This is a genomic window from Corynebacterium intestinale (assembly GCF_023574125.1).
In the GTDB taxonomy this organism is placed as follows: Bacteria; Actinomycetota; Actinomycetes; order Mycobacteriales; family Mycobacteriaceae; genus Corynebacterium; species Corynebacterium hesseae.
The window spans coordinates 116,770-167,363 of the sequence record NZ_JAMKFF010000006.1 but is presented as its reverse complement, the minus strand read 5'-3'; the positions used below and the strand labels follow the sequence as shown (position 1 = coordinate 167,363).

Here is a 50,594-nt window from a genome sequence, read left to right as displayed (position 1 = left end):
AAACATGCGCCTCACCACCAACACATAACCACCAACAACGCCTGAGTAAGACACCGCTACCGGATACTCACTCAGGCGCTACCAGATACTCACCACACCGCTACCATTTCAGTCTTCTGAACACATTCGCGAGGCCTAAGGAAAACGCTAACGTGGCTTTCCACGGGACGTCGCCAAGCACGGCGCCGTGGAAAGCCCTCCGAATAAAAGCGCCCTCTGTGCTAGGGGGCGCTTTTTCTTTCTAGATAGGATGGTTCGCATGCACATCTTGAAGATGATTCGTGAAGACCTCGCCAACGCGCGCGAGCATGATCCGGCCGCGCGCGGCGACGTCGAAAATGCCGTGGTCTACTCCGGCCTTCACGCCATTTGGGCGCACCGAATCGCCCACCGCATGTGGAAACGTGGATGGCGTGGGCCAGCCCGTATTTTGGCGCAGCTTAACCGCTTCTTCACCGGAATCGAGATTCACCCCGGCGCTACCATTGGCCGGCGCTTCTTCATTGACCACGGCATGGGGATCGTCATCGGTGAAACCGCCGAAATTGGCGATGGCGTCATGCTTTACCACGGCGTCACGCTCGGTGGTCAGGTGCTGACACAGACAAAGCGCCACCCAACAATTGAGGACAACGTCACCATTGGCGCGGGCGCCAAAGTGCTCGGCCCGATTACCATCGGCCACGGCTCCGCTGTGGGTGCCAACGCCGTGGTGACGAAGGACGTGCCACCGGAGCACATTGCCATCGGTATCCCGGCCACCAACCGCCCGCGCAAGAAGGATGAGCGCATCAAGCTGGTGGACCCGGACTACTACATCTAATAGACCGTGCCCTTAAAGGCTGCCTTCACGGGCAGTCAGCCGCTGGTAATCGGGATTCTTCTCAATGAAGCGCGCCACGGCGCTGCACGTTGGAATGACTTGGCGGCCGGCCGTTGAGTCATCATCCAGTGCCGCTTTAATTAGCGGCTTGGACAGTCCTTGGCCCTGAAATGACTCGAAGATTTCCGTGTGCGTGAATTCGCGTGTGGTAGCGGAATCACTGTATTCGGCGAAGCCTGCTTCTTCCCCATCAACGGTGATGACGAAACGGGATTGATCGGTTTGGTGCGCAACTGAAGTAGTCATGCCGCCCATTAAACCAAAAAGAGCAACAAAAAAGCCCCTTCCAATGGAAGGGGCTGTCTTGTGGCCAGAGCCAGGATCGAACTGGCGACCCCACACTTTTCAGGCGTGTGCTCTACCGACTGAGCTATCTGGCCAGAAGCCACAAGGACTTCGGCGACCCTGACGGGACTTGAACCCGCGACCTCCGCCGTGACAGGGCGGCGCGCTAACCAACTGCGCCACAGGGCCATTTTCAATTATCTGTTGTGCGCTGGGCACGAATAAGTACTCTACACAAAGCTAGATAAGCACACCAAATCAGCATGTCATTCACCGTTTTCACGGTGATGCAGCCCCTCAATACACACTGTCACCACAGCGCCTAGACCTATACAGATCTATGCGCCATTTGCGACGTTGCAGGAGCCTCCACACACCACCATAAAACGACACAAGCCCCGAGGCATATGTTCTATAAACAATGCTCCGAGGCTGAAATATGGCGACCCTGACGGGACTTGAACCCGCGACCTCCGCCGTGACAGGGCGGCGCGCTAACCAACTGCGCCACAGGGCCATAAGTATTTTCTTGTGCACCAACACAAAAGTGTTGGTACCCCCAACGGGATTCGAACCCGTGCCGCCGCCGTGAAAGGGCGGTGTCCTAGGCCGCTAGACGATGGGGGCCCGTTGCCTTGAGGCAACTTTGTAAAAATATACTGGAGACATCCTCACTTAACCAAATCGTCCTGGCAGAAAGGCAGAAAACCATGGCTGACCAGCGGGATACCTGTTCCTGTCACGAGCCGGGTGTGCACGGCTACAACTCCGATGATGAGCAGAAAGCAAAGTACTTGGCTCGCCTCAAGCGCATCGAAGGCCAAACCCGAGGCATCCACCGCATGATCGCGGAGGACCAATATTGCATCGACATCATCACGCAGATCTCAGCGGTTACTTCAGCGCTCGAGAACGTTTCCCTAGCGCTCTTGGAGGACCACATAGAACACTGTGTGGCGGGAGCAGCCGCCGAAGACGGGCAAGTAGCCACAGAGAAGCTCGAGGAGGCCATGCGGGCCATCAGGAAGCTCGTTAAGAGCTAGCCCTGAACCCAGCCCTGCGCTTGGGCCCCAAAATAAAAAAGAGCCGCCCGAAGGCGGCTCTTTTTGTGGGCCCTGTGGGGATCGAACCCACGACCTGCGGATTAAAAGTCCGTAGCTCTACCAACTGAGCTAAAGGCCCAACGCTCACCTATCCTAGCCGGTGGCACCAAAGAAAAGGAAATGGCCCTCACCTTCAGCGGTAAGGGCCACGGCCTTGCGGGTCTAAGAATTAGCCGCGCATGTCACCCTTCTCCATGAAGTTCACCTGGAAGTCGAAGGCCGTCTTCAGGTCGTGCGGGGTGTGCTGGAACTTGTTAGCCTTGGCGCGCTCGAAGTACTCCTCCAACATCGGGCGGTAATCCGGGTGAGCCACGGCGATAACCTTCTCCACGCGCTCCTTCGGGGCCAAACCGCGCAGGTCCGCAACGCCATACTCGGTGATGATGACCATGGTGTCGTGCTCGGTGTGGTCGGTGTGAGAAACGAAAGGCACGATGGCGGAGATAGCGCCGCCCTTGGCCACCGACGGGGAGACGAAGGTGGAGATATAGGCGTTACGGGTAAAGTCACCCGAGCCGCCGGTACCGTTCATGATGCGGGAGCCGGAGACGTTGGTGGAGTTGATGTTGCCGTAGATATCGCCCTCAATCATGCCGTTGGAAGAAATCAGGCCCACGCGGCGAATAACCTCCGGGTGGTTGGATACCTGCTGCGGGCGCAGGATGATGTGCTTGGCGTAGCGATCAGCCTCAGCGTTCATCTTGTCCGCGTACTCCGGGGACAGGGCGAAGGAGGTTGCGGAGGCGACGGTCATCTTGCCGGCGTCGATAAGATCCAACATGCCGTCCTGGATAACCTCGGTATAGGCCTGAATGTTTTCGAACTTGGAGTCCAACAGACCTGCCATCACGGCGTTCGGGACGTTGCCCACACCGGACTGCATGATGAACTTGTCATACTCTAGGCGGCCGGCAGCAACCTCGCCCTCGAGGAACTCGATGAAGTTCGCAGCAATCTTCTCAGAAACCTCATCCGGGGCCTTGAACGGAGCGTTGCGGTCCGGGGCATTGGTCTTGACCACAGCCACGACCTTCTCCTCCGGAATCTCGATGTAGGTGGTACCGACGCGGTCAGCCGGCTTAGTAATCGGGATTGGCTGGCGGTTCGGCAGCTTCTCGATCTTGTAGATATCGTGCATGCCCTCGAGGTTGAGGGACTGCCACTCGTTGATCTCAATGATGATCTTGTCGGCGGCATCGATGTATTCGAGGTTGTTGCCCACGGCGGAGGACGGAACGATATTTCCGTTCTCATCAATACGAACGGCCTCAATAATGGCTACCTGGAAGTCACCGTAGAAGCCCTCTTCCACCTGCTGGCCAGAGTGCGAGAGGTGGATGTCCTGGTACAGGGCGGAGCCGTCGTTGAAGCGGCCGCGCAAAACCGGATCAGAGTTATACGGAGAGCGGAAGCGGATGGCGTCTGCCTCAGCCAACACACCATCACAGTCCGGAGCGGTAGAGGCACCGGAGAAAACATCGATCTTGAACTCCTCGCCCGCCTCATGAGCTGCCTTCGCCTTCTCCGCGATGGCGGTCGGCAGCGCCTTAGGGTAGCCAGCGCCGGTAAAGCCGGAGATTCCCACACGGTCACCGTGGTTGACGAACTTTGCGGCCTCGTCAGCGCTCATCACGAGCTTCTCAAACGGTGCGTATGCAATTCTCTCAGACATTAGTCCTCCTTTTATGTGCAGAAACGACCTACGTTACGGTCCTTTCCTGTTAGTTACATGCACCACACTAGCGAATCGGGGGAGGATTTACCGCACTCTGCCCCAAACTGTGTGCACCCCTCACTTTCCTCGTGAGAATTTGCCACCCCAGGCTCTTTCCGCGCACAATTGGCGGCGTGACTCTTGCTATCGGAAAAATCCAGCTCAACTCCCCCGTTGTCCTCGCCCCCATGGCGGGCGTGACCAACGTGGCCTTTCGCGTGCTGTGTCGCGAGCAAGAGATAGCGAAGACCGGCACCGTCTCCGGCCTTTATGTCTGCGAAATGGTTACCGCCCGCGCCTTGGTAGAGCGAAATCCCAAGACGCTGCACATGACCACTTTCGATCCACAGGAGAATCCGCGCTCGTTGCAGCTGTACACCGTCGATCCGGAGTACACCTACAAGGCGGCGAAGATGATCGTGGATGAGAATCTGGCTGACCACATCGATATGAACTTTGGCTGCCCGGTTCCCAAGGTCACGCGCCGCGGCGGAGGCTCCGCACTCCCCTATAAGCGCCGCCTCTTTGGCAACATCGTCGCCGCAGCGGTCAAGGCCACGGAGGGCACCGATATTCCGGTCACCGTGAAAATGCGCGTGGGCATCGACGAGGAGCACCACACGCACCTCGACGCCGGCCGCATTGCGGTGGAAGAAGGGGCGTCGGCAGTCGCGCTCCACGGACGTACCGCCGCGCAACGCTACTCGGGCCATGCGGACTGGAATGAAATTGCGCGCCTTAAGGAGCACTTGGCCCATACCGGTGTTCCTGTCTTGGGAAACGGCGATATTTTCAAGGCCACGGATGCCCACGCCATGATGGAACAAACGGGCTGCGACGGCGTCGTCGTGGGACGAGGTTGTCTGGGCCGTCCTTGGCTCTTCGCAGAGCTCTCCGCGCACCTTCGTGGCGAGCCGGTGCCGGCCGAGCCCACGTTGGGAGAGGTCACGCAGATCATGATTCGCCACGCAGAACTGCTGGCGCAGCACGAGGGCGAGGACCAGGCCAGCCGCGATATCCGCAAGCACATCGGCTGGTACCTACGCGGTTTTCCCGTGGGAGGTCAGGTCCGTGCTGGCCTGTCCCGCGTGAACTCCCTCGACGCTCTCCGGGAGCTGCTCGAGCCGTGGGCGGATTCGTCTGCGCTTGCCGACGATGCCGATGGCGCCCGCGGCCGCCAGGGTTCGCCCGCCAAGGTAGTCCTTCCCGAGGGGTGGCTCGACGATCCGGAGGACGCAACCGTTCCGGAAGGCGCGGAGATTATGCATTCCGGCGGCTAGCCACGAAAACCCCTTTTGTGTCGCTCGACAGGCACTAGACCAATTGTTCAGCTAAAGTACGTGACATGCGCGCTGCCTACCGTGAACAGTTGGACAACTTTGCCCATGACCTCATCATCATGAGCACTGCGGTTCATAAGCTGATGACTCTTGCCTCTCAGGCATTAATCGAATCCTCCCTGCAACCAGCCGAAGAGGCCTTGTCGTTGCGCGATGAGTTGGATGAAGTCCGCTCGCGCTGCGAAGACCGTGCAGTGTCCCTTCTGGCCTTGGAGAACCCGATGGCCAAGGATCTGCGCCAGGTCATCGCTTCCATCTATATTGTGGAAGATTTTTACCGCATGGGCCGCTTGTCTCAGCACATTGCCACCAGCGCCCGCCGCCGCCACCCTGAATCAGTTGTTCCGTCAGACATTATGGGCTATTTCGAGGAATACGCCCGCCTCGTTCTCGACATGTCCTCAGGCCTCAAAGACATCCTTATCACCCGCGATCCGGAGCTGGCGCTCCGTTTGACCGAGGACGACGACGCCGTCGATGACATCAACCAACACCTGCTTCGTATGTTGACGCAGCGCGAGTGGAAAGGAACGGTGCGCCAGGCCGTGGAAACCTCGCAGCTTTCGCGCTACTACGAGCGTTTCGCCGATCATTGCGCAGCAGCTGCCGGCCGCATCATTTACCTGGCAACGGGCTTGGACCCCGACCGCTACATGCGCAAGCGTGATCAGGAGCAACGAGAGGCAGAGCTGGAGGCCCGCATGGCGGAGCTGGAGCGCCAGTTTCACCGCTAGCCCCTACCGCTCGCCACACCTAGCGCACAGTGCATGCACAAAGCCGGCACCTCTTCTAGACCTTTAGAAGAGGTGCCGGCTTTCGGCGCTGTCAGTGTTTAGCCGAAGCGGCCAGAGATGTAATCCTCGGTATCCTTCTTTGCGGGGTTTTCGAAGATCTTCGTGGTGTCATCGAACTCCACCAGGTGGCCAGGACGGCCGGTGGCTTCCAGGGAGAAGAAGCCGGTCTTGTCCGACACGCGGGCTGCCTGCTGCATGTTGTGGGTAACGATAACGATGGTGAAGTTTTCCTTCAGCTCATGGATCAGGTCCTCCACGGCCAAGGTGGAAATCGGGTCGAGCGCCGAGCAGGGCTCGTCCATCAGCAGGACTTCCGGCTCCACGGCAATCGCGCGAGCAATGCACAGACGCTGCTGCTGTCCGCCGGACAGGCCGCCGCCCGGCTTGTCCAGGCGGTCCTTAACCTCATCCCAAAGGTTGGCGCCGCGCAGGGACTTTTCGGCGACTTCCTTCAGCTTCTTCTTGTTCTTTTCGCCGGACAGCTTCAGGCCGGCAACAACGTTATCCTCGATGGACATCGTCGGGAACGGGTTGGCCTTCTGGAAGACCATGCCGATGGTATTGCGAACGGACACCGGATCGACCTTCGGCCCGTAGATGTTCTGGCCGTCCAGGAGAATCTCACCCTTGACATAAGCACCAGGGATGACCTCGTGCATGCGGTTCAGGGTGCGCAGGACTGTGGACTTACCACAGCCGGAAGGGCCGATGAAGGCAGTCACGGCCTTCGCCGGGATCTGCATGTTGACGTTCTGTACGGCGTGGAAGTCACCGTAGTAGATGTTCACGTCGTTGAGCTCAAGCTTGGACATGAGTAGTGCTCCTATGGGGTAGGTAGAAAGTGAATACGGTTACTTCTTGACGGAGAACTTCGCCGAAACGATGCGCGCGCCAATGTTGAGAATCGCGATGAGGAGAACCAACGTAAGGGCGGCACCCCACAGCTTGTCCAGGACGGCCGGATCAGCGCCGGACTTGTACATATCCAGCATCATCAACGGCAACGAGGACTGCGCACCCTTGAGTGCGTCCCAGTTGATGGAGGAGGTGGAGCCCACCAACACCAGCACCGGCGCGGACTCACCCATGATGCGGGCCACGGCCAGCATGATGCCGGTGACGATGCCGGACAGTGCAGTCGGCAGAACGATGCGCGCGATGGTCTTCCACTTCGGCACACCGAGAGCATAGGAAGCCTCACGCAGATCCATCGGGACCACGCGGAGCATCTCCTCGGTATTGCGGACCACAATCGGAATCATCAGGAGCACAAGCGATAGCGCCACCGCCATACCGGAACGCTTGAAGCCGAACAGAGTAATCCACATGGCGAAGATGAACAGGGCCGCAACAATGGAAGGCACACCGGAGAGGATGTCCACCATGAAAGTAGTAAGACGGCTCAGCGTTCCACCGCGGGAGTACTCCACCAGGTAAATCGCGGTGAAAATGCCGATCGGAACGGAAATGACGGTCGCGATGACGGTCTGCACAAAGGTACCGATAATAGCGTGGAGCGCACCGCCGCCGGCCTCGGTATCAAGGATTCCGCGTTGGGAGTGGGTCCACCATTCGGGGCTCAGGATAGCGCCCGAACCGCGAGAAATGAGCTCGAAGAGAACCCACAGCAGCGGAATCATGGCGATGATCATCGTTGCCCACACGAGAACGGTGGCAACAGTATTGGTGGTCTTTCGGCTCGAGGAGATATCCAGGAAGGTCGGGCCGGAAGATGCCGGGACAGAGTTGGAAGTTGTAGTCGTAGTCATCTCTGAGCCCTCCTTACTTGCTCTTCACGATGGAACGGGCAATAGCGTTGACCAAGAAGGTCAGAAGGAACAGCATGAGGCCAGCGGCGATATACGCACCGGCACGCATCTCATTACCGAACTCAGCAGCCGCCAGGGCAATGGCCGTTGCGAAGGTGGTACCGCCGTCGAACAGCGAGAAGCGGAAGTCCACCAGCGGGGAGACAACCATGTAGAGAGCCATGGTCTCACCCAGCGCGCGGCCCAGACCCAGCATGGAGCCGGCTATGTAGCCGGACATGCCGAAGGGGAGAACCGTCATGCGGATGACTTCCCACCGGGTGGCGCCGAGGGCCAAGGCGGACTCGATTTGACCGGGAGGGGTCTGCACAAAGACTTCGCGGGCGGTGGCAGCGATGATCGGCAGGATCATCACCGCCAGAACAATGCCACCGGTGAGGACGTTGCGGCCCGTCGCAAAGTTCGGGGAGTTGTCGTAGACCTTGAAGAGGAAGAAGCCACCAGCCCAGGAGTGCAGCCAGGTGTAGAAGCCGGACAGCGCAGGGCCGAGCACCTGCCAGCCCCACAGGCCGTACACGATGGATGGCACGGCGGCGAGCATGTCTACCAAGAATCCCAACGGCTTGACCAGCTTGGCCGGCGCGTAGTTGGACAGGAAGATGGCAATACCGAGCGCGACCGGCATCGCAATGATGAGAGCCACGATGGAAATCAAGACGGTGTGGCCGAACATGGTCGGGATACCGAACTTCATAGCATCGGTGTCGTTGGTCTCCCAACGGTCACCGTAGGTGAAGAAGCCCAGAATGCCACCCTCATTGACGGACAGAGAAGGAACCGCACGCCAGATCAGGAAGGCCGCGATGGCAGCGATCATCACCGTGATCAGCGTTGCGGACGCAGTGGACAAGAATTCAAAAATGCGATCACCAGGGCGCTTCACACCGGACTTGACGGCGGGCGTAGAGGTGGCGTCCGCCTCGGACGCATGCGCGCTAGGGCGGGTCGCTGAAACGGCATCCTCCTTCACGGACGACGCTGTGGTGAGATTGTTGTCTGCCATGAGACTAGGGAATCCTTTTCAACGGAAACAATGAAAATACGGGACATGCTGCCGCCCCCAAAGCGCTCGTGAAGGGCGGGTTGGGGGCGGAAGTGTGTGTTCAAACGGACGCTACGGGGGTTCAAAGAAACCCGCGTAGTAACGCGCTCTTACTGGATAGCCTCGACGGCTGCCTTCAGGCGCTCCAGGTGGTCACCGGAAACCGGGATGAAGCCTGCCTTCTCCAGCTCCTCGGACTGATTGTCCAGGACGGTGTTAAAGAAGGCCTTCACCAGAGCGGAGGTCTCCTCGTCGTAGCCAGCGGAGCAGACGATGTTGTAGGTGGTCAGGATGAGCGGGTAAGCGCCCTCATCCTTGGAAGCAAAGAGCTTGTCGGAGTCAACGACCATGTCGTGCTCGGAGTTGGTCTCCTTGAAAGCGAGGTGGTCGAGAGCGACACCGACGGACTCAGAGCTGAGCTCAACCGGGCCGTTGCCGAAGTCAATCTTGGCAATCTTGACGCCATCGGCTTCCTTCTGGTGAGCGTAGCCAGCCTCAACGTAGGTGATAGCACCCTCGATGGAGGCAACCTGGTCAGCCACACCGGAGGAACCGTTAGCACCCTCACCAACAGAATCCGGGAACTGCTTGCCTTCGCTGTCCCAGTTGCCGGTAGCGGACTTCAGGAACTTCTGGAAGTTATCGGAGGTACCGGACTCGTCAGAGCGGAAGATGACGGTGATGTTCTTGTCCGGAAGGTCGGTGCCCTCGTTCTCAGCCTTGATGGCGTCATCGTTCCACTTGGTGATCTCGCCCTTGAAGATCTTGGCGAGGGTTTCGGTGGAGAGGTTGACCTCGGTGTCACCCAGGTTGTAGGCGATGGCGACGGGGCCAATGGTCGTCGGCAGGTGCCATGCGTCGTTGCCACCGCAACGCTCCTTGGCGGCCTCAACCTCGCCCTTATCTTCCTTCAGAGCGGAGTCAGAACCGGCGAAGTCAACGGTGCCGCCGTTGAAAGCCTTCACACCAGCGCCGGAGCCGGAAGAAGTGTAGGAGAAGTTAGCATCCGGGTATGCCTCCAGGAATGCCTTCTCAAAGACGGACATAGCGGACTTTTGGGAGGATGCGCCCTCACCAGAGAGGTCGCCGGAAACCTCTGCCCCATCGGAACCGCCTTCAGCGGAGCCAGATTCGTTGGACTCAGAGCAGGCAACGAGAGCAGTGGAGGTGGCGGCGACGATGCCGAAGATAGCGGCGGTGCGCTTGAAGTTGCGGATCACGGGAAACCTTTCCGGTGCGGATACAAGAGAATGATTGTCCGAGCAAATCGCCCTCTACTCTTCTTTGAGCGATCTTCTTGAGACGAGCGCGATTAACTCACGTGTTGTAAAGCTATACAGGGCGGGTTAACCCCACAGGGATCAAGAGATGAACAATCGGTGAACTTGTACCAAAAGCCGGTGAGGCTAGTCACTTTTCGCCCAGACGCAGTGTTCCTCAGCGATGCCAAAGCCCAAACGCTCGTAGGCCTTTACCGCCGGAGCATTATCAGCCTCGACATACAAAATGACCTTGTCCGCACCTTTAGCCGTCATGCGCTGCAGCCCAGCACTCAGCAGCGGTCCACCGAGCCCGCGCCCGCGATAGCCCTCACCCAATCCCACAACATAGACCTCACCGAAGGCTGGGGTAGTCTCGTCGTGCCACTTCAGCCAGTGGAAGCCGGCCATTACCGGGTGGCTGTGGGAGTCATTCGGAGAATCCCACAGGAAAAGCACGTCGGCAGGATCGAACCACTCCGCCTCCATCCCGCGGTGCAGGCGCTCCAGATCCCAGCCTCCTTGCTCCGGATGCCACGCGAAGGCTTCATTGTTCGTGCGTACCCATTCCGCCTCGACGTGCTCGCGCCCGAAGCGCTCCACTGACTCGGTGTAGGTCTGAATCTCTAGGCCATCAACCGTTGCCGGCGCTTCCTCGGCCGCGCGCAAGTCCTGCCCCTCAATCGCCATGACAAGCAGGCGCCTGACGACGTCCATCTCGTTGCGCTTCGCCAGCGCTTGCGCAGCGAGAAGATTGCCATGGGCCCAGATTTGGGGGGAGGTTGGGAGGGCGTCGACAAGCGCCTGCCCTACCCCTCGCCCTCGGTGTTCCACGTCAACAAAGAGCTCTACAGTCTGCCCATCGAGGGCAGCCACGCCAGCTACCGCACCATCTTCAATTGCGAGAAGATGATGGTGCCCAAGGCGTTCATCCCTGAGCCCTAAAAGAAACTGCTCGGAGAGGGGCGCAACGCCGTCGTGAGCTTCAGCAGCAGTGGCCAGCTCCTCCACGCGCTGGGCCACATCTGGGTTCTGTGGCAGAGTCTTGGTCTCAATATTCATGTTTCCCACCCTACGTGCGGTAGTAATAGAGGGGTGACTGTCATCTACCTCAACCGCACTGCCGTACGCCTTGCCGCCGTTGCGGGTGTGGCCCTGACAGCATGGCTGGCGGATTCAGCGGTGGCGATGCACGCAGAACATACCGTGGCCCAGAAAGCGAAAGCCAGCTCCCAGTTGGAAAACACCCCGAATGTCTACATCGGCGGCGTCCCCTTCTCCCTTGCCGCGCTAACCAAAGAGATTCCATACCTGGAGGTCAACTCCTCCGACGTGGAAGTTCCGAAACTCGGCATGGTCAATGCCTCCACAACACTGCGCGACATCACAATTAGCCCCGAGCAACTCTTCAGCGGCGAACTGGAAGGCTCACCGGTATCCACCTATACGCGCAGCATCAGCCTCGACGGAGTGGCCTTGGGCCGCATGCTGGGTATTACTGACCTCTCCATTGCCAACCCCGATAATATGTCCCCCACCGGCGGGCCCTCCGCCGAAGCTGAGCTCACCGGCACGCTGCCGGGGGATACCACCAAGTCCACCGCGACGGTGACGCTGCGCCTCGTCGGCCCAGAGTTTCGCATGAGTGTCTACGGGACGGATGACGAACGCTTGAAAAAGGCCTTCGGCCTGGTCTTGGACACGCGCCAACTCCCGTTGCCTTCTCAAGCCACCTCCGTGAAACTACACGGCGGCTCCATCACCTTCGAGGTACAGCGACGCAATATCACGCTGAAAACGGCACAGCTCTCCCCGCTGGAGATCGATGGTTCGGAGGAAAAGGCCGTCGAGGATGCCGCGCAAAAAGCGCAAGACACCGCCAACGAAGTAGGTAGCGCGCCGACGACGCCGCCGAGCTGGCGCCAAAACAGGCAGAACTAAGCCGACGGTGCGCCAGCGGTACCCGCACCGTAGGCTTTTTACTACCGCCGGCTACTTAATACGGATGAGATCTCGCAGGACTCGGCGGAAGCTGCGGTGAATAGGCGGTGCCGGGTCGATGGGAGCAAAGACTTCCAGCGCGTCTGCTTCCGACTCCAAGTGCACCTCCGTAAAGGTGCCTTCCGACTCCCCGTCCGCTTGGAAGCGGTGCGGCTTAGGGCAGACCAAGTCCACCTCAACGGCATCCTCAAAATGCAGCGTGCGGGCATCCGTGACCTTATTCAACCAGTGACGGTGATCCACGCCGAACAGGTGGAGAACGCCCACGAGACCATCAATCCCGCCGAGGTCCGACACACCAAAAAGGCCAAGCCCCTGATCGAAGGAATTGCGCGGATTGGTCACCACCGGCAGCGGCCCCAGGAAGGTCCACGGGTTGGTGTTGGAGGTGAACATGACGGGAACGTCATCGGCCGCGAAGGTTTCGCCCGAGCTCGAGCGCGCACGCACATTAATGCGCGGTGGGCGGATGCGGGCGCGCTGATAGGCCTGAAAGGCCACCGCCAGGTAGCGCAGCGGGGTGGCTGAAAAGCCCATCTCCCGTGCACGGTCCACGCGAGCCAGCACGTCTGCATCCAGCCCGAAACCAGCATTGACCGCAAACCACCGGTCATTCCACATACCCAACGACACGGTGCGGCGGGTATTTCGCTCCAGCATCCGGGCCAGCACGTGCGCCGCCTCGACAGGGGTATTGGGGAAACCAAGGGCGCGGACGAAGACGTTTGCTGAACCAGTAGGGATCACCGCTAACGCCGGGATCTCCTGGGGGCTAGGGCGCTGTGCGGAATTCGCCGGGCCGAGCAACCCATTGACGATCTCATTGACCGTGCCATCGCCGCCGAAGACCAGGATGACGTCAAAGTCCTCCCGGGTCATACCTCGCACCATGTCTTCCGCGTGGCCCGGGTAGTGCGTGAAGCGAGCGAGCAGCTGCAACCCATCCACCTCCCGAATGACGGGCAAAACCTCTCGGAAGAGAGCCGCATTCTGGCTCGTAGAATTAGGGTTTGAAATCAGCAAAGCGCGCATGGCTCCCTAGACTACTGGAGCCTAGTGGTTTCCGCGGCGCTGCCACGACTACGCTGGGGCAGCATGAGCGAACAGACAAATAGCGAGAAAAACACGGAAAACACCCACCCGGAGAACACCAAGGTAGACGGCAACGCGGCCGTCAACCAGGCAGCGGAGGCATGGAAGGATGCAGCCTCCCGCAACATTCCCACCGTTGATGTAGCAGATAATCCCCTGCCGGATGAGACGGCGAACTTGCGTCAGGGCCCGTCGCTGCACGATGGTCTGCTCGGGCTTCTCCCCCTCGTCGGTGTATGGCAAGGGGAAGGCCAAGCCCACAGCACCGACGGTGAACAGTACGCCTTTGGCCAGCAGCTCATCATCGCCCACGACGGTGAGAATTACCTGACCTATACGTCCCGCACCTGGAAGATTGATTCCGAGGGCAACCCGGTTGGCCCCGATGTCCGCGAGTCTGGGTTCTGGCGCATCTCACTCAAGGACGAGATTGAGATGACCTATACCTCGTCCAACGGCATCAACGAGATCTTCTATGGTTCACTGTTTAACGAGCGCGCCTGGCAGCTCGAGTCTGCGTCCACGATGGTCACCGAAACCGGCCCCGCCAACCTCGGCCCCGGCAAGCGCATGTATGGCCTCATGCCGAACAACAACCTCGGCTGGGTGGATGAGCGGCTTGTCGACGGCGAAATGCGCCCTTACATGTCCGCCGAGCTCACCCGTGTGGCTGGCTAACTAGCAGTGCGGCGAAGTTAGCGTGCCAGGGCGGCGTCGATCAGCGCGCGTATCTTCTCCGCGTTCGCCGGCGCCTTGAGCTTCTTTTCATTCAGGCGCGTCACACGCACCGCAGTGCGCACCGAGGAGACGAGCCACACTGAGTCAGCCTCCTCGAGGTAGCGCAGATTCAGCTCCTTCGCCTTGCAGCGATATCCCTGTTCAGAGGCATACTCAAAGAGCGCAGCTTGCGTGGTGCCAGGCAGTATTCCCTTGCCCGCCGGGGTGCGCAGCTTTGTACCCTTGACCGCCACCACGGTGGAGGTGGCCCCTTCCAAGACCAGCCCCGTATCGGGATCGGTAAAGATCACATCATCAAATCCACGCTCGCGGGCCAGGCGCAGCGTGGCCATCGTGGCCGCATAATTCAGCGTCTTCGCCGGCAGCTCTTCCGCCACCTGCCACAGACGCGGCGTGCTCATCACCTTGACGCCGGTATCACGCTGCGCCACAACGTCATCCGGAATCTCCTGAACCACCACCCATGCCGTGGGCACCCCAGTCGAGGCCCGCCCGCGGGTATAGGTCCACGTGCACTTGGCCTCTCGCGCTAAACCGTCCTCGCCTTCCCCGGCGGTGGGACCACAATAGTCCGCGATGGCCAGCTCGGTGGCTTCTTTCCACTTGTGGATGGGTGGCTCCGGAAGATCGAGAGCACTCGCGGAATGCCGGAAGCGCTCCGCGTGGCGATGAAAATTGGCCGCCTTGCCGTCACGCACGAGGAGGGACTCGAAGATACCGTCACCGCGTGTGACCGCAGCATCGTCCCAATAGACCAACGGTAGGTTCGGCATATGACGCCGCACCGACCCTCCAAACGGTTCCACGACGTAGATGACCGGCTCTTTCCTACGCTGAAGGCTCATAGACCCGATTATGCCCTACCATCGGAGGGCGTGAGTTATACTTCGCCACTTCTTTCCCGGCCCGGGGCCGCTGAGTTCCAGGGCACCTCGCTTGTCGACGTCTCCGGTATCCCCTGGCACTACGGCAACCCCCTCGTGGAGCAGCGCGCGGTGGAGACAGGTTCCGCCATCATCGACCGTTCCCAACGCCGGGTCATTGCCGTTTCCGGGCCCGATGCCCGGGCTTTCCTGCACAACCTCCTGAGCCAGAAGCTCGATGACGTGGACGCCGGATTCTCTGCCGGCGCCCTTGATCTGGACATGCAGGGCCACGTCCTACACCACATCGACCTGTCCTTCGACGGGGAAGCCTTTTACCTCGATGTGCCACCGGCCCAGTTCGAATCTTTGCGGGACTTCCTCACCGCCATGATTTTCTGGTCCCAGGTCACCGTGGAGGAAGCGGACGCGGCGATCATCACCGTGCTGGGTAAGCCGCTACAGAAGCCTTCCAGCGCCGTGATGGAGCGCTGCGTGCACTGGCCGGGCTGCCCGCGCCAGGATTTCCTTGTGCCACGGGGTGAGCTGGAGACAGCAGTCGCAGAGTTGGAAAAGCAAGGCGGAAGTTTAGCGGGGCTCATGGCCTATACCGCCGAACGAGTGCGCGCACGCGAACCAGAATTGGCCGCTGACCTCGATGCGAAAACCATCGCCCACGAGGTTCCCCAGTGGATCCGACGCAGCGATGATAACCCCGCGTTCGTCCACTTGGAGAAGGGCTGCTACCGCGGGCAGGAGACGGTCGCGCGCGTAGAGAACCTCGGGCGCTCTCCGCGCCTGTTGGTCATGCTGTACCTCGACGGCTCCGCTCCGGAGCTCCCCGTAAGCGGGGCGGATATTTCGCTGGGGGGACGGCGCGTCGGCAAGCTCGGCACCGTGGTAGAGGATTGCGATTATGGCCCCATCGCGCTTGGTCTAGTGAAACGCAGCGCCCTCAACCACGGGGATCTGAGCATTGGTCCAGTGGCGGCATCGGTCGAGCCGGACTCCATTCCCGCCGACGAGGGCCCCAAGGCCGGGCGCGCCGCTGTGGACCGGCTGCGCGGAAAATAGTGGCGAAATGCACACTGCCCGTTGGCCGCGGGCTAGCGCACTTTTCCACGCACCACTGGGGGGTAGTTCGGAATTTTTTCTTCACACAGGCTATGGTGTCTTACAGGAACATACACATATCTGACTAAGACGATGGGGCGGCCAAGAATCCCTGGACCGCCCTACACACCTCAAGGGGGTCATGCACATGGGACGCGGACGCGCAAAGGCAAAGCAGACCAAAGTTGCACGCCAGCTGAAGTACAATTCGCCCGAGATGGATCTGGATTCGCTCCAGCGTGAGCTCGCCTCACAGAACTCCAAGCGTTCCCACAACGAGGACGAAGACCCATACTCGGAGTACGCGGATTACGAGGACTACGCAGATCGCTGGGACTCGGATGAGTGGGATGAGGATGATTCCGACGCGCGCTAGGCGCGCGAGTCACTGTCCCACCCTGTACATCACCTAAGCGAAAGGCCGGAGCCGTCTCCCCTCTACTTAAGGGGAAGCGCCTCCGGCCTTGTTCCTTTTCTCAGGACTTAGAACCCTGGGTGCTCGCCGGTCATGACAACGCGCGGCTCGCCCTCTTCGGCAGCACGAACGGTGCCCAGTTCCCACGCCTCCACGTGGCGGGCGGTCATCATAGCCAATGCTCGCTCGCGATCCTCCGGCGCAACGACGGCGATCATGCCAACGCCCATGTTGAAGGTCTTCTCCATCTCCTCGAGGGCAACCTTGCCCACCGAAGAAATGGTCTTGAAGATCTGGCCCGGAGTCCACGTCGAGCGGCTCACCTCAGCGCTCAGGCCCTCCGGGATGACGCGCTCCAGGTTGCCGGCAAGGCCGCCTCCAGTGACGTGGCAGAAGGTAGACACCGCGCACTCCGATGTCAGCGCCAGGCAGTCCTTGGCGTAGATGCGGGTAGGCTCCAGAAGTTCCTCGCCGAGGGTGCGGCCTAGGTCTTCCATGTAGCCGTCGAGCGGCAGACCCGCCTGCTCCAGGAGCACGTAGCGCGCCAAGGAGTATCCGTTGGAGTGCAGGCCGGAGGACTTCATGGCGATGAGAACGTCGCCTTCGCGCACTTTGTCCGGGCCGAGCAGCTCATCAGCCTCTACAACGCCAACCGCAGTAGCGGAGACATCATATTCATCCTTACCCATCACCCCTGGGTGCTCGGCGGTCTCGCCGCCGAGGAGCGCTGCACCAGCCTGGACGCAGCCCTCAGCAATGCCCTTGACAATCTCTGCTACCTTTTCCGGCACTACCTCGCCCACGGCGATGTAGTCCTGCAGGAAGAGCGGCTCAGCGCCGCACACGACAAGATCGTCCACGCACATGGCGACGAGGTCGATGCCGATGGTGTCGTGCTTGTCCATGGCCTGGGCCACAGCCAGCTTGGTGCCTACGCCATCAGAGCCAGCCGCAAGGACCGGTTCTTTGTACTCCCCCAACTTGAATAGGCCGGCGAATCCGCCGAGCCCGCCCATAACCTCGGGGCGGGTGGCGCGCTTGGCGTGGGGGGTGATTAGCTCTACTGCGCGGTCGCCTTCCTCAATGTTGACGCCGGCGGCAGCATACGTGTTCTCGCTCATGAGTGACTTAGTCCTTATTCGTTAGTTGTCGTCGAGCCCTGCAGGGTGCGCACGGCCTCAGCATTGGGGTTTCCGGCAGGCAGTCCGAGTGGGTACTTACCGTCGAAACATGCGCAGCACAGTTCGTTGCGCGGCTGTTGAGTAGCCGCCACCATCTCATCGGTGGAGACAAATCCCAGCGAATCCGCGCCAATCGCGGTGCAGATGGTCTGTGCTACCTCTTCCGGATCATCGGAAGGGTTGGCGTTGGCAATGAGCTCGCCTGGGGAGGCGAAGTCGATGCCGTAGAAGCACGGCCACTTCACCGGCGGGGAGGCGATGCGCACGTGGACTTCGGCAGCACCGGCTTCCCGCAACATCCGGATCAGCGCGCGCTGCGTGTTACCACGCACGATTGAATCATCCACCACGACGATGGACTTGCCTTCAATGACCTCCCGTAGCGGGTTGAGCTTGAGGCGAATGCCCATCTGGCGCTGGGACTGCGTGGGCTGGATGAAGGTGCGGCCCACATAAGAGTTCTTCACCAAGCCGTGCGCGAAGGTCAACCCGGATTCGCGGGCATAACCGACGGCAGCCGGGTTGCCGGACTCCGGAACGGGGATCACCATGTCCGCATCGGGTGCCGGGTACTGGCGCGCTAGACGACGCCCAATTTCCACGCGCGTGGCGTTGACAGAACGGCCCTTGATATTCGTATCCGGCCGCGCTAGGTAGACGTATTCGAAGACGCAACCATGGCGCTTGGTCTCGGCGAAGCGCTCGGAGCGGATTCCGGTCTCATCGATGGCAACGAGCTCGCCCGGTTCGATCTCCCGGATAAACTGCGCGCCGACGATGTCGAGCGCACAGGTCTCACTGGCTACCACCCAGCCGGTAGTGAGGCGGCCGAGGGCAAGCGGGCGCACGCCATGCGGATCGCGTGCGGCATAGAGAGTGTGCCCGTCCGTAAAGGTGAGGCAGTATGCACCCTTCACCGTGGGCAACAATTGCAGGGCCGAATCAAAGACGGTGTTGTCCTCGTTGACGCCGTCCGCCAACAAGATGGACAAGCACATGGAATCCGAGACGGACTCTTCCTGGGGCTTGATGAGCCCGCGTTCCACGGCCTCTGCGCGCAGCTCCTGGTAGTTCACCAGGTTGCCGTTGTGGCCGAGCGCGATGTCAACGCCGCTGGGCGACGTCCCGAACATCGGCTGCACATTCGACCATTCCTTGCCGCCTGCAGTGGAATAACGCGTGTGGCCGACGGCCACGTTTCCATGCAGCGAGCTCAGGATGGATTCATCGAAGACATTGGAGACAAGGCCCATATCCTTAAAGACGACGATGCGATCATCATCGCCCACCGCGATACCGGCGGCCTCCTGCCCGCGGTGTTGGAGGGCGAAAAGCCCGAAGTAGGTTAGCTTTGAAACCTCTTCTCCTGGTGCCCAAACACCGAAAACTCCGCATTCTTCGCGGGGTTCCGGATCCAGGCTGGGATCCGTCGACAAGGGCTTAGTCATGCTCTGGACGTGTTCAGCTACCACGGCGCCAATCCTAGCTGTTTGGGCCTGTGAAAACTAACGGAATCACGGGCAAACAGGCTGCAATGTCGTGGGAGCGGGATCCGGAGGCGTCTACGCGGCCGGCGTTAAGCGCCTGCTCCCAGCCAATGACTCCCGTGGCCAGCTGCAACCATGTCAGGGGATCCATCTCCACCACATTCGGAGGGGTACCCCGGGTATGCCGGGGACCGGCGATGCACTGGACTGCCACGAATGGGGGGACCCGCAACTCCACGGAATGTCCCGGCGCGTCCGCCTCCACCAGGCGGGCTGTTGTGCGGGTGGCCTTTGCCAGAGCAGAGCGACCTGGTTTTTCGGTCCTCTCAGGGTCACGGATCCACTCCGCCACCGCTTCGACGGCAGCACGGGTGGTGGCGGCATCAACGGCCTTTTTCATACGCTATGCACACTCCCTGATACTTTGTTATCCATGTCACCAACCATGCCACCAAGCTCCTCGGAAGAAAAGAATCCTGTCCCAACCGGGAAATCCCCCTCCATCACGCTGCGGTTTATGGCCGCCCCGACAGATCTCACCATCGCCGGCGCCCAAGGCATTGGCGGCGGGCGTGTTTTGGAATGGATCGATAAGGCCGCCTATGCGTGCGCGGTTCAATGGTCCGGCACCTACTGCGTGACGGCCTACGTGGGCCACATCCACTTCACGCGCCCGATCCCTTCGGGCCACTTGGTGGAGGTACGCTCGCGCATCGCGATGACGGGGCGGTCCTCCATGCACATCGTCAACGAGGTGCTCTCCGCCGATCCGCGCGATGGCATCTTCACGCGTGCCTGCGACTGCCTCGTCATCTTCGTGGCCAAGGACACCGAGACCGGAAAGTCGATGGCCGTGCCGCCGCTCATTCCGGATTCCACTGAGCACCAGCGTGTATGGGAGGCCGCGGAGTCCCGCATCGAGCTGCGCAAAGCCATCGAAGCGGAGATGGAAAAGCAAACTTATGATGGCCCGTCCGATGCTCCCCGCATGGTCAACCGCTTCTTGGCCAAGCCCACCGACGTCAACTGGGGCGGCAACGTCCACGGTGGTACCGCCATGGAATGGATTGATGAGGCAGGTGCTGCCTGCACCATGGAATGGTCGGGTGAGCACACCGTCGCGGTCTATGCCGGCGGCATCCGCTTCTACCGGCCAATTCATATTGGTGATCTCATCGAGGTTGATGCCCGCATGATGCGCACAGATACGCGCTCAATGCAGATGTCCGTCCACGTGCGCTCGGGCAACCCGCGCGGCGGCCGCGAAAAACTGGAGACCGCCATCCACGCCACAGTCTCCTATATGGCGATGGACGCTGACTGGCAGCCGCTGGCTGCCCGCCAATTCACTCCCCGCACCGAGGAAGACAAGCGCCTCTGGGAGCACGCCGGCATCCTCCGCGGCCTACGCGGCAAGTACTCCCCGAAGCCACTGGTGGTGGCACCAAAGCACCAACACGTGGATTAGCCGGTGGATGAGCCAGAGGCTCATCCACCGGGCCGCGCCTACTCTAGAGGCTCAACCCGGCACGCCACGTGGAGGGAGCTTGGGTCCTTGGCCTTGCGCAAGGTGACGGTCCGGGCTTCACTACCGCTGTCCGTGGTACCGCCGGGCGCTACGTAAACCCCCGTGGTCGCCGGAAGGATGACGGGCTTGTAAAAGTCCGCGCTGATGCGCACAGCACCGGGGAGGGTGCCATCGAGCACCGACAGCATGCGAGCGTGCGTGTACATGCCGTGCGCGATGGGCGCGGGGAACCCGAAGAGCTTGGCACCCACCGTGGACACGTGGATGGGGTTCTTATCCCCCGATGCGGCGGCATAGACGCGGGTGCTTTCGGGGCTAAAGCGCAGCGTTGCCGTAGGCGTTCCCGCCTCATCGCCGGGGAAGTCGAGGAAGCGCTCGGCCTCCGGACGTGTTCTCACTTGGCGCGGGGTTTCCTTCGTAAACTTCGCCCCCTGGCCGAGGAAGGCTGATGTCTGGCGCCAGATCTCCTCGCCGCCAACGCTGTAAGTGGTCACCATATCGATGACCAACCCTTTGCGGTGCGGGCGCAGGTTTTCCGCATGCACCGCGATGTCACAGCGCTCGTCAACGCGCAGCGGGCGTTTCTGCTCGATGCGGTTGGACAGATGCACCACGCCCACGGCTGGGAACGGAAAGTCCGGTGTTGCCATGACCTTGATGGCGAGCGGGAAGGCCAGCGCGTAGAGATAGGTAGCAGGCAGCTCGTTGCTCAGCCGCAGGCCCGTGGCCTGGCAGTAGCGAGCCAGGTGCTCGGTGTCGACGCCCACGCTGTCGACGCGGTACGCGGTCTGCGGGTCCTCAACCTTGCGCTTGCCCGCCCCCAGCCCGGGGATGGGGACCGCACCCAGCATGAGGCTGCGGTACAGAGCAGGAAGGTCCGGAATCTCGTTGAGTGTGGTGACGTTCATTTAGGCTCCCATGAGGTTCTGACCGCAGACGCGGACGGTGTTGCCGCTCACCGCCGCGGAGGCCGGCGAGGCGAAAAAGGCGACGGTCTCCGCGACGTCGACAGGCAAACCGCCCTGTTGCAGTGAGTTCAGGCGGCGGCCGATCTCGCGCGGGCCGGTCGGCATCGCCGCGGTCATTGCGGTTTCAATAAAGCCCGGCGCCACGGCGTTGATGGTGGAGCCGTTCTCCGCCAACACTGAGCGCAAGGAATCAACGAGGCCAATGATGCCGGCCTTGGTCGTGGCGTAGTTGGTCTGACCGCGGTTGCCGGAAATGCCAGCCATGGAGGACACGCCAATCACTGCGGCACCCGGCGCGAGGGAACCGGATTCCAAGAGGCTTTCGGTAATGCGAACCGGCGCCAAGAGGTTAACGGCAAGAACAGAGTCCCACTGGCCTTCATTCATGTTGGCCAGCAGCTTGTCACGGGTAATTCCGGCGTTGTGGACGATGACGTCAATGGCTCGGCCGTGGCGCTCCTGCGCGTGCTGGGCAATCTTGTCTGCGGCTTGGGGGTCGGTGACGTCGAGGGGCAGCGCGGTGCCCTTGACCTTGTTCGCGGTCTTGGCCAAATGCTCGCTGGCCTGCGGAACGTCGATGCAGATGACGCTCGCACCATCGCGCGCCAGCACCTCAGCAATGGTGGCGCCGATGCCGCGGGCAGCACCGGTCACCACCGCCAGCCGCCCGTCGAGCGGCTGCTTCCAGTTCTGCGCTTCGCCATTGGTTGCCGGAGAATCGTGCCCCTGGGCACTGACGCGCACAACCTGCCCGTCCACGAAGGCCGACTTCCCAGACAGGAAGAAGCGGAGCGTGGACTCCACCTCTGCGGTGGCAGCAGGGTCTGCCCAGACCAGGTTCACGGTGCCGCCCTTGCGCATTTCCTTGGCCAGGGAACGGGTGAACCCTTCGAGTGCGCGGGCGGCAATGCGGGCGTCGATAGTGTCCGCAGCTTCCGGGGTGGTGCCGATGACCACCAAGCGCGCGCACGGCAGAAGGTTGCGCATCTGTGCGTTGAAGAAGTCATAGAGCTCACGCAGCTGCTCTGGGGTCTCCAGGCCGGTGGCGTCGAAGACGAGGGCGGCGCGCTTCGCCTCCGAGGAAGCATTGATGAGCTGGTAGTCCACGGCTAGCTGGGAACTCAGAAACTCAGCGATGCGCCCCTTGCCGCCAATGACGATGGGGCCATCGAGCGCTGGTTCCCCAGCCTTGTGGCGGCGCAGGGGGTGGCCTTGGGGTACTCCTGCTTTGGCGGCGAGCGGTGAGTTGATGAGCTTCTCAGCAATTGTGACGTTCGGCATAGGCTGGCATGTTCCTTTCTCGATTCTTCACAACCTTGCGAGCTTTGTTGAGCTGGTTGCAAGGTTAGTTAATTGAGTGATAGAACTAACAATATCACTTTAGTTGTGACGCGAAACGAACAGCCGGGTTGCTACCCCCTCCCGCTGGGATGATTCGCACGAGACCACTCGCGAAGGAGCTTTTAATGACCAACCCCCCGCACCGCGTAGCCATCCTGGGTGGCAACCGAATCCCATTTGCTCGTTCCAATAAGCAGTACGCCCACGCGTCCAACCAAGACATGCTCACCAGTGCGCTGGATGGACTCGTCGCACGTTACGGGCTTCACGACGAACGCCTCGGCCTCGTCGCCGCCGGCGCTGTACTCAAGCACTCCCGCGATTTCAACCTCACCCGCGAGGTAGTTCTAGGCTCCGCCCTCGACTCCACAACCCCCGCCATCGATGTACAACAGGCCTGCTGCACTTCTCTTGCGGCAGCTATCCACGTCGGCGATGCCATCGCCCAAGGGCGCATCTCCGCCGGCATCGCGGGCGGAACGGACACCACCTCGGATGCCCCGCTGGCCGTTAATGACACGCTGCGCCGCACGCTGCTCAACCTCACCCGCGCCAAGACGGCCGCTCAGCGCGCCCAGCTCATAGGCTCTATCCGCCCCTCGCAGCTGGCCCCGGAACAGCCACAGAACGGTGAGCCGCGCACCGGACTCTCCATGGGTGAGCACGCCGCCATCACCGCCCGCGAACTGAGCATCGGCCGCGAGACCCAGGATGAGTTGGCACTCGCCTCCCACCAGAACCTCCACAAGGCTTGGGAGGAGGGCTTCTTTGAAGACCTCACCACGGGCTTCCTCGGCGTCAACCGCGATACCAACCTGCGCCCGGATTCCTCCTTGGAGTCCTTGGCCAAGCTCAAGCCGGTCTTTGGCAAGCGCGATGCCGAGCAACACGGCACGCAGGCCACGATGACCGCAGGCAATTCCACGCCGCTGACCGACGGCGCCTCCGTCGCCCTCCTCAGCTCCGAGGAATGGGCGGCCGAGCACAACATCGAGCCCCGTGCCTTCCTCGTGGACTCAGAGACCGCGGCCGTCGACTTTGTCCACGGTCCCGACGGCCTGCTCATGGCCCCCACCTACGCGGTCCCGCGCCTGCTCGAGCGCAACAACCTAAGCCTGCAAGATTTCGATTTCTACGAGATCCACGAGGCCTTCGCCTCCCAGGTCTTGGCCACCCTGTCCGCATGGGAGGACGAGACCTACTGCCGCGAGCGCCTCGGTTTGCAGTCCGCGCTAGGCCCCATTGACCGCGCCAAGCTCAACGTCAAGGGCTCCTCCCTGGCCGCCGGCCACCCCTTCGCCGCCACCGGCACCCGAATCCTCGCCACCACCGCCAAGATTCTCGAAGAAAACGGCGGCGGACGGGCCCTCATTTCCATCTGCGCCGCCGGCGGCCAAGGCGTCGCAGCCATCGTCGAACGTTAAGAAAAGCCTCCCAGAAAGGACCACTCATGCCACTGACCAAGTCTTCCGCTGACAAAAAGTCCATCTCCCCGGAGCTCAACAACCAGGCCACCACCGACGCTCCCAAGGCCGAGGCCCGCAGCCCACACCGCCTGCCCACCACCCCGAAGCCTGCTGTTGCCACCGAACTTGCCGCGCTTCTCGACGGCCCACACGCCGCCTTCCGCCAGGAGCTGCGCACCTTCCTCAACGATCCTTCGCTCTTCCCGAACCCGGATCTGCCCATGGCGGAGCAGCGCCAACACACCTTTGAGAACCTCTCCAAGGTTCGTGACTTCGGCGGATTCAACCACGGCCTGCGCCGCGCGCACGGCGGTGCCGGCAAGCCAAATCTCTCCACCTTCACCCTCGAAGGCTTGGCATGGGTCGACGGTTCGCTAGCGATTAAGTCCGGTGTGCAGTGGGGCCTGTGGGGCGGTGCGCTGGATCAGCTAGGCACCGAGCGCCACCTCGAGTGGGTTAAGAAGGCCGCCAGCCTGGAGTTACCGGGCTGCTTCGCCATGACTGAGCGCGGACACGGCTCCGATGTGCAATCTCTCGAGACCACCGCCACCTTCGACCCGGAAACCGATGAGTTCATCATCAACACCCCTTCCGATTCCGCGGTGAAGAACTACATCGGTAACGCCGCCAAGGATGGCCGCGCCGCAGTCGTCTTCACCCAGCTCATCACCCCGGATAGCGACGGCCGCTCCCACGGCGTCCACGCCATCATCGTCCCTATCCGCGACGAAGAAGGCAACGAATTGCCGGGCGTGACCTTGGGCGATCATGGCCACAAGGGTGGTTTGGTAGGCGTCGATAATGGCACCCTGCGCTTCGACAACGTCCGCGTGCCGCGCGAAAACCTGCTCAACCGCTTCGCCGATGTGGACGAGAAGGGCAAGTACTCCTCCCCCATCGAGTCCAAGAATGCTCGCTTCTTCACCATGCTGGGCACTCTCATCCGCGGCCGCATCGGCGTATCCGGCGCAGCGGGTGCCGCCACCGAGGCATCCCTGGACATCGCGATTCGCTACGCCAACCGCCGCCGCCAGTTCGAAGGCGCGACCGGCGCCGAAAAGCGCCTCATTGAGCACCGCCAGCACCGCCGCCGCCTGCTCATTCCGCTGGCCCGCACGTACGCGCTGCACCTGCTCTACAACCAGATTCTGGAGCGCTACCAGGAGCAAAACGATCAGCACGAGGCTGGCACCTGGTCTGTGACGGAACCGACCGAAGAGCAGAAGTTTGCCTCCCGTGAGATGGAATCCCTGGCAGCTGCCATCAAATCCGCGCAGACCCAGCACGCCACCCGCACCATCCAAGAGTGCCGCGAGGCCTGCGGCGGCGCCGGCTACATGTCCGAGAACCGCCTGACCACCTACCGCGCCGATTCCGATGTCTTTGCCACCTTCGAGGGCGATAACACTGTGCTCATTCAGATGGTGGGCAAGAACCTGCTCACCGCCTATGGTCGCGCGATGAATGATATGAGCCCCTGGGACACCGTGAAGTACGCGGCCACCACCGCCACCGATGTGGTTCGCCGCCGCTACGGGTTCACCACCCGTCTGCAAGGCCTGGTGGACCGCGTGAATCCTTCAGAAGCCTCGCTTTTCGACGCCACCTACCAGGCTAAGCTTATCGACGACCGCGCCCAGTCCATCCTCTTCTCCCTCGTGCGCCGCATCCAGCCGGCCCGCAAGGCCGATAAGGTGCAGGCTGCCGCCATCGTGGATCAGTGCCAGGATCACCTCATCGCCGCCGGCTGGGCCCGCGTGGATACCTTGTTGGTCCAGGCCATGATTGAGGCAGAGGAGCGCCTTGAGGAAGGCTCGCTGGCACGCCAGGTTTTCGAGCAGCTGCGCCACCTCTTCGTCTTCGACACCTTGGTTCAGCACGCGGGCTGGTACCAGGAGCACAACCTGATTCCGGCCGGCCGCATGAAGGCCGCCCGCGCTGCTATCAATGACCTCGTCGATTCGCTCGCACCATGGTCCGTCGTGCTCGTGGATGCCTTCGGCGTTCCGCCTGAGGTACACAACATCCCGATGCTCACCGAGGCCGGTGTGGATCCGCTCCACGTCTAGTCACGCCACGCATCTCGAGGGCACCTCCGCCACCTGGCGGGGTGCCCTCCCTGCTTTCAACGACTGTCAGTATCGCGCATCTACCATCCACAGGCATGACCACATCACACTCCATGTTCTCCAGTTCCTTCCCGCCTTCCGAAGACATCTTGGTCTCCGGAACCCTTCGCAACGACATCTCGCTGCATCTGTGCCATGGCCATTCACGCCAGGACATTCACAACGACTTCATTGAGCTTCTCGACGATCCTTCCGAGTGGACGACAGTGCGCACGGATCCCTTCCCGGAAGATTTCGATTCCATCATCGACGAGGTTGCCGCTGAGTACGCGCAGAAGGTCACAGAGAAGTCCGCAGATGCACAGCGCCTCGACGCCCTCCGCGATGAACTGCAACAGCGCAACCTAGCCTTCAGCTTTAACGAGGGCTGGGACGCCTCCGACGGCGCTGAATGCGGCGCCGAAAAGGCGGAAGAAGACGGTGCCGCTGGATATGTTTATTGCCACATGCAGGACGTCGACAGGTTGATTCACACCGGAGACCTCTTCTTTGGTTTCGGCACTATGAAAACCGATGCCGAGCTCAGCACACCTGTGGCCGTTGGCGAGCTACTCGTCGAAGCGCTGCGTGCGGTTGGCTTTAATCCCACGTGGGATGGCAACCCTAACGCACGCGTGCTGTGCCAAGGCCTAGTCGTCGAATTCCCCCTCGCGGAGGACCTCACCGACGCTGAATAAGCTCCCCCATAAATTCCGTGAAGCTAGCCCCCGTATTCGGCTAACCCGCCACAACCATCCAGATGGCTACCATGTGCACCACCGCCGCGGCAATCGTCGCGGTGTGGAAGTGCTCGTGGTAGCCATACCACCGCGCGTTGCGCCCTGGCCACTTGAAGCCGTACATCAACGCACCCACTGAATAGACCACGCCACCGGCAAAGAGAAGCCACACCACGGCCGGCCCCGCGGACTGCCACAGGTTCGGCAATAGCGGCAGGATGAGCCAGCCCAGCACGAGGTAGACCACCACGTCCAGCCAACGTGGGTGATTAATCCACACCAGATTCAAGATGACGCCCATGATGGCGCCCACCCACGCCGAGGTCAGCATCCATAGCGCCTGCGTTGGCTCCAGCACGATGGCGCACAAGGGCGTGTACGTCGCCGCGATAAATACCGAAATCGTCGCATGGTCAGCGCGTCGCCACCATTGCACCGCACGCATGGATACCCACGGCCAGCGGTGGTACAACGCCGAGACCGTAAAGAGTCCCACCACGCCGACGCCATAAACCGTCACCGCGAGCCCCTGCCACCACGGCAGCGTCATCCACGCAAAGGTGATCAAAACCGTCGATGCGATCAGGGAGGCAATGGCCGCAAAGAAGTGCCCCCAGCCGCGTGTTAATGGGCGCGGGCCGCGGTCCGCCATCCAGTACGTGCGCTGGATGAGCTGCTCTATCGTGCTGTTTTCCTGCACAGAGCCTTCTTGAACTGGAAATTCTTGCGGGGACGATTTCTGAGCACTGGGTGCGTTCATAGTGGGGGCCTTGCCTTGCCTGAGATGCGGGTCATGCGTATGACGCATTCACTCCCAAAACTTACGTACCCGTAACTATACGGACGAGCATTGTGGCAGACAAGGGTTGAGCGAAAGTTTCTCGCCAGGTTTTCTTCCAATATTTGCAGTTCGAGGGCGCTGGCCACGTAAACTACCCACATTATGCTTTCCTTTGTCTCACGCTCTCGCCGCGCCGCGGCGCTGTTCGCAGCTGCCATGGTGGCGCTGGGGGCGGCGTCAGCAAGCGCCGGCTCCGCTTCCGCACAGTCCAGCACCATCGGCGAGGTTTCCTCGCGCGCGACCAACCCGCAGCCCTGGCTCGGTGACAAGGCCTTCATTACCTCAAAGCGCCACATGGGTGGCAACCACTGGGTGGTAGACGTGTGGTCCCCGGCCAACCGCGCGGTGATTTCCAATAACGTCCTGCTTCCCGAGGGCGATAAGCCGCGCCCCTCCTTCTACCTACTACCCGGCGTGGAAGGCGGCCAGGCCGGCATGAACTGGATGACGCACTCCGACATCCGCCACTGGGCCGTGGGCAAGAACGTCAACGTGGTGATGCCGCTCGGCGGCGCCTATTCCCTCTACACCGATTGGAATGCCGAGGATCCCATCCTGGGAGTCAACAAGTGGAACACCTACATGACCGCTGAGCTGCCCCCGCTAATCGACGCCGAATTCCACGGCACCGGTCGCGATGCCATCGGCGGTATTTCTTCCACGGGCGGCGCCGCACTCGACATCGCCGGCCACGCCCCACAGCGCTACAAAGCAGCGGCCTCCTACTCCGGTTGCCCGGTGCGCTCCGGCGCGATTGGCTTCCCCACCTCCACTGCGATGATCGCCTACGGCGGCGGCTCCTCCTTCAATGCCTGGGGCCTGCCAGGCTCCCCGCAGTGGTTCGAGCATGACCCCAACGCCAACCCTGGGCGCCTGCGCGATGTCGAGGTCTTCGTGGGCTCGGCCTCCGGCACCCCGGGCCCCATCGATGGCACCAACAACCCCGCCCAGTGGCTCGGGCCCCGCGCGGTAGAGATGGTGGCCAACCAGTGCTCGGAGGAATTCACCCGCAACGCCCGCAACGCCGGGGTGCGCGTGAACCGCTACTTCAGCCCCCAGGGTTCGCACACCTTCAACCTCTTCTCCCACCAGATGAAGCTGAGCTGGGACCAGACCATCGCCCGCACCATCAGCGCTTAAGTAGTAACAGGTTGCCGCCTCACTTCGGGCGCGATTCCCCAGCGCTGCCACAACTCCGGACGATGTCCCCGATACACCCTAATTTCACCGAACCTCGGATGAACAACTAGACCTTCAACATGCACGTCTACCTGAAAAGTGGGATTGACGCATTTCAAGGTCCTGCGGTAAAATTCTGGTTAATAGTTCAGCCCGCCCGGTTTCTCTTCGGAAACTCGGAGTGGGCTGGATCTCTATTTGCACCGTTCCGCCGAAGCGATCCCCACAACAACTCGTCCTCTCTAGATTGGCTTCCCATGTCTTCATCGCTCAAGCCAGCAGCGACCATTGACGAGCATATTATTCGACTGCAAAGCCGTGGCATGAGAATCGACAGAGCTTTAGCTGAACAATGGTTTTCACACGTTAGCTACTACCGGCTTTCTGCCTATTGGTATCCAGCCAGACAATTCAATGAAGACGGAACTAGTCGTTCTAATCACTTCGTCGATGGTACCGACTTTGCACACGTCATCTCCTTATATGAAGCCGATAGGAAACTCCGTACCTTAATCCATGACGGAATGGAGCGAATCGAAGTAGCGATGCGAACCAAGCTCGTCGAACTGCTGTGTGCTCGACACCCCAAGGATCCTACTTTCTACCTCCGCTCAGACGACTTTCGGTCAAACTTTGACCACGTGTCGTGGCTGAGTACAGCGTATGGACGACTCGCGAGGGCAAAGAAGAACGACGCCGTGAAGCACTACATTGAACAATACGGTGGACAGTATCCCATGTGGGTTGTGGCTGAAGTGCTCGATTTTTCGGACATTTCAAAGCTCTATGCAGGCTTAGGATCCAACGATCAACGATCGATTTCGGAAGCGCTGGATATAAAGATCAACTTCTCCAGTTTGAATAGGAATCAGAAGCAAAGGCTTAAGAAGAAACATCCGCTGGCGAGTTGGCTCGAGCAGCTAACTGTCATTCGGAATACCTGCGCGCACCACGGTAGGCTCTGGAATCGTTCTTTTGCTCCGGCTCCAAGTGGAGCGATCCGGAACAACGGAAACCTATTCCTGCTTCCAGAGAATCAGAGTGAAAGGCTATTTGGTGCTTTGATTATCATGGCGCATTTACTGAGGACCGTCTCTCCCGGATCAACCTGGCCCAACAAGGTAGTGGCTTTACTAAACGAGCACTTCCTCACCAATCCACTTGTCGAAAAAGCCAGTATCGGTATTCACGGCAATTGGGACGAAGAAACACTTTAGGTTCTTCTCGTACCTTCGGAGCAACGGACACAAGTGAATATGGTGAGTCGTGCGAGCCAGTTGACAGCAACTCCCCTAGAACGATGAAGCTGAGCTGGGACCAGACTATTGCCCGCGCCATCGACGCTTAGGTAGTAACAGGTTGCCACCACCGATAACGTCGAGCGTGGCTCAGAAAGCCACGAGCCCGGCCGAAGCCGGGCTCGTGCTACGCGTGTGGCAGCGCTACTGAAATGCCGCTGCGTGCGCTTTACTCCACGACGGAGTTGGCGCCCACCGCGTGGCCAAAGAGGTCCGGCAGGGTTGCTGCCCAGGCCTCACGAAGCTCGGAGACAGCAATGGACTCGCCGCCGAGCTCAAACTCGCCATTGTCGGTGGTCTGGCCGATGACGACGGCTGGCACGCCGCACTCTTCAGCGCGGTGCAGCAGCATGTCGACGCGGTCAGCGGTCGTTGCCACGAGCACGCGGGAGGCGGACTCGGAGAAGGCAGCCACGAAGGCATCCTCGTGAACCTTGGACAGATCCAGGTTCAGGCCCACGCCGCTGCGCTTGGCCATCTCGAACGCGGTGACGGCGAGGCCACCTTCGGAGATATCGTGAGCGGCGGTCAGGCCTTCGTTGCCCACGAAGAAGTCAGCGAGGCGCTGCTCATTAGCCAGGTCGACCTGCGGCGGCAAACCGTTGAGCCCGTTGTTCGCCTCATGGCCCTGCTCGTGGGCGCTCACCTGCTGCCAGATGGAACCGCCGAACTCATCCTTGGTCTCACCCAGCAGCACGAGAACCTCCGGCTCCTCCACGAGGCCGAGCTCGTTGCCAATGGACGAGTGGACGTCATCGATGACGCCCAGGACGCCCACGACGGGCGTCGGCAAGATCGGTTCCTCGCCGGTCTGGTTGTAGAAGGAGACGTTGCCACCGGAGACGGGGATGCCGAGTTCCACGGCGCCGTCGGCAAGCCCGTGCACGGACTCGCGGAACTGCCACATAACGTCCGGGTTCTCCGGGGAGCCATAGTTGAGACAGTTGGTGATGGCGACCGGGCGAGCACCCGTGACGGCCACGTTGCGATAGGCCTCCGCCAGAGCCAGGCGTGCGCCCATGTTCGGGTCCAGCTTGGTGTAGCGGCCAGACGCGTCAGCCGACACCGCGATACCGCGGCCGGTCTCCTCATCAATGCGCAGAACACCAGCGTTCGCGTGGTGGGACTGCACGGTGTTGCCGCGCACGTAGCGGTCATACTGCTCAGTGATGAAATCACGTGAACACAACGCCGGGGAGGCCACGAGCTTCTTGAGCGCCACAGTGATGTCCTGCTTCTCGACGCCCTCGAATTCCTGCAGAGCATCCTGCCACTCCGGGCGTGCGTACGGGCGGTCGTACACCGGGCCCTCGTTGGCGATGGTGTGTGCCGGGGCATCGACGACGACCTCGCCCTGGTGGCGAATGATGAGGTGCTTGCCGGTGGTGACCTCACCGATCTCGGCGCAGGTGACGTCCCAGTGCGCGCAGATCTCCTTGAACTTCTCCACGTTCTCCGGGGTCACCACGGCGCACATGCGCTCCTGGGACTCGGAAGCGAGAATCTCTGCCGCGGTCATGTTCTTCGCACGCAGCGGGACGTTGTCCAGGTTGATCTCCATGCCGCCGTCGCCAGACGCCGCCAGCTCGGAGGTGGCGCAGGCCAAGCCCGCACCGCCCAGATCCTGGATGCCCACCACGATGCCGGACTTGTACAGCTCCAGGCAGCACTCGATGAGGACCTTCTCCGCGAACGGGTCACCCACCTGGACGGCCGGCAGCTTGCGCTCCGCGCCATCCTCGAAGGTGTCAGACGCCAGCACAGACACGCCGCCGATGCCGTCGAGGCCGGTGCGCGAGCCGAAGAGCATCACCTTGTTTCCGGTACCAGAAGCGAAGGCCAGCTTGAGGTCCTCGACCTTCAGCGTGCCCACGCACAGCGCGTTCACCAGCGGGTTACCCGCATAAGATTCATCAAAAACGGTTTCGCCGCCAATGTTGGGCAAGCCCAAGCAGTTGCCGTAGTGCGAAATGCCGTCGACGACACCCGGCAGAACGCGCTTGGTGTCGGGTGCATGCGCCGGGCCGAAGCGCAGCTGATCCATCACGGCAATCGGGCGCGCGCCCATGGCCATAATGTCGCGGACGATGCCGCCCACGCCCGTCGCCGCACCCTGGTGTGGCTCCACGTAGGAGGGGTGGTTGTGGCTTTCCACGCGGAAGGTCACGGCGTTGCCGTCTCCGATGTCCACCACGCCGGCGTTCTCACCGATGCCAGCGAGGATCTTGGAGCCCATCTCCTCCGTCATGGTCTCGCCAAAGTAGCGCAGGTGCGCCTTAGAGGACTTATAAGAACAGTGCTCCGACCACATCACCGAGTACATGGTCAGCTCGGCGTCGGTCGGGCGGCGGCCCAGAATCTCGCGGATGTGCGCGTATTCGTCATCCTTCAGGCCCAATTCGCGGTAGGGCTGGTCCAGCTCAGGCTGCTCGGATGCCTGCTCGACGGTGTCGTTGTGTACGGTCATTGTTTCTCCTTTAACCGTCGGCGCGGGTTAAGCGACGACCTTGAGGGCGGACACAAACAAACCCAGACCGTCGGTGGACGGGCCGGTGAGAAGATCGATGGCGTGCTCCGGGTGCGGCATCAGCCCCACCACGTTGCCGGCCTCGTTGGTGATGCCGGCGATGCCATTGATGGAGCCGTTGAAGTTATCGGTATAGCGGAAGACCACGCGGCCCTCGCCCTCCAAGCGCTCCACAGTCTCCGCATCCGCCTGGAAACGGCCTTCGCCGTGCTTCGCCGGGATGAGGATCCGCTGCCCCTGCTCAAACTCGCTGGTCCAGGAGGTCTGTGCGTTCTCCACCTCGAGGTAGGTATCCACGCAGTGGAAATGCAGGCCCTGGTTGCGGGTCAGGGCGCCGGGCAGCAGGCCAGCTTCCGTCAGAATCTGGAAGCCGTTGCAGATGCCGAGCACCGGCATGCCCTTGTTCGCGGCATCGACGACCGCGCGCATCACCGGGGCGAGCGCCGAAATCGCGCCGGAGCGCAGGTAGTCACCGTAGGAAAAACCGCCGGGAACCACGACGGCGTCCACTCCTCGCAGGTCCTCATCCGCATGCCACAAGGACACGACGTCGGCGCCGGCGGTGCGGGCGGCGCGGGCCGCGTCGACGTCGTCAAGCGTGCCGGGGAAGGTAATAACGCCGATCTTCATTACTGGATGACCTCGTAATCCTCGATCACGGTGTTGGCCAGCAAGGTGGAAGCAACCTTCTCCAGCTCCTCGGTGCTGACCGAATCATCAACTTCAATCTCAAAGCGCTTGCCCTGGCGCACGTCGCTGACACCAGCAACCCCCAGGCGGCCCAGCGCGCGAACAACGGCCTGACCTTGCGGGTCCAAAATCTCGGCCTTGGGCATGACATTGACAACTACACGAGCCATGAAAATTTTTGCCTTACTGTGCGTGAGTATAGGTGCCCCGCCAGTCTATCCCGCCGGCAAGGAAGATTCGGAATCTTTGGGGGTGATGAATTCAAACCAAACGGCTGAAGAATTCTTGGGGAATCCCACCTTAACCCCCAGCTCGCGCCTTTTCCTCCGGTATCCCGTGGCGGCGAAGACAGGTAGAACGAGATGCGTTGCTATATTCTCGCTGACTTAAGGATTCTCTCATGCGCCTCACCCGCATTGGCTCACTCGCCATCGCTGCTCTTGTCTCTACCTGCATCGTCGCACCTCAGGCCAGTGCGGCGGCGGACGGCTCCAACGCCGTCATCTCTGAGGTCTACGGTGGCGGCGGCAACAAGAACGCCCCGTTTACCCACGACTTCATTGAGCTCTACAACCCGACGGATACCGCCATTGACGTGACCGGCTGGTCCGTGGAGTACTTCTCCTCCTCCGGCAACTCGGGCGGCAAGCACGACCTGTCCGGTTCCATCCCGGCCGGGGGTTACTTCCTCATCCAGGAAGGTGGCGGCGGGGCAGGCGAGCCGCTGCCCACCCCGGATCACGAGGGCAAGCTGTCCATGTCCGGTTCCAAGGGCTCGGTGAAGCTTTACGACGCCTCCGGGGCCGAGGTGGACCTCGTGGGGTACGGGGCGGCGTCGCTAAGCGAGGGCTCCCCCACCAAAGCCTTGAGCAACTCCACCTCCGCGCAGCGCGACGCCGAGGGGACCGATACCGACGACAACTCCGCGGACTTCACTGCGTCTGCCCCGACTCCAAAGGCCGGCGGTGGCGCAACCGTGCCGGAGCCGGACCCCACCCCGACCGAGCCGGGCGCGGCCGTCACCATCCCGGAGATCCAGGGCACCGGCGCGGAGTCCCCGCTCAAGGGCCAGAACGTCACCACGCGGGGCGTGGTTACCGCGGTGTGGCAGGGCGAGAAGTCCCTCAACGGCTTCACCATCCAGACCCCGGGCACGGGTGCGACTGCGCCGACCGAGGCCTCTGAGGCTGTCTTCGTCTACACCGGCGGCACTGGCTTCTACCCGTCCATCGGCGAGTCCGTCGAGGTCACCGGCAGCGTTGATGAGTACTACGGCCAGACCCAAATCGCCCTGACCCAGGGCTCTGTGCTTACCGACGCCCTCCCCGCCGTCACCCCTCTGTCCCTCGAGGCGCTGCCGGAAGGTGACGAGGCTCGTGAGAAGCTCGAATCCATGCTGCTCAAGCCCGGCGTGCACACGGTGACTGACAACTACGGCCTTAACCGCTACGGCGAGCTGGGGCTAGCCCCAGGCACGGAGGCGCTGCGCCAGCCGACGGACAAGTTCGCCCCAGGCAGCGCGGAAATGCATGCTCTGGAAGAGTCCAATGCGGCGAAGTACGTCATCCTCGACGACGGCTCGACCCGTGACTTCACCCGCGATGGTGCCTCGACGAAGCTGCCGTACATCATGCAGAACGGCTCGGATGTGAAGACTATCCGCACCACCAACCAGGTGGAGTTTGCGGACTCCGGCGTCATCTTGGGCTATGGCCACAACCAATGGCGCTTCCAGCCCACCACGATGATTACCGGTGACTCTGCCACCGCGGACCTACCGATTACGTGGGACCCGGCTCGTCCGGAGGCCCCGCAGGTAGCCGGCGACTACACCGTGGCGGCGTTTAACGTGCTGAACTTCTTCATCAACTTGGGTGAGGACAACGGCGCGAAAGCGTACAAGGACCGCTTCGGCAACGGCGTCGGCTCTGACAGTGGTACCTTCCGCGGCGCGTGGTCCGAGTCCGCGTTCAACGACCAGAAGGGCAAGATCCTCACCGCGCTGGAGGGACTGGACGCCGATGTCATCGGTCTGTCTGAGATTGAAAACGCCGCGAATACCGTGGGCGGAAACTACGACGACGCCGTGCAGTACTTGGTGGGCGAGCTCAACTCGCGCGCAGGTTCCGAGGTGTGGGATTACGTTAAGGCCCCGGCGAACGCGTCAGCCGATACAGACGTCATCCGCACCGCGATCATCTACAAGAAGGACCGCGTCGAGCCGGTCGGTGAGGCCACCTTGCTTGAGGACGAGCGTTTCAAGGGTACCGCCCGCACCCCGCTCGCTGCGGAGTTTAAACCGGTTGCTGACAAGTGCGCTCCTGAGGGCCCCGATTCCTTCGTGGTGGTGACCAACCATTTCAAGTCCAAGGGCTCGGTGGCCAACGGTGATGCCGATACTGGCGACGGCCAAGGCAATAACCCGAACGTGCGCAACGCCCACGCCCAGGCTGTCCTCGATGGTCTGTCCAAGCAGCCACAGTGGCAGGAGAAGGCCACCTTCGTCATGGGTGACTTGAACGCTTACTCCAAGGAAGACGCCATCTCCGTCTTCCGCAACGCCGGCTACACCATCCCGGTAGAGGAGCTCAACGCACAAGAGGACTGGCAGGACGTGGCCTCCTACCAGTTCTCCGGCCGCCTCGGCTCCCTGGACCACATCCTGGCCAACGAGCACGTCGATGCTCAGGCCGCGCAGACGTGGAACATCAACTCTGATGAGCCGATTGCCATGGAATACTCCCGCCGCAACTACACCGGCGGCGACGTCTTTGAGGCCGATAACCCGTACCGCTCCTCAGACCACGACCCGGTCAAAGTGGGCTTCAACCTCGCCGCTGTCGAGCGCACCGATGACGAGCTGAAGGACTGCGACCCGTCCGAAGACCCAGCCCCGGCTGACGACGCCCGCGGCATCAAGTCCGTCACCATTGACGACAATGGCCACCTCATCATCACCTACACCGACGGCACCACGGAGGATGCTGGCAAGGTCGTCGGCGCCGATGGCAAGGACGGCCAAGACGGTAAAGATGGACGCGGCATTGAGTCCGTAGCCACCAACGACAAGGGCGAACTCATCATCACCTACACCGACGGCACCACCGAGAACGCCGGCAAGGTTTCTGGCCCGAAGGGCGACAAGGGTGAGCCGAGCAAGGATGGCCGCGGCATCGAGTCTGTTCGCATCAACGACAAGGGTGAACTCATTGTGACGTTCACTGATGGCGGAGAGCAGAACGTTGGCAAGGTCGTCGGCGCCGATGGCAAGGACGGCCAAGACGGTACCGACGGTAAGGACGGTGCCGATGGTAAGGATGGTGTCGACGGTAAAGACGGCCGTGGTATCAAGTCCGTGACTACCAACGACAAGGGCGAGGTGGTCGTCACTTACACCGACGGCACCTCTGAAATTCTCGGTACCCTCGCCGGTTCGAAGGGCGACCAGGGCACGCCGGGCCGTGATGGCTCTGATGGCGCACCAGGCCACGACGGCACCGACGGCGCAAACGGTAAAGACGGCAAGGACGGCAAAGACGGCCGCGGCATTAAGTCCGTGACCACGGATGCCGACGGTAACCTCGTCATCACCTACACCGACGGCACCTCAGAAACCGTCAAGTCCGGCGACAAGCCAGCCGCCCCCGCAGGTGGTTCCTCTGTGAGTGAGCGCTGCTTGCCGACGGTCCTCGGCCTCACCATCCCAGCAGCACTCGCCATTCCGCTGGCCTTCCTCGGTAACGCCAGCGCACAGTTCAACATCCCGGGTCTTGAACCGGTACAGAAGCAGATTGAGTCGCTGACCTACAACGTCACGCGCAGCATCCCACGCGAAGCTCAGTACGCTGCTGGTGGAATCGGCTTGCTGGCTGCCCTCGGCATAATCGCTGCTGCCTGCGCCCCTGCCGAGTCTGAGTAAAGCGCCGCCTGAGTTTAATGTGTTCGTTTTGTATGTAAGCCTTGGACTCAAGGTCATTTTTCTCCGAGCTTAAGGGACATTTCGCGTGGATTTAGGAGCGCCCGACCCAGCCTTTTCTTACGCCTAAGCTAGGGTTCCATTCGTTGTCGATGTGGGCTTCGTATGTGGCTGGTCGCCGCCTGGGTGGCCGCGCCGTTTGAGATCTTCTTTCGCCCAGGCAGCGCGTGGTGCTTTCTCTCCTTGGCGTCCGAAGTCTTGTTACTTGGCTAATTCCAGTGGCACTACAGGTTCTTCAGTGGGGTGCCGAACCACCGGTCTGAAGCGCCCCAAGTTTTGTCCGTCATGGATGAGCTTCAAAGTCATGCCCGGAAACAACACGTCCATATAGCTCCCACTGAGAAAACTAACCCCGACTAACCCACCCACGAGATTGACAACCTATATGGGATCCCCAGCGCAGCCGGCCAGTCGAACCCGATGAAACAAGAGGCCACCCCTCCCCTATTCGGGGGAGCACAGGGCAACATCAAACCGCCTGACGGTTGCAGGCCCCTTTTCGATACCTCATAATCCACTACAAGGTGAAAGGGACTTACCCCAGCTCACCCCACACATCACCATCTCTTCCCTGCAAAGGACACTCATGAAGTTCTCTCTTCGGAAATCTGCTATCGCAGCAGTAGTGACTGCAATAACGTGTCTGTCCCCCACCATAGCAAATGCTCAAACCCCGGCATTTCACGACTCTGTGGTGGGCGTGTCAGAAACAGGCGAGGAGCTATTCCTGCCAATTGAAACTGATAACGATGACCTCAACTCTGGCACGGCAGCAGTTGGGCTTTCCGAATTTCCAAACACGGCGACCTCCCAAGACCGCGATACCACGGTAGGGACTTACTCGATTATCGGTACCGATGATCGGCAAAAGGCGTCTCCCAACCCGGCTATCGTCCAGATCCAGCGAGACGGCTTTAACCATTGTACTGGCTGGATGATTTCACCAGATACTCTCATTACGGCTGCCCACTGCCTTTACGAAAAAGATAAGCAGCGATGGACTCCAAAGCTCATTTTCCGTCCATCAGATTGGAGCCAGTGGTCTTATACCTTTGCGTCCCAAAAGTGGGTATCCGCAAAATACCCCACTACCGGGTCTGCCGATCACGACTGGGGAGTTGTAAAGTTTGCAAAGCCGATTTCTTCCAGCTGGTTTGGAATTAAACCGAGCGATACTTCTTCCGCTTTCTCCGGGCAAAAGGCAACTGTCACCGGATTTCCAGGAGAGAAGGGGAATAGCCTGATTCGCGACTACGGACAACTGTGGACAATGAGCGGAATCCTTCAGCCAGGAACCCAAACTCGACTCTGCTATAACTTAGACACCACGGGCGGACAAAGCGGCTCGCCAGTCTATACCACAGACAACGCTGCCATCGGCATTCACACGCATGGCATCAGTCAGCTTGGCTGCCCTGAAAACAGTGCCCTACGCATCAGTCCAAGCATGCTAAATACCTTCAATGACATTAAGGAGATCCAAAACAATGCAACCACAGATCCCGGTTCCAGCTCAGGTTCAAGCTCTCATTAATAACCCCAGTAATCTTCTCGGACTCATTGGTACCGTTCTGGGCATTATTTCCCTAGTTGTTGCAATCACTGTCGGCCAAGGCCTCCCCAACGATGGGCAGACCAAGCCCAATGCAGGAGAATCAACGATTAAAGTTGTAACCTCCAGTGGTAACCCGGCAGGCGAATGTAAGCTTATTGGTCTTTCGCAGGAAAAGGTACACACGACTAATGCCAATGGCGTGTACTTCTACGCGTTGGAACCTGGTTCGCATACCATCAACGCATCTTGTTCGGGGCTTTCCAGCCTTTCCTCCGCGCGAGCGCTCGAGGGTAGTCAGGAAGTAACTGTCAATGACGAGCCGGTAATGGTAAAGATTGTTGTTAAGTAGATTGGCCCTAACTTCCTTGGTTCTAAAGAGCTAAGAGAAACACGCGTGTGCCCCCGTGAAAACTCCTCGGGGCACACGCTTTTCAATGAACCACGCCTAATTAGAGAGGGAACCGTACCTTCGTACACGCCCTTATGAGAAGCTGGCGCATTTAATGACCGCAGCAAAACAGCATTTTCAAGCAAATGAACGCTTTTAAACCTCTGTCCCAAGAGCACCAAACACTTATCTGCATGAGTCCTTGCGCGGGCAGTTGGCCGCTAACGCGTAAAGACCCCATCACCTTCAATGCACATCGCGATGATCTGTTTGAAGCTAGCCACAAGAACTGGCTTTTCCAAGTAGAAGTTGACGCAACACCACCGAGTCGTGGCGTCTCCAACTTCCCCATGTAGTACCGAGTACGCGCTAGAAAAGAAAAGAGGTTGGTGGGCTATTCGGCGTGCGGGAAGACGGAATAGTCCGCAGGTCGAGCGCCTGCAGCCACGGCTCGCTCAGCGGCCTTGAGGAAATCAGAGACAACCTTACGATCATCAAGGTTGCGGCCAGAAATGGACAAGCGCACGGTATTGCCGCGCTCAGCGGAGCGTTCTGCAGCGCGGATGATGTTGCGGCGCCACCACTTCGCCGAACCAAACCCCTCACCAAAGGACAGGTTGCGGGCTTGGTGGAGCTCGCCGGAGCGCAAATCATGGATACCTCGGGTGGAGGCGGCGAAGTCGAAGTCAAACTCGGGAAGGACGGTGAGCGTGCCTTCCGACATGCGCCAGCGCGGCGGCGCAAAGATAGTGGGCTCGAAGCCAATCTTTGCCATCTGCCGCGTTGCGCCCTTGAGGCGCAGACGCGCCTCGTGCGCATCCAAGTTCGCGAACTCCGCGCGGCGGCCCTGAACTGCTTGGTCGAAGCCGTTGAGAATGAGCACGCGACCCGACTCTGCCTGCTCACGAAGCCAAGACTGCGTAGCCGCATCCTTGGCCAAGTGCCAGTTGCCATCAATGTGCGGCGCCACCAGCAACGAGACGGGGATAGTGGCTTTATCGAGCTGCTTGAGCAGACCGGAGGCCTGGCTTCGGGTGTCATCGAAAATACTGGAAATCGAAACCAAAAGGTGGCCATGCATAAGAAAAATTATCGCACAGCCACCGCGCCGCCGCGCGCCGAGCGGGGGTAGATGCTTAAGCTTCCGCCCCCGTAGCCTGGTTAATAAGCCACGCATATTCGAATGCCGCCTGCCGCCACTTGGCGTAGCGTCCGGACACACCACCGTGGCCGGCAGCCATTTCAGTCTTGAGGAGGAACTCGCCGCCGGTGGCGACGTCACGAAGCTTGGCTATCCACTTTGCCGGCTCCACATAGAGCACGCGGGTGTCATTGAGCGAGGTCAACGCCAGGATATTCGGGTACTTCTGCGGCGCAATGTTCTCATACGGCGAGTAGGAGGCCATGTAGTCGTAGACCTCCGGGTCGTGGAAGGGGTCGCCCCATTCCTCCCACTCCACCACCGTCAGCGGCAACTCCGGCATCAGAATAGACGTCAACGGATCCACGAACGGCACGTTCGCCTCGATGGCCTTAAACCGATCTGGCGCCATGTTCGCCACCGCGCCCATGAGCAGACCACCGGCGGAACCACCCTCAGCTACCAAGGTGTCAGGCGTGGTCACCCGGCGCGCGATGAGGTCATCGGCCACTGCGATGAAGTCAGTAAACGTGTTCTTCTTCGCCAGCATCTTGCCGTCGTCGTACCAATTGCGGCCCATCTCACCACCGCCGCGAACGTGCGCCATGGCAAAAATCATGCCGCGGTCCATGAGCGACAAACGGAAGACCGAGAAGTACGGATCCATATTCGCCTCATAGGAGCCGTAGCCATACAGCAGCGTCGGGTTCGGCTGCGTGCGGTCCAGGTCCGCGCGGTGCACGATGGACACCGGTACCTTGGTCCCATCGGGAGCCTCAGACCAGACGCGATAGGCCACGTACTCATCCTTGTCATAGCCGCCCGGGACTTCCTGTTCCTTCAGCAGCGTGTACTCCCCGGTGGCCACGCGGTAATCAAAGAGCTGGGCTGGCTGGATGAAGGAGGTGTAGCTCACGCGCAGCACCGGCGCGTCCCACTCCGGGTTGCCGGCCACGCCAACGGTGTAGAGCTCCTCGTTGAAGTGAAGCTCGTCGAAGCGCGCCCAACCTTGGCGCACATCCATCACCGCCGCACGGCCGATGCCGCCGCGGCGATAGCCCACGACGATCTGGTCACGGTAGCAATCCACGCCCTCTATGCGCACGGTGTCATCATGCGACATGAGGACGGTGAGTTCGCGCAGCGCCGGCAGCTCTGCAGAAACCGGACAGTAGCCGAGCTCAAAGTTGGGGCCGATGGCATTGTGCGTGACCACCCAATAATCGGTCCCTGCCACCACGGCGTGGTCGACGTCGTAGTCCACTCCGGACTCGCGCGCCCACAAACAGCGGAACTCACCCTCCGGGTTGTCCTGCTCGAGTACCCATGCCTCACTCGTCATCTTCGAGCTCGACACGATCATGATGTACTTCTCGCTGCGGGTCGTACCCACACCGATGCCGAAACGCGAATCCTCCTCGCGCATGACCACGACGTCCTCCGACTGCGGGGTGCCCACGCGATGGCGCCACACCGTATCCGGGCGCCACGCATCATCCACGGTGGTGTAGAAGATGAACTCCTCCCCCACCCACGTTGCACCGTAGAAGATACCTTCCAGGCGGTCCTCCAACAGCTCGCCCGTGCGCAGGTCCTTGATGAAGAGCTCAAAGCGCTCATCACCGGCCACGTCGACCGAATAGGCCAACAGGTCACCGGAATCGCTCACCGTGGACGCACCCAGAGCGAAGAAGTCGTGGCCTTCGGCGAGCGCGTTGACGTCGAGAAGCACCTGCTCCCCTTCCGGTGCCCCCGTCTCCGGGATGGTCGGCGGGGTCCACGGATCGGAGCCTTCCGACACCGGGATGCGGCAGCTATAGCCGTACTCCTTGCCCTCCTCGGTACGGCCGTAGTACCAGTACTTGCCGCGACGCTGGGGCACGGACATGTCCGTCTGCTTGATGCGGGACTTGACCTCGGTAAAGATGTTCTCCGTCAAGGTGTCCAGGTGTGCGGTGCGCTCTTGGGTATAGGCGTTTTCGGCCTCGAGGTATTCGCGGGTCTCCGGGGCGTCTTTCTCACGCAGCCACTCGTAGTTATCGACGAAACTGCGGCCGTGGAACTCTCGCGTGATGGGGCGCTTGGCAGCAATCGGTGCGTTCATTCAGCCTCCTTAAAAGGTGGTTCCGGACAGGCGCTCAAAGGCCTCAACATAGCGCGCGCGGGTGGCCTGGACAACGTCGTCCGGCAAGCGCGGCGGCGTGGACTCCTTGTCCCAGCCGGAATTAGTGAGCCAATCGCGCACGTACTGCTTATCGAAGGAAGGCTGGACCTTGCCTTCCTCATAGGTGTCGGCCGGCCAGTAGCGCGAGGAGTCCGGGGTGAGGACTTCATCGGCCAGCACCAGGGTGCCGTGCTTATCGACGCCAAACTCAAACTTCGTATCCGCCAAAATAATGCCCTTCTCCTCCGCCAACGCGGCGGCCGTGGCGTAGATGCGCAGGGTGGCATCGCGCAGCTCCTCGGCGCGTTCGCGGCCGAGCTTGTCCACGACGACGTCGAAGGAGACGTTCTCATCGTGCTCGCCCTGCTCCGCCTTGGTGGCTGGGGTGAAGATGGGCTCGGGCAGGCGGGAAGCCTCGGTCAGACCCTCGGGCAGCTCGACTCCGCACACGCTGCCGGATGCCTTGTACTCCTTGAGCCCGGAGCCGGTGAGGTAGCCGCGGGCGACGCACTCGAAGGGCAGCATGTCGAGCTTCTGCACGACCATTGAGCGACCGAGGACTTCCTCGGGGATGCGCTCATCATCGAGCGGTCCGGCCAGGTGGTTGGGGAAGTCGATGGCGTCGAAGAAGAACTTCGACGTCGCCGTGAGCACGCGGCCCTTGTCGGGGATGGCCGGCTCGAGGGCGTGGTCATAGGCGGAAATACGGTCGGAGACCACCATGAGCAGGGTTTTGTCATCGATTTCGTAGATATCGCGCACCTTGCCGGAGGCGATGTGGGCATAGGAAGAAAGTTCTGGACGCATGACATACATTCTAGACCCGTCTAGACTGCTTCAAGATACATCCCAATCCCGAGGAGCTAAGCCCGTGCACTCTCGCCTGACCTCCCTTTTGACCTCCGCTGCGCTGGTGGGCGCCGCCCTGTCTGTGCCCGCTGCGCACGCAGCCGACATCTCCGTGCGCGAGTCCGCCCACGGACAGTGGCTGTGCACGATGTCGGCGTCCTCCACGGATCGCGCACTAGCCCGCGATGTCCGGGCGGGCTACATCAACACCATCCGCACGACCTCGGAGAAGATTCAAGCGCAGTTCCCGAAGCTGGACTTCTCCGCGTACACCTCGCGCGATATCAGCAAGGCGCCGGGCTACGCGGCGACGGTGGCCGCGCTGGGCAAGGCCGGCTACACGGGCGCGGATATGGTCATCATCATGGTCGGCGCGTCCGCCCCGGAGGACCTGGTGGAGGATGAATCGGTGCTGTTGCCGGGGGATACGGAGTACTCCATCAATGCGGCGAAGTCCCGGACTGAGAAGGGCCCGGCGCCGTTGTTGTCTACGGGTAGCGATTTCAGCCCCAAGCTGCGCGCCGCTCTGGCAGAAAACCAGGCGCAGGAAAAGGAGGCGGTCGAGGCCTTCAACGCAGCGCAGGTGCAGTCCTTTGCCGAGTGCGTGGAAGAGCTGCGCAGCCGCGGTGCGCAGGAGGGCATCCAGCCGGTGCCAGAGCTACCCATTCCGGGCAAGACGACGCAGCAGCAAACCTCGTCCACGGGTGCTACGGTTCTCGGCATCATGGCGGTGCTCACCGCTCTGATGATCGGCGGCTACCTTGCTACCAACGGCGAATCCCTCGGCGGCTTCGAGCTGCCGGTTCTGCGCATCCCCGGGATGGCCTAGGAGCTAATGCCGGGTGAGCCCGTCGACCGATGGGAGGTCGTTTCGATCAAATAGGGGCTAGAAAATTGAAGATCTGGCACCCTTAGTTGATCGAAACGTACCGCCAAGGGTGAAACTAGAGGATTTCACCCGGCGTGTAGGCGGCGGCCTGCGGGTGCTGGTCAGCAATCGCCTTGATGCGGCCCAGAATCTGGCTCACCTGCGATTCGGCAGCGCCGATGAAGGCGTGCTTGTCTGACAGCGCGGCCTCGAGGGCGGCGGCATCGAGCGGCAGGCGCTCGTCGGCAGCCAGGCGCTCAATCAGATCCTGCTCCCCGCCATTCTCACGCATGTTGAGCGCCACGGCGACGGCGTTTTCCTTGATGACCTCGTGCGCGGTTTCGCGGCCCACGCCCGCGCGCACCGCCGCCATGAGGATGCGGGTGGTGGCAAGGAAGGGCAGGTAACGCTCCAGTTCGCGGTCGATCATCGCCGGGAAGGCACCGAATTCCGCGAGCACGGTGAGGAAGGTTTCAAACATACCGTCAATGGCGAAGAAGGCATCCGGCAGTGCCACGCGGCGGACCACCGAGCAGAACACGTCGCCCTCGTTCCACTGCTGGCCAGACAGATCCGCCACCATGGTGAGGTAGCCGCGCAGGATTACCTGGAAACCGCACACGCGCTCGCAGGAGCGGGCGTTCATCTTGTGCGGCATCGCGGAGGAGCCGACCTGGCCTTCCTTGAATCCTTCAGTCACGGTCTCGTTGCCGGCCATCAGGCGGATGGTCGTGGCCAGCGAGGAGGGCGCAGCACCCAGTTCAACGAGCGCAGACACAGCGTCGAAGTCGAGGGAGCGCGGGTAAACCTGGCCCACCGAGTTGAATACGCGGGAGAAGCCCAGGTGATCCGCAATGCGCGTCTCCAGCGCGGCAAGCTTGTCCTCGGAGCCTCCCATGAGGTCGAGCATGTCCTGCGAGGTGCCCATCGGGCCCTTGATGCCGCGCAGCGGGTAGCGGCTCAACAGGGATTCCACGCGCTCGATGCCGAGCAGGAGCTCGTCGGCAGCCGAGGCGAAGCGCTTGCCCAAGGTCGTCGCCTGCGCAGCAACGTTGTGGGAGCGGCCTGCCATCACCAGCGTCTGGTACTGCGCGGCGTGCTCACCAATGCGCGAGACCACCGCGATGGCCTTATTGCGCACCAGCTCCAAGGAACGCAGAATCTGCAGCTGCTCGACGTTTTCCGTCAGGTCACGCGAGGTCATTCCCTTGTGGATGTGCTCGCAGCCGGCCAGGGCGTTGAATTCCTCGATGCGTGCCTTGACGTCGTGACGCGTGACGCGCTCACGCTGGGCAATCGAGGCAAGGTCCACGTTCTCTACCTGCGCCTCATAGGCGGCGATGGCCTGGGCGGGAATATCGACGCCGAGATCCTTCTGCGCCTTCATCACCGCGATCCACAGCTGGCGCTCCAGAATGATCTTGTGTTCTGGAGACCAGATTTCAGCCATCTCTGGGGAGGCGTATCGAGCGGACAGGACGTTGGAAATGTTCTTCTTTTCAGCCACGTCGCTCATTATTCCACGCCTCGCCCCAAAGGAGGCATTATCAGCGGATTAGATGCTGATCTGACCCTTTTCCGCTGGCAACGCAATGTCCTTGCGGAAGAAGCTACCCTCCAGCTTGATGCCGTCGAGCACCTCGTAGGCAGCGGCGCGGGCGTCGGCCAGAGTAGCGCCGCGGCCGAGGACGTTGAGGACACGACCACCGTTGGATACGTATCCGCCCTCCCCCGTGGTGGTGCCAGCGTGGAGGACGCGGGCGGGATCATCAAGATCCGGCGAGGTGATCGGATCACCCTTGCGCGGGGAAGCTGGGTAGCCCTCGGCGGCCAGCACCACGGTAACGGCGTAGCCATCCTCCCACTCCAGCGGCGCAAGTGATGCCAGCCGCCCGGTCGCAGTGGCGTGCAGGACCTCTCCCAGCGGGGACTTCAGCAGAGCGAGCACCGCCTGCGTTTCCGGATCACCGAAACGGCAATTGAATTCGACGACGGCCGGGCCTTCCTTGCCCCAGGCCAGTCCCGCATACAGCAGCCCGGTGTACGGTGTGCCGCGCTTGACCATTTCCTTGACCACGGGGACGCAGACTTCGTCGACGATGCGCTGGGTACCGTCGGCAGGCAGCCACGGCAGCGGGGTGTAGGCGCCCATGCCGCCGGTGTTGGGGCCTTCATCGTTGTCATAGGCACGCTTGTGGTCCTGCGCCGGCAGCAGCGGCACGACGGTCTCACCATCCACGAGGCAGAACAGGGAGACCTCGGGGCCGTCGAGGAAGGACTCGAGCAGCACCGGGTTGCCGGCTGCATGGACGGCGTCGACGTGCGCGCGGGCTTCCTCGCGGGATTCGGTCACCACCACGCCCTTGCCGCCGGCTAGGCCATCGTCCTTGACCACGAAGTGCGGGCCGAAGCGGTCGAGCGCGGCCTCGATGTCCGCATCACTTGTGCCGGGGGCGAGCTGCTCCGCGCGGGCGGTGCGCACGCCGGCGGCCGCCATGACGTCCTTGGCAAAGGCCTTGGAACCCTCGATTTGCGCCGCGCTTGCCGACGGCCCGAAGACCGCAATGCCGCGCTCACGCAGTGCATCCGCGACGCCTTTTACCAGCGGCACCTCCGGCCCGATGACGACGAGGTCAGCGGCGATGTCCACGGCGAGTTCAACCATGCGCGCAGGATCATCCACCTGGGAATACTCCGGGTGGACGGTCGCCTGCTTCGCATGGGCCGGGGAGCCCGGTGCGATGTGCAGATCGGTAACAGTGGGGTCAGCTTTCAGGCCAGTGAGCAGGGCGTGTTCGCGGCCGCCCGAACCGATAACGAGAATGCGCATGCCGTCTATCTTAACTGGCGGTAGCCTAGGGGCCATGTCTTCCGTATTTACAAAGATCATCGAGGGCGAGCTGCCTGCTCGCTTTGTCTACCGCGACGAGAAGTGCGTGGCATTTTTGTCCATCGAGCCGCTGCGCTACGGCCACACCTTGGTGGTGCCGGTCGAGGAAGTAGATAAGTGGACTGACCTCGATCCTGAAACCTGGGCACACCTCAACGCCATCGCTCTGGAGATCGGTGGCGCCATCAAGACGGCCTTCGACACCCCACGTACCGGATACATCATCGCCGGCTTCGACGTTCCCCACACCCACATCCACCTCTTCCCCACCGAGAAAATGGAAGACTACGACTTTGCCAAGGCCTTCGCTGCCGACGCCACCGACCCCGCCGCCATGGACGAGGCCGCCGCGCGTATCCGCCAGCACCTCGGCACGGATGAGGACGGCCGCCGCGACAACTAAGAGCTGACTGCTGCCTTTTGGCAGCTAGACACTAGCTGCCGCCTTGGGCAGCTGGACGGTAAACACCGAGCCGCTGCCCAGCTCCGAATCCACGGAAATCGAACCGCCGTGCTGCTCCACCAGAGACTTCACAATGGCCAAGCCCAGGCCCGAGCCACCCGTATCGCGGGTTCGTGAGGTATCAGCACGGTAAAAGCGCTCAAAGATGTGGGCTGCATCTTCGGGGGAGATGCCCTTGCCGTCATCGGCAACGTCGATAAGCACGTGCTCCTCGTCATCCCGCAACGTCAGCGTCACCGACGCCTCGTCGCCGCCGTGGCGGATGCCGTTGGACACCAAGTTAAGCAATACCTGGTGCAGACGGTCCGGGTCTCCGTTGACCATCGGAATCTCGGAGGCTTCGTTGTTGACGTCGATGGTGCGGCCTGGAAAAGCCGCGCGCGCCGAAGAGCCCACAGAGAGCACGAGCTCCAACATGTCGACCTCACGCATGTCGAGGCGCGAACCCTCCGCGCGCGTCAGGGCCAGCAGATCCTCCACCAACAGCGACATGCGCTTCGACTCAGCATCGATCTTGCTGAAGACAAACTCCGCGTCCTGGGTAGCCCCCGAGCGGTACAGCTCCGTGTAGCCGCGCAGGCTGGTCAGCGGGGTGCGAAGCTCGTGGGAGGCATCGCCGACGAAGCGGCGCATCTGTTGCTCCTTCTCCTGCGCATGGAGCACGGAGTTTTGCAATTGTGTCAACATGACGTTGAGCGCTGCGGCGAGCTGCCCCACCTCGGTGTGCAGCGGCCACTCAGGAACGCGTTTATCCAGGTTGCCGGCCGCGATTTGGGAGGCCGTTTTCTCCACCACGCGTAGCGGACGCAAGGCTCTGTGGATGAGCCACATGCCCACCAACGCGATGATGAGCATGACCAACGCCGCGATAATGACCTGGACTATGGCCAGGCCTTTAAGGATGGAGTTCTCCGTCGTCATATCTTTGGCCACGACGACCACGGAACCATCCGATTTGAGCTTCGCCACGGCCCGCCATTCGGTTTCGCCTTTAACCGAGCTGACGCTCGTGGGCTCGCCGCCGACGACCACCGAGCGGGCATCCGGCAACGCCGCCATCGGCCGCGTGGTCACCACGGAGCCATCGGGATAATACGCCAGTGCTACATAGTCCGTCGGGGGCCGGCGGCTTCCGTCCTGCGGGGTATAGAAGGCCGCGTCGAGGTTGCTGGCCCAGGAGCTCATCGCGTCATTGAGCTCAGTGTCCACGCGCGTGTAGAGAACGTTGCGCATAATCGATGACACCGCCAAGGAGGACATCGCAAGGCCCAGGCCCGAAACCAGAACCATGAGGACGAGCAGCCATGTGCGCAGGGGCAATGCTTTAGGGCGTTGCATGCGCCGGCGCAGGGCGCCATTACGCACTAGCGTGGTCCCGGAATCCGAGCCCTGAGTGTTCGCGGGGGATTCGCTCATAGTGGATGAGCCTACGTGCGCGGCGTACGCAGCACATAACCAACGCCGCGGACGGTGTGGATCAGCGGTGTATCGCCGGTATCAATCTTGCGGCGCAGGTAGGAGATGTAGGACTCGACCACGTTGCCATCGCCGCCGAAATCGTAGTGCCAGACGTTGTCCAAAATCTTGGACTTGGACAACACCACCTCGCGGTTCTGCATGAGGTAGCGCAGCAGGTTGAACTCGGTGGGTGAAAGCTCCACGATCTCCCCGGCCTTGGTGACCTCGTGGGTGTCATCGTTGAGAGTGAGGTCGGCATAGGTCATGGTGGCGCTGCCATCCTGATCATCCACCGCATTGCCGCGGCGCAGGATCACGCGCAGGCGAGTGATGACCTCCTCCAGGCTGAAGGGCTTGGTGACGTAATCATCCGCACCGATGGTCAAGCCATGGATGCGCTGATCCACGCTGTCCTTGGCGGTGAGGTAAAGGACGGGGCCGTCGAGGCCTTCTGCGCGCAGCTTGCCCAGCAGCTCAAAACCGTCCATGCCCGGCATCATGACGTCCATGATGTAGGCGTCGGGATTGATCTCACGCGCAATGCGCAGAGCCTCGTTGCCGGAGTTGGCGCTGTGTACATCGAAGCCTTGAAACTTCAGGGAGACAGTAAGTAGTTCAACGATATTGGGCTCGTCATCGACGACAAGTACCTTGACGTCCTTTGAATCATCCATGGTCCCGCTTTGGTCCTTTCTCCGCTGTTCCTATGACTAGGTGGCGTGGGGGTTTCTCATTCAAAGTGAGAAGTATTGCACTACGCCTTCCCAGGGTACTGAGCGGAGTCTGGACGTGCGCTGTGAACACATTAGTCCCACACGAGATTATCCAGATCTAGCCCTTCTGCCTGGGCTTGAGCCTCGATCAGCTGGCGCAGGTAGTCGGCGTTGCCACGGTAAGTCTCATCGAAGCGCGGATCCTCGCAATACATGCGCGCCAGGAGCACTTGCTTGGACCTCGATACCGGGTACCACTGGGCGATGAGGGCACGGTGCTTGTCGACGATCTCCTTCGCCTCCT

General features: G+C 61.2%; 45 protein-coding genes, 5 tRNA genes and 1 pseudogene (1 of these 51 running past the window's edge). 19 read left to right on the top strand and 32 right to left on the bottom strand.

Annotated features, from left to right (window positions below):
- Window positions 1–259 precede the first annotated feature (259 nt).
- Entirely contained in the window at window positions 260–823 is a 564-nt protein-coding gene (epsC, locus tag M5J06_RS08360) for a serine O-acetyltransferase EpsC (RefSeq protein WP_070532406.1), read from the top strand.
- Window positions 824–835: 12 nt separating this feature from the next.
- Here epsC and M5J06_RS08355 read toward each other — a convergent pair whose 3' ends face one another.
- The 5 genes from M5J06_RS08355 to M5J06_RS08335 all read right to left on the bottom strand — a co-directional run bounded on the left by M5J06_RS08355 (window position 836) and on the right by M5J06_RS08335 (window position 1,795).
- A complete protein-coding gene (locus M5J06_RS08355; RefSeq protein ID WP_070522980.1) occupies window positions 836–1,138 on the bottom strand; it encodes a GNAT family N-acetyltransferase in 303 nt (100 codons plus the stop codon).
- 52 nt (window positions 1,139–1,190) lie between these two features.
- Window positions 1,191–1,263, bottom strand: a tRNA-Phe gene (locus tag M5J06_RS08350).
- Between the two features lie 20 nt (window positions 1,264–1,283).
- Window positions 1,284–1,357, bottom strand: a tRNA-Asp gene (locus tag M5J06_RS08345).
- 251 nt (window positions 1,358–1,608) lie between these two features.
- Window positions 1,609–1,685 (bottom strand) — tRNA-Asp (locus M5J06_RS08340).
- Between the two features lie 34 nt (window positions 1,686–1,719).
- Window positions 1,720–1,795: transfer RNA gene (locus M5J06_RS08335), tRNA-Glu, on the bottom strand.
- Between the two features lie 83 nt (window positions 1,796–1,878).
- On the opposite strand from M5J06_RS08335, the gene M5J06_RS08330 reads away from it, so the two are divergent.
- The gene (locus M5J06_RS08330; protein WP_070532400.1) at window positions 1,879–2,211 is read left to right on the top strand and encodes a metal-sensitive transcriptional regulator; all 333 of its coding nucleotides are present in this window, start codon (window positions 1,879–1,881) and stop codon (window positions 2,209–2,211) included.
- 66 nt (window positions 2,212–2,277) lie between these two features.
- On the opposite strand, the gene M5J06_RS08325 is transcribed toward M5J06_RS08330, so the two are convergent.
- Window positions 2,278–2,350: transfer RNA gene (locus M5J06_RS08325), tRNA-Lys, on the bottom strand.
- Window positions 2,351–2,440: 90 nt separating this feature from the next.
- A complete protein-coding gene (scpC, locus tag M5J06_RS08320; RefSeq protein WP_070522973.1) occupies window positions 2,441–3,943 on the bottom strand; it encodes a succinyl-CoA:acetate CoA-transferase ScpC in 1,503 nt (500 codons plus the stop codon).
- A 176-nt stretch (window positions 3,944–4,119) separates the two neighbouring features.
- Here scpC and dusB point away from each other — a divergent pair, with 176 nt between their 5' ends.
- Both dusB and phoU read left to right on the top strand, forming a co-directional pair.
- Window positions 4,120–5,265, top strand: a complete 1,146-nt coding sequence (gene dusB, locus M5J06_RS08315; protein WP_239249837.1) for a tRNA dihydrouridine synthase DusB — start codon at window positions 4,120–4,122, stop codon at window positions 5,263–5,265.
- 65 nt (window positions 5,266–5,330) lie between these two features.
- Window positions 5,331–6,059 carry a phosphate signaling complex protein PhoU gene (gene phoU, locus M5J06_RS08310; protein ID WP_144676632.1) on the top strand — a complete coding sequence of 243 codons (729 nt, stop codon included), beginning with the start codon at window positions 5,331–5,333 and terminating at the stop codon, window positions 6,057–6,059.
- A 98-nt stretch (window positions 6,060–6,157) separates the two neighbouring features.
- Here the strand turns inward: phoU and pstB are convergent, their stop codons facing one another.
- The 5 genes from pstB to mshD form a co-directional block, all read right to left on the bottom strand.
- The gene (gene pstB, locus M5J06_RS08305) at window positions 6,158–6,931 is read right to left on the bottom strand and encodes a phosphate ABC transporter ATP-binding protein PstB (protein ID WP_070532392.1); all 774 of its coding nucleotides are present in this window, start codon (window positions 6,929–6,931) and stop codon (window positions 6,158–6,160) included.
- Between the two features lie 39 nt (window positions 6,932–6,970).
- A complete protein-coding gene (pstA, locus tag M5J06_RS08300) occupies window positions 6,971–7,888 on the bottom strand; it encodes a phosphate ABC transporter permease PstA (RefSeq protein ID WP_070522961.1) in 918 nt (305 codons plus the stop codon).
- A 13-nt stretch (window positions 7,889–7,901) separates the two neighbouring features.
- Window positions 7,902–8,951: a phosphate ABC transporter permease subunit PstC gene (gene pstC, locus M5J06_RS08295; RefSeq protein ID WP_070522957.1), complete on the bottom strand. Its 1,050-nt coding sequence runs from the start codon at window positions 8,949–8,951 to the stop codon at window positions 7,902–7,904.
- A 149-nt stretch (window positions 8,952–9,100) separates the two neighbouring features.
- Window positions 9,101–10,210 carry a phosphate ABC transporter substrate-binding protein PstS gene (gene pstS / locus M5J06_RS08290; protein WP_070522954.1) on the bottom strand — a complete coding sequence of 370 codons (1,110 nt, stop codon included), beginning with the start codon at window positions 10,208–10,210 and terminating at the stop codon, window positions 9,101–9,103.
- Between the two features lie 186 nt (window positions 10,211–10,396).
- Window positions 10,397–11,311 (bottom strand): mycothiol synthase, encoded by a 915-nt coding sequence (gene mshD / locus M5J06_RS08285; RefSeq protein ID WP_250224405.1) that lies wholly within the window; start codon window positions 11,309–11,311, stop codon window positions 10,397–10,399.
- A gap of 33 nt (window positions 11,312–11,344) precedes the next feature.
- Here mshD and M5J06_RS08280 point away from each other — a divergent pair, with 33 nt between their 5' ends.
- Entirely contained in the window at window positions 11,345–12,190 is an 846-nt protein-coding gene (locus M5J06_RS08280) for an LmeA family phospholipid-binding protein (protein ID WP_070532386.1), read from the top strand.
- Between the two features lie 51 nt (window positions 12,191–12,241).
- On the opposite strand, the gene M5J06_RS08275 is transcribed toward M5J06_RS08280, so the two are convergent.
- Window positions 12,242–13,282: a diacylglycerol/lipid kinase family protein gene (locus tag M5J06_RS08275; protein WP_070532383.1), complete on the bottom strand. Its 1,041-nt coding sequence runs from the start codon at window positions 13,280–13,282 to the stop codon at window positions 12,242–12,244.
- 63 nt (window positions 13,283–13,345) lie between these two features.
- On the opposite strand from M5J06_RS08275, the gene M5J06_RS08270 reads away from it, so the two are divergent.
- Window positions 13,346–14,020 (top strand): heme-binding beta-barrel domain-containing protein, encoded by a 675-nt coding sequence (locus M5J06_RS08270; RefSeq protein ID WP_070522940.1) that lies wholly within the window; start codon window positions 13,346–13,348, stop codon window positions 14,018–14,020.
- 17 nt (window positions 14,021–14,037) lie between these two features.
- Here M5J06_RS08270 and M5J06_RS08265 read toward each other — a convergent pair whose 3' ends face one another.
- Entirely contained in the window at window positions 14,038–14,925 is an 888-nt protein-coding gene (locus tag M5J06_RS08265) for an aminodeoxychorismate lyase (RefSeq protein ID WP_250224404.1), read from the bottom strand.
- Between the two features lie 30 nt (window positions 14,926–14,955).
- Here M5J06_RS08265 and ygfZ point away from each other — a divergent pair, with 30 nt between their 5' ends.
- On the top strand, window positions 14,956–16,017 hold the full coding sequence (gene ygfZ, locus M5J06_RS08260) for a CAF17-like 4Fe-4S cluster assembly/insertion protein YgfZ (RefSeq protein ID WP_250224403.1): 1,062 nt from the start codon (window positions 14,956–14,958) through the stop codon (window positions 16,015–16,017).
- Between the two features lie 187 nt (window positions 16,018–16,204).
- The gene (locus tag M5J06_RS08255) at window positions 16,205–16,432 is read left to right on the top strand and encodes a DUF3073 domain-containing protein (protein WP_070522931.1); all 228 of its coding nucleotides are present in this window, start codon (window positions 16,205–16,207) and stop codon (window positions 16,430–16,432) included.
- 107 nt (window positions 16,433–16,539) lie between these two features.
- On the opposite strand, the gene purM is transcribed toward M5J06_RS08255, so the two are convergent.
- Genes purM through M5J06_RS08240 form a run of 3 tightly spaced genes read right to left on the bottom strand, consistent with a single transcriptional unit; the run spans window position 16,540 to window position 19,539 of the window.
- On the bottom strand, window positions 16,540–17,592 hold the full coding sequence (purM, locus tag M5J06_RS08250) for a phosphoribosylformylglycinamidine cyclo-ligase (protein WP_070522927.1): 1,053 nt from the start codon (window positions 17,590–17,592) through the stop codon (window positions 16,540–16,542).
- Between the two features lie 14 nt (window positions 17,593–17,606).
- On the bottom strand, window positions 17,607–19,100 hold the full coding sequence (gene purF, locus M5J06_RS08245; protein WP_250224409.1) for an amidophosphoribosyltransferase: 1,494 nt from the start codon (window positions 19,098–19,100) through the stop codon (window positions 17,607–17,609).
- Window positions 19,101–19,134: 34 nt separating this feature from the next.
- A complete protein-coding gene (locus M5J06_RS08240) occupies window positions 19,135–19,539 on the bottom strand; it encodes a sterol carrier family protein (RefSeq protein ID WP_070522921.1) in 405 nt (134 codons plus the stop codon).
- Between the two features lie 33 nt (window positions 19,540–19,572).
- On the opposite strand from M5J06_RS08240, the gene M5J06_RS08235 reads away from it, so the two are divergent.
- Window positions 19,573–20,607, top strand: a complete 1,035-nt coding sequence (locus M5J06_RS08235; protein ID WP_250224402.1) for an acyl-CoA thioesterase — start codon at window positions 19,573–19,575, stop codon at window positions 20,605–20,607.
- A 38-nt stretch (window positions 20,608–20,645) separates the two neighbouring features.
- Here M5J06_RS08235 and M5J06_RS08230 read toward each other — a convergent pair whose 3' ends face one another.
- Window positions 20,646–21,575, bottom strand: coding sequence for a MaoC/PaaZ C-terminal domain-containing protein (locus tag M5J06_RS08230; RefSeq protein WP_250224401.1), 930 nt, complete (start codon window positions 21,573–21,575; stop codon window positions 20,646–20,648).
- Window positions 21,576–22,916: a 3-oxoacyl-ACP reductase gene (locus M5J06_RS08225; RefSeq protein ID WP_250224400.1), complete on the bottom strand. Its 1,341-nt coding sequence runs from the start codon at window positions 22,914–22,916 to the stop codon at window positions 21,576–21,578.
- Between the two features lie 185 nt (window positions 22,917–23,101).
- Between M5J06_RS08225 and M5J06_RS08220 the strand changes: the two genes are divergently transcribed.
- From M5J06_RS08220 to M5J06_RS08210, 3 genes are all read left to right on the top strand, one after another.
- Window positions 23,102–24,400 (top strand): acetyl-CoA C-acetyltransferase, encoded by a 1,299-nt coding sequence (locus M5J06_RS08220; protein ID WP_070623096.1) that lies wholly within the window; start codon window positions 23,102–23,104, stop codon window positions 24,398–24,400.
- Between the two features lie 26 nt (window positions 24,401–24,426).
- Window positions 24,427–26,511, top strand: a complete 2,085-nt coding sequence (locus M5J06_RS08215; protein WP_070623093.1) for an acyl-CoA dehydrogenase family protein — start codon at window positions 24,427–24,429, stop codon at window positions 26,509–26,511.
- Between the two features lie 95 nt (window positions 26,512–26,606).
- Window positions 26,607–27,248: a DUF6891 domain-containing protein gene (locus tag M5J06_RS08210; RefSeq protein WP_250224399.1), complete on the top strand. Its 642-nt coding sequence runs from the start codon at window positions 26,607–26,609 to the stop codon at window positions 27,246–27,248.
- A 40-nt stretch (window positions 27,249–27,288) separates the two neighbouring features.
- Here M5J06_RS08210 and trhA read toward each other — a convergent pair whose 3' ends face one another.
- Entirely contained in the window at window positions 27,289–27,942 is a 654-nt protein-coding gene (gene trhA, locus M5J06_RS08205; protein WP_196189552.1) for a PAQR family membrane homeostasis protein TrhA, read from the bottom strand.
- Window positions 27,943–28,233: 291 nt separating this feature from the next.
- On the opposite strand from trhA, the gene M5J06_RS08200 reads away from it, so the two are divergent.
- Together M5J06_RS08200 and M5J06_RS08195 are read left to right on the top strand one after the other, a co-directional pair.
- Window positions 28,234–29,271 carry an alpha/beta hydrolase gene (locus M5J06_RS08200; protein WP_250224398.1) on the top strand — a complete coding sequence of 346 codons (1,038 nt, stop codon included), beginning with the start codon at window positions 28,234–28,236 and terminating at the stop codon, window positions 29,269–29,271.
- Window positions 29,272–29,567: 296 nt separating this feature from the next.
- Window positions 29,568–30,527, top strand: coding sequence for an Abi family protein (locus M5J06_RS08195; protein WP_250224397.1), 960 nt, complete (start codon window positions 29,568–29,570; stop codon window positions 30,525–30,527).
- Between the two features lie 250 nt (window positions 30,528–30,777).
- Here M5J06_RS08195 and purL read toward each other — a convergent pair whose 3' ends face one another.
- From purL to purS, 3 genes are read right to left on the bottom strand one after another with little or no spacing between them, the layout of a single operon-like run.
- The gene (gene purL / locus M5J06_RS08190; RefSeq protein ID WP_250224396.1) at window positions 30,778–33,075 is read right to left on the bottom strand and encodes a phosphoribosylformylglycinamidine synthase subunit PurL; all 2,298 of its coding nucleotides are present in this window, start codon (window positions 33,073–33,075) and stop codon (window positions 30,778–30,780) included.
- 27 nt (window positions 33,076–33,102) lie between these two features.
- Entirely contained in the window at window positions 33,103–33,765 is a 663-nt protein-coding gene (purQ, locus tag M5J06_RS08185) for a phosphoribosylformylglycinamidine synthase subunit PurQ (RefSeq protein ID WP_250224395.1), read from the bottom strand.
- Entirely contained in the window at window positions 33,765–33,995 is a 231-nt protein-coding gene (purS, locus tag M5J06_RS08180; RefSeq protein ID WP_070522888.1) for a phosphoribosylformylglycinamidine synthase subunit PurS, read from the bottom strand. Before purS ends, purQ begins: the two co-directional genes overlap by 1 nt.
- A gap of 230 nt (window positions 33,996–34,225) precedes the next feature.
- Here purS and M5J06_RS08175 point away from each other — a divergent pair, with 230 nt between their 5' ends.
- On the top strand, window positions 34,226–37,744 hold the full coding sequence (locus M5J06_RS08175) for an ExeM/NucH family extracellular endonuclease (protein WP_250224394.1): 3,519 nt from the start codon (window positions 34,226–34,228) through the stop codon (window positions 37,742–37,744).
- A gap of 91 nt (window positions 37,745–37,835) precedes the next feature.
- Here the strand turns inward: M5J06_RS08175 and M5J06_RS08170 are convergent.
- Window positions 37,836–38,041: pseudogene (locus M5J06_RS08170) on the bottom strand (IS256-like element ISCau1 family transposase); the annotation flags it as partial.
- A 346-nt stretch (window positions 38,042–38,387) separates the two neighbouring features.
- Here M5J06_RS08170 and M5J06_RS08165 point away from each other — a divergent pair.
- Together M5J06_RS08165 and M5J06_RS08160 are read left to right on the top strand one after the other, a co-directional pair.
- Window positions 38,388–39,335, top strand: coding sequence for a trypsin-like serine peptidase (locus M5J06_RS08165; RefSeq protein ID WP_250224393.1), 948 nt, complete (start codon window positions 38,388–38,390; stop codon window positions 39,333–39,335).
- Window positions 39,289–39,705: a hypothetical protein gene (locus M5J06_RS08160; protein ID WP_250224392.1), complete on the top strand. Its 417-nt coding sequence runs from the start codon at window positions 39,289–39,291 to the stop codon at window positions 39,703–39,705. The genes M5J06_RS08165 and M5J06_RS08160 overlap by 47 nt, the downstream gene beginning before the upstream one ends.
- Window positions 39,706–40,138: 433 nt before the next feature.
- Here the strand turns inward: M5J06_RS08160 and M5J06_RS08155 are convergent, their stop codons facing one another.
- The 3 genes from M5J06_RS08155 to M5J06_RS08145 are packed head-to-tail and all read right to left on the bottom strand — an operon-like array spanning window position 40,139 to window position 43,856.
- Window positions 40,139–40,825 (bottom strand): DUF2334 domain-containing protein, encoded by a 687-nt coding sequence (locus tag M5J06_RS08155; protein WP_250224391.1) that lies wholly within the window; start codon window positions 40,823–40,825, stop codon window positions 40,139–40,141.
- A gap of 55 nt (window positions 40,826–40,880) precedes the next feature.
- Window positions 40,881–42,989, bottom strand: a complete 2,109-nt coding sequence (locus M5J06_RS08150; protein ID WP_250224390.1) for a S9 family peptidase — start codon at window positions 42,987–42,989, stop codon at window positions 40,881–40,883.
- Window positions 42,990–42,998: 9 nt separating this feature from the next.
- Window positions 42,999–43,856, bottom strand: coding sequence for a phosphoribosylaminoimidazolesuccinocarboxamide synthase (locus tag M5J06_RS08145; RefSeq protein WP_250224389.1), 858 nt, complete (start codon window positions 43,854–43,856; stop codon window positions 42,999–43,001).
- A gap of 64 nt (window positions 43,857–43,920) precedes the next feature.
- On the opposite strand from M5J06_RS08145, the gene M5J06_RS08140 reads away from it, so the two are divergent.
- Window positions 43,921–44,727 carry a serine/threonine protein kinase gene (locus M5J06_RS08140; protein WP_250224388.1) on the top strand — a complete coding sequence of 269 codons (807 nt, stop codon included), beginning with the start codon at window positions 43,921–43,923 and terminating at the stop codon, window positions 44,725–44,727.
- 115 nt (window positions 44,728–44,842) lie between these two features.
- Here M5J06_RS08140 and purB read toward each other — a convergent pair whose 3' ends face one another.
- Together purB and purD are read right to left on the bottom strand one after the other, a co-directional pair.
- Window positions 44,843–46,282, bottom strand: a complete 1,440-nt coding sequence (purB, locus tag M5J06_RS08135) for an adenylosuccinate lyase (protein WP_070532348.1) — start codon at window positions 46,280–46,282, stop codon at window positions 44,843–44,845.
- Window positions 46,283–46,321: 39 nt separating this feature from the next.
- Window positions 46,322–47,596 (bottom strand): phosphoribosylamine--glycine ligase, encoded by a 1,275-nt coding sequence (purD, locus tag M5J06_RS08130; RefSeq protein ID WP_250224387.1) that lies wholly within the window; start codon window positions 47,594–47,596, stop codon window positions 46,322–46,324.
- A 34-nt stretch (window positions 47,597–47,630) separates the two neighbouring features.
- On the opposite strand from purD, the gene M5J06_RS08125 reads away from it, so the two are divergent.
- Window positions 47,631–48,059 carry an HIT family protein gene (locus M5J06_RS08125; protein ID WP_154762511.1) on the top strand — a complete coding sequence of 143 codons (429 nt, stop codon included), beginning with the start codon at window positions 47,631–47,633 and terminating at the stop codon, window positions 48,057–48,059.
- A 24-nt stretch (window positions 48,060–48,083) separates the two neighbouring features.
- Here M5J06_RS08125 and M5J06_RS08120 read toward each other — a convergent pair whose 3' ends face one another.
- The 3 genes from M5J06_RS08120 to M5J06_RS08110 form a co-directional block, all read right to left on the bottom strand.
- Window positions 48,084–49,535 (bottom strand): sensor histidine kinase, encoded by a 1,452-nt coding sequence (locus tag M5J06_RS08120; protein WP_250224386.1) that lies wholly within the window; start codon window positions 49,533–49,535, stop codon window positions 48,084–48,086.
- A gap of 11 nt (window positions 49,536–49,546) precedes the next feature.
- The gene (locus M5J06_RS08115) at window positions 49,547–50,251 is read right to left on the bottom strand and encodes a response regulator transcription factor (protein WP_070522860.1); all 705 of its coding nucleotides are present in this window, start codon (window positions 50,249–50,251) and stop codon (window positions 49,547–49,549) included.
- 131 nt (window positions 50,252–50,382) lie between these two features.
- Window positions 50,383–50,594 carry the end of a MerR family transcriptional regulator gene (locus M5J06_RS08110; protein ID WP_250224384.1) on the bottom strand. It continues 562 nt past the right edge of the window, so 212 of the gene's 774 nt are visible here — the last part of the coding sequence; its start codon lies off the right edge, out of view; it ends in the stop codon at window positions 50,383–50,385.

What these genes read in the sequence shown, in the direction of transcription:
- M5J06_RS08275 (WP_070532383.1), bottom strand. Translation starts at nt 13,282, where the DNA reads ATGCGCGCTTTGCTGATTTCAAACCCTAATTCTACGAGCCAGAATGCG.
- M5J06_RS08155 (WP_250224391.1), bottom strand. Translation starts at nt 40,825, where the DNA reads ATGCATGGCCACCTTTTGGTTTCGATTTCCAGTATTTTCGATGACACC.
- purB (WP_070532348.1), bottom strand. Translation starts at nt 46,282, where the DNA reads ATGAGCGACGTGGCTGAAAAGAAGAACATTTCCAACGTCCTGTCCGCT.
- trhA (WP_196189552.1), bottom strand. Translation starts at nt 27,942, where the DNA reads ATGGCGGACCGCGGCCCGCGCCCATTAACACGCGGCTGGGGGCACTTC.
- M5J06_RS08165 (WP_250224393.1), top strand. Translation starts at nt 38,388, where the DNA reads ATGAAGTTCTCTCTTCGGAAATCTGCTATCGCAGCAGTAGTGACTGCA.
- M5J06_RS08160 (WP_250224392.1), top strand. Translation starts at nt 39,289, where the DNA reads ATGCAACCACAGATCCCGGTTCCAGCTCAGGTTCAAGCTCTCATTAAT.
- purQ (WP_250224395.1), bottom strand. Translation starts at nt 33,765, where the DNA reads ATGAAGATCGGCGTTATTACCTTCCCCGGCACGCTTGACGACGTCGAC.
- M5J06_RS08200 (WP_250224398.1), top strand. Translation starts at nt 28,234, where the DNA reads ATGCTTTCCTTTGTCTCACGCTCTCGCCGCGCCGCGGCGCTGTTCGCA.
- M5J06_RS08150 (WP_250224390.1), bottom strand. Translation starts at nt 42,989, where the DNA reads ATGAACGCACCGATTGCTGCCAAGCGCCCCATCACGCGAGAGTTCCAC.
- M5J06_RS08240 (WP_070522921.1), bottom strand. Translation starts at nt 19,539, where the DNA reads ATGAAAAAGGCCGTTGATGCCGCCACCACCCGTGCTGCCGTCGAAGCG.
- M5J06_RS08330 (WP_070532400.1), top strand. Translation starts at nt 1,879, where the DNA reads ATGGCTGACCAGCGGGATACCTGTTCCTGTCACGAGCCGGGTGTGCAC.
- pstB (WP_070532392.1), bottom strand. Translation starts at nt 6,931, where the DNA reads ATGTCCAAGCTTGAGCTCAACGACGTGAACATCTACTACGGTGACTTC.
- M5J06_RS08270 (WP_070522940.1), top strand. Translation starts at nt 13,346, where the DNA reads ATGAGCGAACAGACAAATAGCGAGAAAAACACGGAAAACACCCACCCG.
- M5J06_RS08215 (WP_070623093.1), top strand. Translation starts at nt 24,427, where the DNA reads ATGCCACTGACCAAGTCTTCCGCTGACAAAAAGTCCATCTCCCCGGAG.
- pstC (WP_070522957.1), bottom strand. Translation starts at nt 8,951, where the DNA reads ATGGCAGACAACAATCTCACCACAGCGTCGTCCGTGAAGGAGGATGCC.
- M5J06_RS08265 (WP_250224404.1), bottom strand. Translation starts at nt 14,925, where the DNA reads ATGAGCCTTCAGCGTAGGAAAGAGCCGGTCATCTACGTCGTGGAACCG.
- M5J06_RS08195 (WP_250224397.1), top strand. Translation starts at nt 29,568, where the DNA reads ATGTCTTCATCGCTCAAGCCAGCAGCGACCATTGACGAGCATATTATT.
- purM (WP_070522927.1), bottom strand. Translation starts at nt 17,592, where the DNA reads ATGAGCGAGAACACGTATGCTGCCGCCGGCGTCAACATTGAGGAAGGC.
- purL (WP_250224396.1), bottom strand. Translation starts at nt 33,075, where the DNA reads ATGACCGTACACAACGACACCGTCGAGCAGGCATCCGAGCAGCCTGAG.
- M5J06_RS08120 (WP_250224386.1), bottom strand. Translation starts at nt 49,535, where the DNA reads ATGAGCGAATCCCCCGCGAACACTCAGGGCTCGGATTCCGGGACCACG.
- mshD (WP_250224405.1), bottom strand. Translation starts at nt 11,311, where the DNA reads ATGAATATTGAGACCAAGACTCTGCCACAGAACCCAGATGTGGCCCAG.
- purD (WP_250224387.1), bottom strand. Translation starts at nt 47,596, where the DNA reads ATGCGCATTCTCGTTATCGGTTCGGGCGGCCGCGAACACGCCCTGCTC.
- M5J06_RS08210 (WP_250224399.1), top strand. Translation starts at nt 26,607, where the DNA reads ATGACCACATCACACTCCATGTTCTCCAGTTCCTTCCCGCCTTCCGAA.
- pstA (WP_070522961.1), bottom strand. Translation starts at nt 7,888, where the DNA reads ATGACTACGACTACAACTTCCAACTCTGTCCCGGCATCTTCCGGCCCG.
- M5J06_RS08125 (WP_154762511.1), top strand. Translation starts at nt 47,631, where the DNA reads ATGTCTTCCGTATTTACAAAGATCATCGAGGGCGAGCTGCCTGCTCGC.
- M5J06_RS08115 (WP_070522860.1), bottom strand. Translation starts at nt 50,251, where the DNA reads ATGGATGATTCAAAGGACGTCAAGGTACTTGTCGTCGATGACGAGCCC.
- purF (WP_250224409.1), bottom strand. Translation starts at nt 19,100, where the DNA reads ATGACTAAGCCCTTGTCGACGGATCCCAGCCTGGATCCGGAACCCCGC.
- purS (WP_070522888.1), bottom strand. Translation starts at nt 33,995, where the DNA reads ATGGCTCGTGTAGTTGTCAATGTCATGCCCAAGGCCGAGATTTTGGAC.
- epsC (WP_070532406.1), top strand. Translation starts at nt 260, where the DNA reads ATGCACATCTTGAAGATGATTCGTGAAGACCTCGCCAACGCGCGCGAG.
- phoU (WP_144676632.1), top strand. Translation starts at nt 5,331, where the DNA reads ATGCGCGCTGCCTACCGTGAACAGTTGGACAACTTTGCCCATGACCTC.
- M5J06_RS08355 (WP_070522980.1), bottom strand. Translation starts at nt 1,138, where the DNA reads ATGGGCGGCATGACTACTTCAGTTGCGCACCAAACCGATCAATCCCGT.
- scpC (WP_070522973.1), bottom strand. Translation starts at nt 3,943, where the DNA reads ATGTCTGAGAGAATTGCATACGCACCGTTTGAGAAGCTCGTGATGAGC.
- M5J06_RS08175 (WP_250224394.1), top strand. Translation starts at nt 34,226, where the DNA reads ATGCGCCTCACCCGCATTGGCTCACTCGCCATCGCTGCTCTTGTCTCT.
- M5J06_RS08220 (WP_070623096.1), top strand. Translation starts at nt 23,102, where the DNA reads ATGACCAACCCCCCGCACCGCGTAGCCATCCTGGGTGGCAACCGAATC.
- M5J06_RS08255 (WP_070522931.1), top strand. Translation starts at nt 16,205, where the DNA reads ATGGGACGCGGACGCGCAAAGGCAAAGCAGACCAAAGTTGCACGCCAG.
- M5J06_RS08145 (WP_250224389.1), bottom strand. Translation starts at nt 43,856, where the DNA reads ATGCGTCCAGAACTTTCTTCCTATGCCCACATCGCCTCCGGCAAGGTG.
- M5J06_RS08230 (WP_250224401.1), bottom strand. Translation starts at nt 21,575, where the DNA reads ATGAACGTCACCACACTCAACGAGATTCCGGACCTTCCTGCTCTGTAC.
- M5J06_RS08225 (WP_250224400.1), bottom strand. Translation starts at nt 22,916, where the DNA reads ATGCCGAACGTCACAATTGCTGAGAAGCTCATCAACTCACCGCTCGCC.
- M5J06_RS08235 (WP_250224402.1), top strand. Translation starts at nt 19,573, where the DNA reads ATGTCACCAACCATGCCACCAAGCTCCTCGGAAGAAAAGAATCCTGTC.